Here is a 57,671-nt window from a genome sequence, read left to right as displayed (position 1 = left end):
CTGGGTGAACTTGGATGCCGGACAACAGGAACAAGTCTTCTTGTCGATTGGTGACGAGTTCTTCGTGACGCTTGATCGCACCAACCCAAGTTACTCCATGGCGGTCCATGCCAAAGGACTTACGACCAACAATCTGAACTCAGCCAACAACATTGCTGGAGAAGGATGGAATCACGTCGCGGCAACGCTGGATGACACCACGAATATCGTGCGTCTCTATCTCAACGGTGTCCAGATCAACAGCAGTTCGTTCAACTTCGGTGACATTGACTGGGGTGTCACCGGTTCGCCCGACATCACCATCGGCGGAAAATCAACTGGGGCAAACGCGTTCGTCGGCAGCCTTGATGACGTGCGAATCTACGATCGTGTCTTAACCGCATCTGAAATTGTCGCGATTCTGGGCGACAACGGATTCGATTCCCAAACCGTTGCCATTACAGTCAACTCCGTCAATGACGCACCCAGCGGAGCGAACAAGACGATCACGATTCTTGAAGATGCGACCTATACGTTAACCGCTGCTGACTTTGGCTTTACGGATCTTGAAGGAAACAACTTCGATCGGGTTTGGATCACATCTCTCCCAAGCCAAGGTCAGCTTTTGTACAACGACGCAACCCTCGCTGCCAACGACTGGGTATCCAAAGCGGATATCGATAGCGGGTTGTTAACATTCCAACCAACCGCAGATGCGAATGGTACGAACTATACGAGTTTTGGTTTCCAGGTCCAGGACGATGGTGGCACCGCGAACGGCGGAATCGACCGTGATCCGACGGACAATTCGATTACGTTCAATGTGACTGCGGTCAATGATGCGCCGGTTCTTGTACCGTACGCTCCGACCTATGCCACAACCGAAGACACCGCATCGTACATGTTGACGATTTCCACATTCTTGAACGCCAGCGTGACGGATGTCGATAGCGTGCTTACGAAAGGGCTCGCGATCTTTGGGACGACCGGCACCGCTGGACTTTTGGAATACAGCATTGACGGCGGATCAACGTGGACAAGTATCGGTACGGTCTCTGCCAATAACGCTTTAGTGCTACGCTCGACGGACAAGATTCGCTTGTTGCCCAACGGTGAAAACGGCGGCACGATCAATCTGGAATACCGAGCCTGGGACCGGACATCAGGTACTGTCGGAACCAAGGTTGATTCCACTATCACCGGTGGAACAACCGCATTCAGCACAGCAAGCGACGTTCTCACGTTCAATGTATCTTCGATCAACGATGCGCCGACATTTGGATCAACCCTGAACGGCAATCCCACTTTCATTGAAGGGGGCTCGGCCGTGGTGCTCGATGGTAACGTCGCAATACTGGATGCTGAACTGAGCAACATCGATGACTTTGGCGGTGCCACACTGACGCTGGCTCGCAGCGGTGGTGCCGATGGCGAAGATGTGTTTTCAGCGTTCGGTAATCTGGTTCTAAACGGTGGCACGTTGGAACTTTCGTCGACTAACATCGGCAGCTACACCAACACCGGCGGACAGTTGGCGCTGACGTTCGGGATCGGCGTAACGAATGCCCAAGTCAACGAAGTGATGCAGTTGATCGCGTACAGCAACACCAACGACACACCACCGGCGAGTGTGCAAATCGACTGGACGTTTGACGATGGCAACAGCGGCGCACAAGGAACCGGCGGAGCGTTGCAAGCGACGGGCAATACGTCGGTCAACATCACGGCGACGAATGATGCACCTCTCACGGCTTTGCTTGAAGCCTCGGCGCTAAACTACACCGAAAACGACGGAGCGGTAGCGATCACGTCGGCGATTACGATCACCGATGTGGACGATACAAATATTGAATCGGCGATTATCGCGATCACCAGCAACTACGCCGATGGCGAAGACGTTTTGGCGTTCACGAACCAGAACGGCATCACCGGCGTGTGGGACTCGGGAACCGGCACGCTGACTCTGACCGGCTCGGCCACGTTGGCCCAGTACGAAGCGGCACTTCGCAGCGTCACGTTTGAAAACCTCAGCGATGATCCGACAACAGGAACTCGCACCGTCAGCTTTACCGTCAACGACGGCGACGCGAACAGCAACACTCAGTCGCGTGACATTGGCTTCACAGCGGTCAACGATGCTCCCGTCCAGACCTCCATAGAAAGCACTGCACTCAACTACACCGAAAACGATGGAACCGTCGCCATCACTTCGACTTTGGCAATCACCGACCTTGACGGTACAAACATCGAATCGGCCGTCGTGGCCATCACCGGTAACTATGTCGACGGACAAGATGTTCTGGCATTCAACAACCAGAATGGAATTAGCAGCTCGTGGAATGCCACAACAGGCGAACTGACTCTCACCGGCTCCGCCACGCTGGCTCAGTACGAAGCCGCTCTGCGTTCAATCACCTACACCAACACCAGCGACAATCCGTCCTCGGCCAATCGCACGGTCAGCTTTACAGTCAACGATGGTGACGACAACAGCAACACGGTCACTCGCGATATCGTCATCGAACGAGTGAACGACACTCCCGATGTGGTTGGCCCCGGTTCTGCTTACAGCGTCAATGAACAGACCAACCTGAATATCCATGGTACGGGCTTCAGTGTCACGGATGTCGATGCGGGATCCGGCACAATGACAGCGACGATTGCCGTCGGTGAAGGCTCGATCGCGGTCGCGGCGGGTGATTCGGGGATTGCGATCAGCAGCGGCAACGGAACGGGCAGCGTGATCCTGACCGGTACGTTGGCGCAAATCAATAACCTGCTAACTGGCGTTGGCACAGGCTCGATTGTTTACAACAACGGCAGCGACACGCCTTCGGCTTCGACGACGATTACGGTCACGGTTAACGACGGTGGCAACACGGGCACCGATCCGGGCCTGACGGCTGATGGCAGCAGCGAAGAAGACTCGGCTTCGCAAACGATTAACCTCATCGCGACCAACGACGATCCGACCAATGTTGGCAGCTTGCCAACCGACATCACCGTCACCGAAGACGTTGCCAGCAACATTGATCTCTCCGCGATCAACTTCAGTGACGTCGATGCCGCCAGCGGAACACTGACCGCCACTCTTTCCACTACCACAGGCGGCCAACTGACTGGCGCCGCCGGGACCGGCATCACGATTGGCGGCACGGCGACGGCTCGGACGTTCACCGGCACGTTGACCGACCTCAACAACTACTTCGACAACGCCAGCAACATCACCTACGTTCATGGTACACCGCACACCAACGGTGATAACGCCGATACGATCGGGGTCGTCATTAACGACAACGGCAACACCGGCACTGGTGGTGGAGTTGATCAGAATCTTGGTACGGTCAACGTCGACATCACGGCAGTCAACGATACGCCGGTTGGCATTCCAGCCATCACGGGCACGGTAACCGAAGACCAAACGCTGACCGCCGACACCAGCGGCATCAGTGACAACGACGGTTTGGGAGCGTTCAGTTACCAATGGCTGAGAGACGGCGTCAATATCGGCGGAGCCACGGCCAGCACCTATACGCTGGGTGACGCCGACGTCGGTTCGCAAATCAGCGTCGAAGTCACCTACACCGACGGCGAAGGCAACAACGAAGGACCGCTCGCTTCGGCGCAAACTGCTGCCGTCACCAACGTCAACGATACGCCAGTCGGAGTTGCTGACAACTACTCGTTGAACGAAGACAATGTCTTAAACAACAACGTACTCTCGAATGACCATGACAACGATATCTCGGACACCTTAACTGCTGTACTCAATCAAGATGTGGCTCACGGGCAATTGATTCTTCAAACTGATGGATCATTCGCATATACGCCAGACCACAACTTCAACGGCATTGATGAGTTTACTTACAGGGTTTTTGACGGAACGACGTATTCGAGTGAAACCACGGTCGCATTAACGATCAACGCGATCAATGACGCCCCCATCGCAGTCGACGATGCCGCACAAATCAACGTTGGCGAAACGATCAACATCAACGCGTCAAATGGATTACTCGCGAACGATTCGGACGTCGAGGGCGATTCCTTGACTGCCGTGCTGATCGCTGGGCCAAGTTCCGGTAGCTTGACACTCCAGTCAAACGGAAGCTGGAGCTATGAAGCAGCACCAGGATTTTATGGATTAGTCTCGTTCACTTATGCCGCTAACGATGGCAGCGTGAATTCCGCCACAGCAACGGTCACGATCCTGGTCTCAGTTGGTGGTCCCGCGCCGCCACCTCCGCCGCCACCTCCGCCACCACCTCCGCCGCCACCTCCGCCGCCACCGCCAAATCCAACGCCAGAACCAGAGCCGCTGCCTGAGTCCGAACCTGAATCAAACCCAGTGACGACGCCCCCAGAATTCATTCCTGAGCATTCGATGGGACCATCCACAGAGGTGGACGAAACGGCCAAGACTTCCGACGACTCGGGCAATTTACCACCCAAGGACACGGATCTGCTCTATGGCATGATTGCCCAGAGTGTCGCTGACGGCAAAGAACAAAATCTCGGAAACTTGCAAACAACCGAAATGACCTTCAAGCCGTGGAGTTCCTATTTGCGAAGGATCCTGGTTTCTGCGGATTATTCCGAAGAATCGGCACGAATGAATTTCATCGTCGAAAACTCTGACCTACAGTTCAGCTTAAGTCAGTTCCTGTCGCAAGAGGATGAACGCCAAGCAACACTCCAGCTGGCCAGCGGCACCGCAACAACATTGTTCGTTGGGGCCTCCGCAGGCATCGCGGCATGGTGCGTCGGAGGATCGTACCTGTTTTCCCTGCTCGCTTCCTCCCTTCCGACCTGGGCTGGATTTGACGTGATCCATATTGTCAATAATCCAACACGATGCCTTAACGTAGACGACAAATCCGTCGCTCAGATTATCTCTGCGGGAATGCAGTCGGAGTCGGAATCAAGCTCATGAAAATAAGCAGCCTCGCTCGAATCAATTTCAGCATCATCATGCTGTGCATTGCGGCGATTCTTCTTGCGCATTTGGCTGGGCTCATACCAGACGAACGTGTATATCAGGTAGCAAATCGGGCCAAGTTGTGCGAGGCATTGTCCGCAAACATCAGTGCCTGTGTCGGAGATTACGATCTCCAAAAAGCCGGAAAACAGTTCGAACTATTCGCTACTCAAAACCCCGATTTAATCTCGGTGGGATTGCGTCGACACAACGGTGACCTTGTTGTCGCCGTGGGCTCGCATGCGGAAACGTGGAACGATCTTGCTGTAGGGCATCAGGACGGAATCTATGTGGTGCAGATAGAAAACACGAAGACAAAGTGGGGCCAGATCGAAATCCAATTCAGCCCCATTTATGCTGGAGCGAATCAATACGTCAGTCCTTCATTGGCAAAACTGCTGAGTTTTGTGGCAATGCTCGTTGGTCTAGCGTGCTGGTTGCATTTGCGTCGCATTTTACGCTATCTCGATCCGAACAAGAGCGTGCCACCTCGCGTTCGAGAAGTGCTCAACAGCTTTGCCGAAGGCGTTATCGTTATAGACACCGAAGACCGTATTGTCTTAGCCAATCAGAGTTTCGCGAAGTATGTCGGCAAGACCCAAGAAGAGCTTCTCGGGAGCGGTCTGTATGATTTGGCGTGGCGAATCTCAGAGGCACCTAATTGCAGCACAACCGAGATTCCAGCCGGCACGGTGCACGGAACTCAGATGCAACTAGCCGATGCTAACGGCCAAATCAGATCGATATTCTCGGTAAACTCGTCGCCGGTACTCGATGACGAGGGCAAGTACAAAGGGGTGATGATGGCGTTCACCGACGTAACGCCACTAGAACGTAACCGTTCTGCGCTCTTGTCGACATTGGAAGAGTTGAGTGTATCGAAAAAGGAAATCACAAAACAGAACGAGGAATTGCGTTATTTAGCTACCCGTGATCCGTTGACGTCTTGCATCAATCGCCGAACCTTCTTTGAACTGTTTGAAGAGCACTGGAGTGAAGCAACAAACAGCAACATACCGTTGTGCGGAATGATGGTGGACATCGATTTCTTTAAATCGATCAATGATACCTACGGACATAGCATGGGCGACGAAGTGCTTCGCCAAACCGGTGCTCTGCTCAACAAAATGACCCGCAAGAATGACGTCGTTTGCCGCTATGGCGGCGAAGAGTTTGCAATTCTCATGCCCGGACTCGACATTGCAGATGCCGAGGCTGCCGCCGAATCGATACGCATCCGGATGAGCGAAATGCAGTTCCCAGATTTCACAATCACGGCAAGCCTCGGAATCTCGGCGTTCTCACTGGGCGCCGCCGCTCCCCAAGACATGCTTGACCAAGCCGACAAATGTCTTTACGTCGCTAAACGAAATGGACGAAACCAGGTTGTTAGGTTTGACACTGTTCCGGCAGACTTAATCGTTGATGAATCCAAGATTTCTCGCACCAAACCCGCTGAAGAAGCGAGCGTTGCTCCCTCGATACCTTACTCGGCTGTCACGGCGCTGTTTTCTGCATTGACTTTCAGAGACCATGAAACCGCAATGCACTCCAACCGCGTTTCAACGTATGCTTCGCTTCTCGCTCAGCGTGTCTTAAGTCCTAAGGACGTTTACGTCGTTGAGACTGCAGCGCTGCTGCATGACATCGGCAAGGTCGGCGTTCCAGATGCGATCCTCCTTAAACCTGAGGCACTGAACGCTGAAGAATGGGAATTCATGGAGAAACATGATCGGATCGGAGTAGAGATCATAAGACACTCGTTCAAGAATCAAGGTTTGACAGACATTGTCAAGTACCATCACTACCGATACGGTGGTGTCCAATGCAGCGAGAAACAAAAATTCTGGGGAGAGGATATTCCGATTGGGTCACGCATTCTAACCATCGTCGATTCTTTCGACGCGATGGTTTCTGATCGACCCTATCGAAAAGGCATGGGTGTCACGAGCGCCGTCGCCGAGCTTCGTCGTTGCTCCGGATCGCAGTTTGATCCCGTTTTGACCGAATACTTTATTGAAATTGTCGAATCCGGAGCACTTCAAGTCGAGTTAAATTCTGGGGTTTCATCCGACGGCGACGTACTGCTTGCCATCGGCGAGCAAATAGAACGGCTCGTCGAGGCAGCCGACGATGGCGACGGTCAATCGTTTGTCGCGTTAGCCGAACGATTGCGTCAAACGGCGGATAGGTTTCAAATTGGGATTGTTTCTGAGGCCGCCTCCAATGCGATCGCGGTAACTAACGAAGACGCACAAGTCGAGACTTTGGTCAAGCAATCATTTGAACTACTGGCCGCGTGCCGCATCATGCGGGCAGGGATATCACCAGCTAATTTAACTTCCACTGAAGTCGACTCCAATTCTGCTCAAGTACAGAAACCTTGATCGCGAAATTTCAAGCTCCGTTTTAGTGATAGCATTGATTGCGAAATCTGCGTGATTTTCAGTTTGAAAGAACGAAGGTGCTTGCAGAAATCCGGAAACTCTTGGTTCAAAAGTATCAAGCGACTCCGGATCCGATCGCTGCAGCACGGATTGCAAACCTGCGCCCGCGCGTCAACCTGATTCGGGACATGCAAACTCTCGGGGGCGCTAGTGGTCTGTCACAGCTAAAAGTTAGGGTAGTGGATCTTGTTAAAGATCCTGTAGCGGTCGGATCTTTAACAAGATCTACTACAGCGAACCCTAATGTTTAGCTGTGACAGACCACTAGTCTTCTGTCATGCACAGTCTGCATGGGACTACTTTTTGCGGGTTTGGTTTTTTTCGGCAAAGTCGTCTTCGCGATCAGTCTTGTTTCGATGGTCATCTCAGTTGTTTATTGTACCGAACGGTCGATCTCACCGATTTCGGGCGATTGGCGATTCGAATGCTCACCTCATCGTTGGCAGTTGGAGAAGGTTTGAATGGGACCCGTGTTTTGGAAGACGGCAGCGTTACTCGTGCTGTCAAACGTGTTCATGACGTTCGCATGGTACGCTCACCTAAAGAACCTGGATGGTCGGCCGTGGATAATCGCCGTACTTGTGAGCTGGGGTATCGCGTTTTTTGAATATCTGATTCAGGTGCCCGCGAATCGAATCGGGTACACGCAGATGAACCTCGGCCAATTGAAGATTCTGCAGGAAGTAATCACTCTAAGCGTCTTCGTGCCATTCGCGGTCTTTTACATGCAGCAACCGCTCAAACTCGATTATCTGTGGGCTGCGTTCTGTATCATGGGAGCCGTGTATTTCGTTTTTCGGTCCGCCACCTAACTTAGAATTCGAATTATGATTGTGCCATTGAGTCTTGGCGGTTCGTGCGAAAGATCACCGTGTCCCGAGTTCGTGCCCGAGCATCTGAACGGAATCAAGAACGATATGGAAAGACCAAAGCGATGATTTTCAAAATGCACGTGACTGCAAGTCGGATAATCTCGACGATTGTTCGCCCATTTTTTTTCGCCGTCTTCCTTTCGATAGCTGCTTTGACATTGGTTTCCTCGGCGAGCTCGCAGCCGACGCCGACGCTTGCGAACGAAGTCACTCGGTTCAGTCGCGACATCCAACCGCTGTTGGCGAAACACTGCATCGTCTGCCACGGACCCGATGAGGCCGAAGCGGGTTTGTCGTTGGTGGATTCGAGTCGAGCGACGATGAAGCTCGATTCAGGCCAACAGGCGATCATCCAAGGGCAACCTGAGAATAGCGAGTTGATGCGCCGAGTTATGAGCTCGGACGATTCGCTGCGAATGCCTCCCGATGGTGAACGTTTGTCCGACCAAGAGATCGGCCACCTTGCTCGTTGGATCGAAAGCGGCGCCGCATTTGAAACGCATTGGGCCTATCAACCACTTACCGAGCCAACGTTGCCGGCAACGGAAAAGAGTAGCGAATGGGTTCGTAATCCCATTGACCTGTTCGTCCTCGCCAATTTGCAACACCATGGTATTGAACCGTCCGAGCACGCCGATCGTGTGACGTTGATCAAGCGGTTGTCGTACGACCTCGTCGGTTTGCCCCCGACGCCGCAGCAAGTCGATGCGTTCATTGCAGATTCGTCGCATGACGCCTATGAAGAGCTCGTCGATCGGCTGTTGGCTTCGGAAGCCTTCGGTGAGCGTTGGGGGCGGCATTGGCTCGACAAGGCGCGCTATGCGGATTCGGATGGATATGAAAAGGACAAGCCTCGACCCAATGCGTGGCGTTATCGTGACTGGGTCATCGATGCGATCAATCGAGATCTGCCGTACGACCAATTCACGATCGAACAACTCGCCGGTGATCTCTTGCCAGAACCATCGACGGATCAACGACTCGCGACCGCGTTTCATCGGCAAACGCTGACCAACACGGAAGGCGGTGTCGACCAGGAGGAGTTTCGCGTCGAAGCCACGTTTGATCGCACCGAAACGACCGGCGCGATCTGGATGGGCTTAACGATGACGTGCGCTCGTTGCCATACGCACAAGTACGATCAGATCACCCAGCGTGAATATTTTCAACTCTTTGCGTTCTTCAACAGCGCCGACGAAGCCAACATGGACGTGCCTCGCAGTGAACAGGCATTGCGGCAGCACGCAATCGATCAAGCCGAATATGATCGACAGGTTCAAGAGTTGGAACAGGAACTTGAAAACGCGATCGCCGAGATTCAGCCAAAGATCGATCAATGGACCGCCGAGATGACGGACTCCATTGCCGCAGCGGACCGCGACCCGGTCAGCTTTGCAACGCCGTCCGTGCTCAGCGCCACTGCGGACAGCGAAGCTGAATTTGCGTCCCAGGATGATGGCTCGCTTTTGGTTACCGGCTCGGTCGCCGACCAAGACCGATACTCGCTGGAGTTCAAGCTGCCCGAACGTCCGCTGACCGGTATCCGTTTGGAAGCTCTCACCGACGAGACGCTGGCCAAGAAAGGGCCCGGGCGAGCTCCCAACGGCAATTTTGTCGTCAGTCAAATCCGATTGTTTGTCAGCCCCGACCGTGAGTTCCAAGATCCGGTCGAGGTTGTTTTCACGGCGGCAACTTCTGATTTTTCGCAATCGAAATTCCCAGCCGAAGGTGCCCTTTCGGCCGACGAGAAAACGGGCTGGGCGATCTCGCCTGAGACGGGAAAGCAGCATCAATGGATCGGTTTCGCGACGGTTCCGTTGGATGCGAGCGACCATCGTTACTTGCGCGTCGTGATCGATCAGAGCTACGGCGGTCAGCACACGCTCGGTCGCTTTCGCCTCTCAACCATGAGCGGATTCGATCCGTTGGCCAACCTACCCAAGGAGGTCGCCGAGGCCTTGCGAGTCGCTCCGCCCGAACGGTCGGCGAAAAACGTCAAGACAATCGCCTACCATGTAGCGAGTATCGATCCGAGAATATCGAAATTGATTCAGCGACTAGAAAAACGAAAGAAGCAAACTCCCGAAAGCCCCACGATGACGGTACGGGTGATCCGTGCGGCAGACCGAAAGACCAAGTTGCTGCACCGTGGTGATTTTTTACAACCCGCCGAGGAAGTCCAAAGCGACGTTTTGGAGATGATCTCGCGTACGCATCCGCTGCGTTCTCGAAAAACAGGACATCCTGCCGACCGACTCGATTTGGCATCTTGGTTGGTCGATCCCGCTCATCCGCTGACCAGCCGGGTTACCGTCAATCACGTTTGGGCTGATCTGTTCGGACGTGGGATTGTGCCGACCGTCAATGACTTCGGCGTCCGTGGCGAACTACCGACACACCCTCAATTACTCGATTGGCTGGCGTGGCAGTTTTCCCATGACATGATGTGGAGTCGCAAGACGTTGATCAAGACCATCGTGATGAGTGCGACTTACCAGCAAGCATCGGCGCACCGCGACGACTTAGTTCAAAAGGACCCGACCAATGACTTGTTCGCCCGACAAAACCGCTTGCGTGTGTCGGCCGAAGTGATCCGCGATTTGCATCTTGATGTGAGCGGTTTGCTGAGCCACAAAGTCGGCGGCCCGAGTGTGTTCCCGCCCTTGCCGCCTGGGGTCGCGGAACTCAGCTACGCGAATAATTTTAAATGGACTACCAGCGGAGGCGACGATGCCTATCGACGTGGCATGTACACGTTCTTCAAACGCACTTCACCGCACCCGACCTTGATCAGTTTCGACTGTCCCGATTCCAACACGACGCGTCTGCAACGTGAAACGAGTAACACGCCACTGCAAGCGTTGGTCACGCTCAACAACGGCGTCTTTACCGAAGCGGCCCAAGCGATGGCGCGGCGGGTCTTGATCGAAGGCGGCGGCGACGATCGCCAGCGTCTGCGATACGCACTGCGTTTGTGCATCGCTCGTCATCCACAGAAGTCGGAACTCGATCGATTTGAACAATTATTGAAAACCGCAAGGCAGTACTACCAGTCGCACCCGGATGACGCGGCGCGGCTTGCCTCAAACCATCGTTACGATCAGGTCAATGCTGAAGAGAACGCGGCTTGGATCGCGACGCTTCGAATGGTTCTGAACCTCGATGAATTCATTGTCCGCGATTAGGAACCGTATCCATGACACCTTTTCAACAGCACGCACTCGAGCAACACGCCTTGCGAACACGGCGGGAGTTCTTGACGACGACGGCCAGCGGTTTGGGCATGGCGGCCCTCGGGTCAATGCTTACGCAAGACGGATTGATGCAAGCGGCGACCGCCGAACAAGTATCAACCGACCAAACAACCTCCGACCCCGACGCGAATCCGCTGGCCCCCAAACCGCCGCACTTCGACGGTCCGGCCAAGGCGTGCATTTTCATTTTCATGGCGGGGGCGCCTTCTCACATCGATTTGTTCGATGACAAACCGGTCTTGAAAGAACGGCACGGCCAACCGCTTCCCGAGTCGATGCTCGAAAAAGTCCGTTTCGCGTTCATCAAGAAAGACAACGCGCTACTGCAAGGGTCGCCGTATACTTTTCAAAAGCACGGCCAATCGGGAATGGAACTGAGCGAGTTGTTACCACACCTCGGCGAGGTTGCCGACGATCTGTTGCTCGTTCGTTCGTTGCACACCGAACAATTCAATCACCACCCCGGTCAATTGATGATGCAGTGCGGCCGGGGAACGTTCGGATTGCCCAGCATGGGATCGTGGTTGACGTATGGACTCGGTAGCGAATCGCAGAATCTTCCCGGGTATGTTGTGTTGACGAGTGGACGCGGATCTTCTGGAGGGACGACGCTATGGCAATCCGGTTTTTTGCCATCGACCTACGCCGGCGTGCCGTTTCGCAATCAGGGCGAACCGGTGTTGAACTTGGCCAATCCTCCCGGAGTCCCGGCCGAACTGCAGCGTCAAGGTTTGGATATCTTGCGGGCCGCCAACCAACAACGGTTCGCGGAGGTCAACGATCCCGAAATCGCCGCACGAATCGCGTCGTATGAATTGGCGTATCGGATGCAAACCGCAGCGCCCGATCTGATCGACCTGTCCTCTGAAACCAAACAAACCCTTGACGACTACGGTCTTGATCGGGAGGAACCCAAGAACTTTTCAGGACGAGGGAAGCAAGGCGACACGTATCAAAGCTTTGCCAAGAACTGTTTACTCGCCCGGCGAATGGTCGAACGCGGCGTACGATTCATCAACATCATCTATGCGTCTTGGGATCATCACAGCAACATTCCCAAAGAGCTGCCGTACAACTCCAAATGTGTCGACCAACCCATCGCCGCGTTGATTCGCGATCTCAAACAACGGGGCATGCTCGATTCGACCATGGTGGTGTGGGGGACCGAGTTCGGCCGCACGCCGCTGGGGGAAAACCGAAGCGGCAAACGAGAAGTCGGCACCGGTCGGGATCATCATCCGTATTCGTTTAGCATGTTGATGGCCGGCGGCGGATTCAAGGGCGGAATGACTTACGGGGCGACCGATGAAATCGGATGGCACGTCACCGAGAATCCAGTCCATGTCAACGACCTCCATGCGACGATGTTGCACCAGTTCGGGCTGGACCACCTCAAACTCACTCATCGCTTCCAAGGACGTGATTTTCGCCTGACCGACGTGGGTGGCAAGGTCATTGAAGATTGGATCTAGTGCTTTGTCTAGATTCAGCTCTAGGGTTGGCAACATTAGCCGTTTGGGCGCTAGCCCCGGTTTTTGCGACGGAACCGTGGCTAGCAAGCTGTTGATTTAATCGTAACCCGAAGCGTCAGCGAGGGATTCATCACCATTAAGTCCTTTGTATGTATCCCTCGCTGACGCTTCGGGTTTCGATGAGGGCTAAATCAACAGCCCGCTAGCGCCAAAACGGCTAATCCTAAAGTTAAAGTTGGACAAAACACTAGGAGTCTTTCGATTTCGATGCGGACGTCTCGCTTTTTAGCTCATGGTTGAGGATTTCCAGAAGCGTTTGTAGAAACACGACCACCATCGGTCCGACCAAGATTCCAATGGGTCCGAACACCGAAACGCCACCGATCACACTCAAGAGTGCAAACAGCGGATGCAGTTGGCTGCGTCCGTGCAAGACAAACACCTTGATGACGTTGTCGATCGATGAGACCACCGCGGCTCCCCAGATCGCGAGCAGCACGGCCGGAATCATTCGCTGTTCCACGATGGCTAACCACAACGCGCAGGGCACCCAAACCGAGGCCGCACCGAGAAACGGAACCAACGCCATCAAGCTGGTTAAGAACAACAGCAAGATGATTTGATCGAAGCCGGCGATCCAAAATCCGATCGTGGCCAAGATGCCTTGCACCACCGCCGACAGAACACTCGCCAAGACCACCGCACGGCTGGTTCGGTCGAACTCCATTAACAGCTGGTGCTCATAGGCGTCGTCCATCGGGGACAACCGCATTAACGTTGTGATCATCGCCGGGCCATCGATCAAAAAGAAATAAACGGCGATGACCAAAATCACCAGTCCAAACAACGTTTGAGCCACGATGCTGCCGGTGGCACTGGTCAATCGCACGAAACGTGGTTGCAAGGACTCGCGTGCTCCACGGATCAGCCGAGCGAAATCGGTCTCGTCAGGGTTGGCCAGTAGTTTCAGTTGGCTTTGTAATGTGCCGCCGAGCTTTCGATTCATCCAGTTGCGAATCGCCGCTGCGGTAAAAACCGCTTCTTTTTCAAATTGCTCGGAGACGTTCAATCTGGTGAGCGGATTGAACGTTCCCGATTCGGTTTCATCTCGACGCATTTGGTCGGCCTCGCGCAAACCATTGGCAAACCGCTCGATACTTGCGATCGCGTTTTCGGCCTCCTCGACTGCGGTGTCGGCACTCGGGAGATCTTCTTGCAAATAAACGATGATCGAAGCCGCTTGGTCAAGTTGTTTGGCTTTGGCGATCAGATCCGTCCGGACTTCGCCCGTTGCGGTGGCCGTTGTGATCACCGGTTCGGCGACACCCAGAAGATCGACCGTACGATCGAGTTGTCGAAAATGCTCGGCGTGAGGTAGATCCAGTCCGAGTTGAGAACGGACACGGTCGAGTGCCACCGACATGCTGCCGTTCATCTGGGACAGCAAAACGGTGAACTGCGTCGTCGCGATCGACACCAACATGCCCAGCGGCATCAACACGACTAACAGCACGAGCAAAGTGGTCAAGGCGGCCGATAAACGTCCGCGACCTCCTGTTCGTTTGAGAATCCAAAGATGGACGGGGCGAAAGATGACCACCAACAGCGCCGCCAAAAACAACGGCACAAAGAACCCGATCATCAACTGATAGAACAGCACCCCGACGGCCAGGATCCCGAACATCAACATCACCACCGACATGATCCGGGACAGGGACGGTAATTGAGGAAATAGAATTTGCTTGCCTGCAGGAGCCGCCGGGGCCGTTTCCTTCATCCGCCCGACGACCGGATTGCCATCCGGCATCGGTGGGACGTTCGTCGATGAAGAATCGCCCGTTGCTGATTGCTCGGCCGAAGGTTTTTCGCTTGAGGTTTTTTCGGGTGCCGATGGCTCATTGTGCAATGCGGACGAGTGAGCGGATTCTGGATGACTTGGCGGCTGGCGACCAGGAACTTCGCCCGCCGAGGATGGTTTGGGTGGCGACTGAGCGGGTCTTGATCGATTTTTTCGTTTCATTCATGGATTCCAATTCGAGAATGCAGCGGCAGTCCAGCCCAAGATAATGTACGCGGGCACAGACCGTCATCCCGACAAAATAGCCGCGTGAGCGATTCATCGAGAGCACGACACATTCCTGCGAGGTGGTTTGTTACATTGTTGGACGAATCGATGCAGTGGCGTCCTCGCCCGCCAATACTCTGTGCCAACACTTGTCCGCCAAATCTCCAAGCAAAGATCATCAAAGCATTCTCATGAAACTAGGATTTGTAACCGCCATCTTGCCTGACCTGTCGTTCGAAGAAGTGCTGCGTCATGCGGCTTCGTTGGGCTATCAATGTGTCGAAGTGATGTGTTGGCCGCCGGGTAAGGCGGAGCGACGCTATGCGGGTGTGACTCATTTGGATGTGACCGACTTGTCCTCCGATAGCGTTGAGAATGTCCAGCGGCTGTGTGATGAAACGGGCGTTTCGATCAGCGGTTTGGGATATTATCCCAATCCGTTGTCGCCGGACCTTCAAGAAGCTGCTGCCGCGGTCGCCCATCTTCGCGAAGTGATCCAAGCCGCACCTCGGTTTGGTGTGTCGCAGGTCAACAGTTTTGTCGGTCGAGATTGGACGAAAACGATCGACGCGAACTGGCCGCGTTTCCTGGAAACCTGGAAGCCGTTGGTTGAGTTGGCCGAGAGCGTAGGAGTTCGCATCGGGATCGAAAATTGCCCGATGTTGTTCTCCGATGATGAATGGCCAGGCGGCAAAAACCTTGCGGTCAGTCCCGCGATATGGCGGCGGATGTTCGAGGACATACCGAGTTCATCGTTCGGTCTGAACTATGATCCATCGCACATGGTTTTTCAGCACATGGATTACTTGCAGCCGATGCAGGAGTTCTCAGATCGGTTGTTTCATATTCACGCCAAAGACGTCCGTATCGACCGACAAGGGTTGAACGATTACGGCGTCCTGGCGTTACCGTCACGCTACCATCATCCCAAATTGCCTGGCCTGGGCGAAGTCGACTGGGGGAAATTCTGTTCGGTCTTGGGCGATACCGGATACGACGGCCCGGTGTGTGTCGAGGTCGAAGACCGGGTTTACGAAGCGACCACAATGACCCGCGTGCAATCGTTACAGCAATCCCATGATTACCTGCGAAACTTCATCGCCCGCCCAGTTAAGTAGGCTGGGTGAAGGAGGCTTTGCGACGAACACCCGGCATGCCCGCTACTGAAATCTTTATCTGTTCCTGACCAATCGTTGGAGGATTGCCGGGTCTCCGTCGAAGCGACTGCGACCCAGCCTACGGGAGTTCCAGCCAGCATCCGTGAAACGACTGACACATTCCTTGACTCAAGCAACCATGTATTCAATCACCAACATGTTGACACACTTTAGCGGCAATAGCATCGTCAGCGTGCTCGCTCTGGTGAGCGTTCATTCAATGACGCTCGCCGACGAGCCCGAGCTATCGGCACGCTGGACCCCTGCCACGGCCGTGATTCGCGATCTCCAACCGGCAGTCGGGGCGGTTTATTCGTTTCGAGATAACGGTCGAGCTTCGGGAAGTGGTTCTCTCGTCGATCCACGCGGATTTTTGTTGACGGTCGCTCACGTCGTCGGCGATCAGCACGTCGTGCTCTTAGGTGGTCGTCCACCGCTGCGAGCGAGTTTAATCGGCAAGAACCCGGAGTTTGATTTAGCCGTCTTAGAACTCGGCGGTCCGGCTTTCAATCGTCCGGGGGCTCCCGATTATCCACTCGACGGAAAACCGTTTGCCTTCATTCGTTTGGGCATTGCCGACGAAGTCATGCTCGGTGAAACCATCTTGAATCTGGGCAGTCCCGGCGGCCGCGGAATCGTGGTGACGTCTGGGATCGTCAGCGCGACCAGTATCGCCGGAGGCAACGCATTGGCGCTGGCGACCCAGGACTCGAACGGGTTTCAACAATATTTACAATTCGACGCGGCGAGCAATCCGGGTAATTCGGGTGGTGCGATCGTTAATTTGGACGCCCAACAAATTGGAGTCGTCACGTCGAGCATCCGAGGCGAAGAGGGGATTCATTTCGCGGTCCCGATCGATGTCGTCCGTCGTTGCCTTGCCGACCTTCTGCACTGCGAATTGCGGCATCGCTATGTCAGCGGAATCGAAATCGATCCGCAACGTCCGGACGTCATGGTGACCGGCGTCGCCACCGATTCGCCCGCATTCGAATCCGGTTTACAAATCGGCGAAGAAGTAGTAGCCGTGGATGGGCGACGGTTGCGGGACCCGATCGATTGGGAGTTCACCAAATTCGAGTGGAAACCCGATCAAAACGTGATTCTGACGGTGCGACGAACGAGCGAAGAAAAGCAAACGGAACTCGACTTGCCGATTCAGTTGATCCCGCGTAACCGTGATGGCGGCATCGAAGTCGACGAAAGCGTGGCTGCGGGATTGATCTGCCGGACCTCGGTCTACGATCCGCAGATCCCCGATCCGCTTTCTGACGACCAGCGTCCCAAGGGAACACCACAGGTCGTCGCACTTCCGACCGCCACGCCCCCGAATCTGCCGCGTGATGATCACTATGAATTGGGTTTTGAGGGACTGATCGAGATCAAAGAGGCGGGACTTTATCGGCTGGGTGCAAAGTCGGACGATGGATCGAAGGTTTATTTCCACGACAGGCTCGTCGCCGACAATGGCGGCAATCATGCTTCCCAACTGCGCACCGGGTGGATCGACGCTGCCCCCGGCAAGCATCCGATTCGAATCGAGTACTACGAAGACGAAGGCAATGAACTGCTGGAACTCTATCTCGCCAAAGGTGACGACGAACCCCGGCTTATCCAGGCGAGCGAGTTGTTCCACGTTGTTGCCCCTTGAAACGTGCTACCGCTTGAATCGTGCTACCTCTTGAATCTTTGCGGAGGATTTTCGAACGGTCGCAAATCAGGGCGCTACGGTCGAAGTACCTGCCCTTCAGTTTCGTCTAAACATCCAAGGGTTTACTGATTCGCCGCAGCGAAGGCTGCCGTCGGATCAGCGTGCACTCCGTCACGCGAGATGATGCGTTCGAAATCGCCTCGCAATGCTTTCAACGCGTATCGTTCCTCGTTGATTTCAGCGGACGTCCGAAAACCCATGCGACGCAAGAGTAGTGGATCTTGTTAAAGATCCCTTTGCAGGAGGATCTTTAACAAGATCCACTACTACAAAGACTTCACTTATTGATCCCGCGATGCTTAATGGATGCATCACGTCCGCAAGTCATGCGCCAAGACAAACCTATCCAATCTTTGGGCCCATCGTTTTCATATTGTGTAAACGAAAGGCTTTTTGATTGATTCATTACCGTCGGTGCGGCTTTGGTCGAATGGTCATTTTGCCGACCTGGGTGGTTGACTAACCAGCGATCGTTGAGCTTCGATCACGCGGGCTGTTTGAATCGGCGTCATGATGAGGTATCGATCGCGACCATCTTGGTTCGGTCGGAAACGGGTGAAGCCGTCGTCGTCGACACGAACCGTTCCCCGATCGGACAATCCGAAGTACCCGTCATGGGGACGGACGGCGTAGAGTACGCTCGTCAGATCCCAGGTCGGACGATCGTGATTCGGGCCGCTGTGCAATAGATACGATTCGGGCACGATGTGGTGCTCGCGATAACGAAAGTCGTTGGCAATGCTTTCGCGTGGATATGGGGCGGCGATACCGATCCGAAAATCGCTCCACACGACCGGAACGTCCGACGGCCACCGGTCGGCAAATCGCTGCATCGAATCGATCCCGTTGCGGACGTTGGCTTCGAGGAAATGATCGTTGCCGTCGATCGCAGCGAACGCCCCGGCCATGACGGAGACCACCTTCACTTTCTTGCGAACCAACTCAATGCCGCTGAGATCGCTGTGTCCGTCGCCGGCGGATTCGATCAAGTCGGCCAAGTTTGCCGCCAAGCCGACTTGGATCAGCACGACGCTGTGGTCTTCGGCGGCGGCGAGCGTTTGGCGAAGAGTTGCGACGGCGTCGGGAGCCGCGTCACTCGACGTAAGATCGTGCGGGTATCGCAATTCGTCGCCGTCTCGCTGTTGGATCAAGTGCAGATACTTGCTGTCCCGCTTTTGGGCGTCACGGGTGACACCGATCGGAATATCCGGCCGACCGTAAAACGTGTTGACCGCGTCGACGAAGGGAGCGGCGAGCGGATTAATTTTGGAGACGGTCACGGCGAGGATCTCGCACTCGTGACGATCCGCAAGCGTGTGCAACATTGCCAACGCAAGCACGTCGTCAACGTCGCCGGTGATGTCGGTATCAAAGATGACCGGGACCGGTTGCGCGATCGCCGGCGTGACGAACAGACAAGTGAAGATCAACGTGCCCAAAAGACGGGTTCGAAATTTCATTTTTGACTCCAACGGTTTCTGAGGGCGTCCAACAAGACCGCGACGATGATCACCACGCCGGTGATCATTTGTTTGTTCGCATCGGACACTCCGATTTGCGCGAGACCGGTTTGAAGGACTTGGATGATGAGTACGCCCATAAAAGAACTGATCACGCTGCCCCGTCCGCCCATCAGGCTTGTTCCTCCGATCACACACGCGGCGATGGCGGCCAGTTCGATCCCGATGGCACCATTGGGGTCGGCGGTCGAAAGTCGCGACGTTTGTGCCAATCCAGCCAAGCCGCACAACAGACCGCTGATCCCAAACACCGCAATCGAATAAGGTGCCGCACGAATGCCCGACATTCGAACCGCTTCCGCATTCGTGCCGATCGCCACGCAGTAACGGCCGAAGATCGTTCGAGTCAGCACCAATTGACCGATGATCACGGCGACCAAGGACGCGATGAACGCGGGCGACAACAGCAACCCGCCGAGCGGTTGCCCGAACCATTCGATGCGACTGCCGATGTAGACCGATTGAGAGTCCGTCACGACCTTCGTCGCCCCGCGGGCAATTTCGAGCATCCCCAACGTCACGATGAATGAGGGAATACCAAAGCCGATCGAGATCATTCCATTGATCAAACCACAACTGCCGGCCACCAACAGAGCGATGGGTAAAGCGAACGCAATCGGCCAGCCTTGATCGGCCATCAATACCCCGAGCACCGCTGAAGACAGTGCCAACAGCGAACCGACCGATAAGTCGATCCCGCCGATGATCAATACCAACGTCATGCCGACAGCCAAGAACGTTAGATCAGGAATCTGATTGGCGATCGTGATCAAGGTCGACTTCTGAAAAAAATGGTCGCTCATCATGCTGAAGACGGCGATCAATAACAACAACACGGCGATTAGTCCCGCGTACTGCACAACCCAGTGGCGGAACGATCTCATTGCATGTATCCCGAAAACGAAGCCTGCATGATGTCGTCGAAATCCCAAGGTGAGAGGTCTTGACTTGATGATTCGTGATTATTTCGCTCGAACGTTTTGACCAATCGTCCGGCCGACATGACGGCGATTCGATCGCACGTTTCGAACAACTCTTCTAAATCACTACTGACGATGACAATCGCCTTCCCATCGGCCGACAGGGATTCGAACAAACGATAGATGCGGCGGCGGGCGGCCACGTCGATGCCGCGGGTGGGTTCGTCAAACAAGAACACATCGGCGTCGCGGACGAGCCATTTGGCCACGGCGACCTTTTGTTGATTCCCGCCGCTGAGAGTCTTGACCGGTTGTTCGATACTTTCGCAGCGAATTTCCAAGGACTCTTTCATCGTTTCGGTTTGGACGCGTTCTTCTCGCCGTTTAAGCCAGCCGGCGGTTGTGAACCGAGCCCGAAGCGACGCCAAGGTCACGTTGGCCCGGATCGATTGGGTGAGCAAAAGGCCGTTGTCTTTGCGGTCCTCGGTCACCATCGCGAGCCCGGCGGCGACCGCATCGGCGGGATGCGAGAAGCGATGGTGAACTTGATCGCGTTGCAACCATACCGTTCCCGCCACGCCCGGATCGGCACCAAACATCGCACGCAACAGCTCCGTTCGGCCCGACCCAACCAATCCACAAATCCCCAAACGTTCGCCGCGATGAACTTCGAAAGAGACGTCTTTCACGATCCCGCGAGAGAGTGACTCAACCCGCATCGCGACCTCATCGGTTCGATGGTCGATGTGTTGCAACCTCGCCGATGCATTGACTTGACCGCTCATCAAATCGACCATCTCGTCGGTCGTCAACGAATCACTCGACCGAGTATCGACATGCCGACCGTCGCGCAGGACGGTGATGCGGTCACTGATGACGGCGACTTCATCGAGCCGGTGACTGATGTAAATCATGGCTACGCCGGAATCACGCAAGTCGCTCAAATGCTGAAACAGGTTCTGTGATTCGGTCGCCGAAAGCGCGGCGGTGGGTTCATCGAGGATCAACAGCTTGCAGTCGCGAGCGAGCGACGCGGCGATCTCGACCATTTGTTGTCGACCGACTCCCAGGGAACCGACGGCCACATCGGTGGGAACGTCCGATAAACCGAAACGATCCAGCACGTCGCGGGCTCGTCGGTGCAGATCGCTGGTCCGCAGCCATCCCCAACGATTCGGTAACCGCGTCAAGAACAAGTTCTCGGCGACCGACAAAGTGGAGACCAGATTGAGTTCCTGTTGAATGATCTCGACGCCACGCGATTCGGCATCTTGCTTGTGCTGCGGTGAAAAAGACTCCCCATTCAAATCCATCGTTCCATCGGACGGAGTGACCAGGCCGCTGATGATTCGGCACAAGGTACTCTTGCCCGCCCCATTGGCCCCCAGCAATGCATGGATCTCACCGGCCCGCACGTCCAACGAAACGTCCCGGAGAACGGTAACGTCCCCGTAGCGTTTGGTCAGTCGGTTTGTTCGGAGGAGGGGGGGCATTTTGAAGAGTGAAGAGTGAAGAGTGAAGAGTGAAGAGTGAAGAGTGAAGAGTGAAGAGTGAAGAGTGAAGAGTGAAGAGTGAAGAGTGAAGAGTAGGCTGGGTCGTAGCCGCTTCGGCGGAGACCCGGCAATCCAATTCCGCAGTTACGCTTTTGCAATCCGAAGGGCCGCGAACTCGCGTTGATTTGGTTTCGCGTACTCGTACTCAGCCCTCGGCGGTACTCGTACTCGTCAGTGCGTTTGGAGTACGAGTACCAATTCATTGAGCACGAGCACGATTGACTAGCAATTGACTAGCAATTGACGTGACTTCTAAAAAATCCGACTGAGCTTTCAGTTTGCTCCATTACAGTTACAGGCTATCCGCCGTTACCAAATCGACGGGGGTTTCAATGTCTTCGGCGTCGGCATGACCTTCGATCAATTTCAACGCCGCTTCGATTCCGAAGACGGCCAAGTCCCCACCATGTTGATCGGCGGTTGCTAAGACCTTGCCTTCCTTGATCGCTTCGCGAACGGCGGTGATATTGTCGAATCCGACGATCTGGACTTCTCCGGCGCGTCCGCCGCTTTTGACCGCCGCGATCGCTCCGAGCGCCATCGAATCGTTGGCGGCAAGGATCGCGTCGATCTCGAGATGTTCGCTCAACATTGATGAAGCGATCGTGTTGGCTTTACTCATCTCCCAGTCGGCCGATTGGCTGGCCACGATCTCGATTCCCGCTTCCTGCATCGCCGCTTCAAATCCTTTCAAACGTTGTTGAGCGTTGAACGATGTGCGGATGCCTTCCAGGATCGCAACCTTTCGATCTTCGCCCGGCAGTTTCGCGGCCAGGTAATCACCCACTTTCTTGGCACCTGCGAGATTATCGGGACCGACGAAAGGGATCGCGATGGACTCCTGTTTCAACACATCAGCATCAAGACGGTTGTCAATGTTGACGATCACCACTCCGGTTTGATGCGCCCGACGCAGGACGGGGACCAAGGCTTTCGAATCAGCCGGAGCGATCACGATCGCGTCGACGCCCGCCGCTACCATCTCCTCGACCAACGACACTTGGCGACTGAGGTCCCGTTCGTCTTTGATTCCGTTGATGACCAAATCATATTGGTCGGCGTGCTCGACTTGATGTTGTTTGGCACCTTCGGCCATCGTTGCGAAGAACTCGTTGGCGAGCGACTTCATGATCAATGCGATGCGTGGCTTGTCCGGATCGTCAGCCGATTCCGGATTGGCCTGCGTGCTCGATCTGGTTTGATCATCCGAGCGTTCATTGGACGGGTCATTCGACGCCGAACACCCCATGATGAGCGACAGGCACGCCGCGATTGTCCAAATGGAATTGAATCGATTTCGTTTCATCGGGTTCTCCAGAGTTCTTCGATTCGGTCACGCGTGGCCATGCTCGGCTGCGCTCCGTGGGTGCAAGCGGCGAGCGCCCCGGCGGCGCTAGCGAACTGAACGGCGTCGACGATATTTGCGGTTTGGCAACCGGCTTCAGCCCAGGCCACCGCGAACGCGCCCGCGAACGCGTCTCCCGCCGCCGTGGTATCGACGGCAGAGACTTGAAATGCCGGGATCATGGTCGCTCGGCCTTCACTGAAGACCATCACGCCGCGGTCCCCCATCGTGATCGCCACATTGGCGGCACCGCGAGCGTGCAACGTTCGTGCGGCCGCTTCGGCTTGAACGAGATCATCGACGCCGTGGCCGACCAAGTCGGCGGCTTCGGATTCGTTGGGACACAAAAAATCGACGGTGAGCAAGTCATCATCCCAAAAATCGGTTCTTTTTTCAGGGTTGGATGATTGGTCCGCAATCGAGCTCTTCCGGCTATTTCGGTTCGGTGCGGGCGCGGGGTCGAGCATCACGCGAACGCCGCACTGACGAGCGATGCGGATCGCTTCCATGACGGCATCGATCGGGATCTCCAATTGCAACATCAACAGATCGCTCGATCGGATCACCGATTCGGCGTCACGGACATCGCTCGCAGTCACCCGTCCGTTGGCACCAGGAACCACCGTGATGGCATTCTGGCCGGACTCTTCGACCGAGATGACGGCCAATCCGCTGCTAACGTGATCGTCCGTACGAACGTGAGTGATGTCGACGTTCTGAACTCGCAGGTTATTCAAAAGCCGATCGCGAAACGCATCCCGCCCGACTCGTCCGACCAAAGAAACACTGGCCCCGGCCAAGGCAGCGGCAACCGCTTGGTTGGCCCCCTTGCCGCCGCAGATTTCAGAAGCGGAACGGGCCAAAATCGTTTCACCGGCTTGAGGAATGCGTTGACACTGAACGACAAGGTCCATGTTAATCGACCCGACCACCGTGATTCGTGGAACCACGTTCATGGCTCGCAGTCGACTTGGGTCGGAGGTTGGCTTGATAGTTGAACGAGCGTCTCGGTTGTTCGAATCTTTTGGGCGTCGGTCAACTGAAGGTAGCGCGACTTCCCCGCTTCATCGGCTTGAAAGGTCGTCAAACCGTCCGCTGCGACAATGACGTTGCCGGGTAATGATACGTCGAAGTAACCACGATCCGGTCGAACGGCGTGCAGCACAGATGTCAAATCCCAAGTCGGCCGGTTATGCGGTGGAGGATTGTAAAGCACGTAGGCTTCGGCAAGTGGGTGATGATCGACGTAGCGATAGTCTTGCTCGATGCTTTCACTCGGATACGGCAAGGAGCGACCAATCTCGAATCCGCTCCACACGATCGGCTGCGGCCAGTGATTTACCAAATACTGCGCCGAAGGAATGTCTTTGATGATGTTGTATTCTTTGTGATCGTATAGCTGGCCTTCGTTGTTGGGGATTTTGGTAAACGCACCAGCCATGATCGACAGCAGTCGTACTTTCTTGCGGACCAATTCGATGCCGTTCAGATCGCTGTGTTGGTCGGCGACCGAACGCAGTAAGTTCGCCAGGTTGGTCGAAAAGCCGACTTGGGCGATCACAACGGAACCATCCTCTTGATCGGCGAGCGTTTGACGCAAAACGTCGACGGCGCCGGGCGTATCGTCGCCGGTGATCAGGTCATGAGCGTATCGATATTCGCCCTCGTCTTTCTGGGCCGCCAAGACGTTGAACCGTCCTTCGTGATCCGTCACGCCACTGTCACAAACCCCGATCGGAATGTCTCCGCGTCCGTAGAACGTGTTCACCACGTCCACGAATGGCGCCGCGAGCGAGTGATCTTTGGTGATCGTAACGGCCAGCAATTCGCATTCACCGCGTGATTGCAACGCGTGGATCATGCCCAAGGCGAGCACGTCGTCACAATCGTTGCCCATGTCGGTATCGAAGATCAACTTGACCGGTTCGGCCGCGACCAAATGTAGCGTAATTGGCGTCGCAAGCGGTGCAAAAAGAAACCCGACTGAGATCAAGTGGAGGGCAAGCATTCGTTTCATGATGAGAGCAACCTTGGGGGAGGAACGATGGAGTGACGATCGATGAGTGTTGTTTTGATTTCGTGCAAAGCAGGTTGGTAGGCACGCTTAGCGCGTAGCATTCGAATTAACCATTTCGATGCACTGACTCCGAGCTTGCTGACGTCTTGGCAAACCGTCGACAATGGAACTTGCATCAAGTCGGCGAACGGCGAATCATCGAACGTCACGATCGACAATTCATCTGGAACGCGTCGGCCGATTTCGGTGGCGGCCCGCAACGCACCCATCGCGTTGGGCGTACTCAGAGCGAACAAAGCGGTAATATCCGGACGTGACTTGAGCAAGTCGGATGTCGATTCGTATCCTGAACGCTCGGTAAAATTGTCCCCTCGAACGAGTGTCGGATCGAAGACCACCTCCGCCTCGGCGAACGCCGTCTGCAAGCCTGCCAGACGTTCTTCATTGGGAAGAGTTCCCGGCAATCCCTGCAAGACGCCGATCGTTCGATGGCCTTGAGCGAGTAGCAGTGCCGCCGCATGATAAGCGCCGACACGGTGATCCGAGGTCACTTGCATCAGGTCGCAGTTCAAGAAAGTCCGATCGACCAACACGATCGGCAGTTTTGATTGATGCACCTCGATCAAGTGACCTGAATCGATCCCCACCGGACAAACGACCAGCCCTTCGATCTGGCGGGCGGTCAATTCGCCGATCAGTTTTCGTTCGCGTTCGGTCGTCTCGCGACTGTCGGCGACGATCACGCTGTACCCATCCGTTTCGGCAGCGAGCGTGACTTCGCGGGCGATCGCGGCGAAGAAGGGATTCGAAAGGTCTGGAACGACGACGCCGATCAAGCCGGAGCGTTTCGTCCGCAGCGACCGGGCCACTTGGCTGGGCTGAAACGCCATCGACTGGGCGACCTTGCGAACCTGAGTCTCGGTCGCGTCGCTGATCCGATAGGTCTTGGCTTTGCCGTTGAGCACACGGGAGGCCACCGACACGCTGACTCCCGCCGCTTCGGCAACGTTCTTCAGGGTGACGGGATGGGCGGGCGCGGGCATGCGGCTTGTTGATTGAGTGGATTAGGCAATTCTTGTGAGCCGATGGCGCCTAGCGGGCTGTTGATTTAGTCCTCATCGAAACCCGAAGCGTGAGCGAGGGATACATACAAAGGACTTAATGGTGATCAATCCCTCGCTCACGCTTCGGGTTACGATTAAATCAACACGCCGCTAGCGGGCTGTTGATTTAGTCCTCATCGAAACCCGATGCGTGAGCGAGGGATACTTACAATGGACTTAATGGTGATGAATCCCTCGCTCACGCATCGGGGGTGGGACGCGGGCGCGAGGGAGCACAAACGTTTGTGCTAATCCTAGCCGCGTCACGCTCGGTTGTCCAGCCGGCGGGGAAGGCCAGTAATTGGGGCGGTTCCGATTGGGTTGGACAGTTCGCCGGCACCGTCGCAGCCGGGCAATGAGCAGCCGCCATATCGAAAGTCGCCAAGGCTTTCGGTGACTTCGTCGCCCAAGCCGAATCCCTAGGTTCTGCAGTTGCGCAATCCAAATCAAGAGGCCGGGAACTCGCATTAAACCAGGCTCTCGTGAAACCAGGCTCTCGTACTCGTACTCAGCCCTCGGCGGTACTAGTGGGCTGTTGATTTAGTCCTCATCGAAACCCGAAGCGTGAGCGAGGGATACCTACAAAGGGTTTAATGGCGCTGAATCCCTCTCTGACGCTTCGGGTTACGATTAAATCAACAGACCACTAGTACTCGTAATCGACAGTGTGTTTCGAATACGAGTACGAGTACCATTTCATTGAGTACGAGTACCCTTGGCCCGCAATTACCGCAACTTCAAGAACTCTCGGCGAGTTTGGCTACGGTATATCGTCTAGGTTGCGGGGGAGTGGTTGGCGACTATTTCCAGCGACTCGCCGGCGGGATGAACGCGTCGAGTCCGGCGAGCGATCGAGGGTCGGTTTCATTGGCGAATCGGTATCCTAACAGGGCCGTGATCTCGGCAGCCTTCGTAAGTTGGGCTTCGTTGTTGAGCTTCAACTCGATGCTGGCATAGATTTTCAACAGTTCATCGAGAATCGGCGAATCGATTTTTTGGGCGACGCTCTCGATCCGTTTGGCGGCTCTCGCTGTTCGCTGGGCGGACGTGATCCCGTAGGTGGCTTTTTGAGTCGCCTTGGCCGTCGCCCGCAGGCTTGCTTCCAGTTCGGCGATCATGCCTGAAACGAACATCAACCTTAAACGCTCGATCGAGCTGGGGTCGTTCTGTTTCCCGTCGGTGCGAACGAAATTATGTCGAATCGTGCCCTGGCTCCAAGAAACGAATTCGAATTCCAGACTACCTGTCGGGTGCCCCCCGACGTTGACGAGTTCTTCGTCGGCGGTCGTGTGACATCGCAAGCAGCTTTGGGCAACCAGAAACACATTGACCGGGTTTCGCATCCCCAAGGCAATGCTTTGTTGCAATCGCTCGGCTCGGTGTTGGGGCGACTCGGTAGCCCGCGTGATATTTTCGCCGCCGTAGTTGTGATGCACGTCGAGGTAGTTTTTCGCGGCCCCGTGACAGGATTCGCACGATATCCCGGCGATCGCGTGAACGTCTCCGGTGGCCATGTCCGTTTGTTGGGTGTAGTGGCAATTGGCACATCGGCCATCATGTTTGATCGAACCGACCCCGAGTTTGGCGGCGATTTCCTTGGCGGCCGGTCGGCGGTGCAGTTCGTCGAACGTCCGCCAGTGTGGCGTCGACTGCCAAACTTTGACTTCGCCGGCATGACATTTCACGCACGTTTCGCTGCCGATCGTCAGATTCGGATCGGCGGGCTCGGCGGGACTGCCGATCGACGACAATCGCGACTGGGCGGCGGTATATCCGGGGCCATTGCCGAAAGCACGGTCGATTAAGACGATCGACGACATCGCGATGACCATTCCAGCGATCATCCAGGCCGGGTCGAACGCGATTTTCAGGGGTGAAAGGGAGCGAATGAACATGGAAGGTTGGATCCATTGGGGGGCATGGACAAATTGGTCGTTCGGGTTCATCAATGCCCGAGGCGAGACTCATCTGGACCAGTGAACACTAGCTCGCATTTCGAGGGTGGGCAGAATGTTTCGAACCGAAAGTGCGTAAAAAGCGTCTGTTTGGGTGGTGTCGTTGGCTTCGGAAAAAACGATTTTGACGAATTCACGACTTGCCGCTCGGCTTACCCCTACAATGCAACGGTTTTGCCTTTGCCGATCGCGTAATTTGCGTAAACTGGAACGCGTCGCACCTTCTCTTCTCTATTATGTTGACGCCACTTCGGCGTGACGAAGCATCGCCGTGGCTGTTTCCGCTCTGCCCGCCGCTTATCGACCGTCGTTGCGAGTTACTTCGCCGACGAAAAATCCGCTTGGGAATTTGGAGCGTTGCCGACGGGCAATCCGCAGCCTCAGCTATGCGGTCATTTCGTGGGTTGCGGTGTTTTGGTCGGCGATCAATGGCGCGGTCACCGCCACCGCGCAGCCGCCGGGCACCTTGCCGCCGCCGAACCTATTGCAATCTGACTCGCCTTGGTCGGGGCCGTTGCAGGGCATTCGTCCGCAGGCGTTCTTGTTTCAGGATGAATCGAGCACGCCGGTGGTGATGCCGCGGATGTCGTTCGAAGAGATCGATCGGTTGCGAAAGCGAGATCGCGGCTATCAAGCCAACGAACAGTTCGCCACGCTCGAGCGGCTCGAACTAGAAGTCCAAGTTCGATCACTCGCTGACAAATCCGGTCCGACGGGCGATATGAATTATCGGGTCTCCGATCGAGGTGAATTGAAGGCAACCGCTGTGGTTCGCTTGGACGTTTCTGCCATCCGCCAGTCCGGGCGACCCAACGTGGTCGTCGATTTGGGGTTTGCCGACTCCAACCTACTCGGTCCGGCAACGATTCGATGGTTTCAGTCCGATCAAATCTTGTCGCAAGCTTACGTGCGTTTAAAACCTATCGCCGACGCATCGTCCGTGGGCGTCGACGAGAGCGGCGTCAACGGACTCATCGCCGCGCCCAATAGCACTGCGACTCGCCCGCTCGATAATGCCGCCGTGCCAACCGTCGGCGGTTACCAATTAGTCCTGCCGTCCACATTGATTGATGAGGAAACGTCTGGTTTGGTTTCGATCGAACTGAGTTTTTCAAACCGAGTCGAAACGGATTCGCCTCGGCGATCATGGATGCAATTAAGTCTTCCCGCGGTCTCCACGACGATGGGATTTGAGTACGTCGGTGTTGGAGGCAAGCGTGCTTCCGATGCCCCGTTGCCGACGAGCGTGTTAGCGTCGCTGGACGTTTCGGGCAGTGGCCGAGAAGTCGTTCGCCGAGTGGATTCGACGGACCGGTTTATCATCGAATGCGGCGGCGGCGAAATGATCTTGGAATGGTCGTCGCTACAACGATCGGTGCGTGACGCGGGGAACCTTCTTGAAGTCGAATCCGAAACCACTGTCCAGTGGGAGGCACCGACTGAACCGTTGACGATGGACATTCGGTTGTCGACCCGAAACCTCCGAGGTCCCATCAGCGGATTTGAATTCACTCTACCGCCTGGTTCGGTTTTGTTATCTCCCCCGGAGATCATCAAGGCTCCCACAACGACTCGAGATTCGATCGATGGTGAATCATCCGCGTCGGCTTCAAATGCAGGCGTTGGAAAGTCCGGTGCAACCAGCGGTAACCCCGATGAGACGCTGTGGGACATCCAAGTCGTTGATCCTGCACAGCCGATCCGGGTGCGGTGGACTGGTCAGTCGGTCGCCGCTCCTTCCGCCGTTCAGTTGCGATTGCAAGTCCGGCAGGTCGCGACCGATGCGTCCGCCAACACGCCGTGGACTTTGTCGGTCCCTCAGGTGATCGGCGCGATCGGCCATCGCGGTTTGGTAACCATTCTCACATCAGATGACCATCGCTTGCGTTGGCGTCCCAAGCTCGGGGTCGACGCGGTCGTTTCGTCCCAATCCGGCGAAAAGAACGGTGAACTTAGTTATCCATTTCGATTCAGCCAGAATCGATTCGAGCTTCCGATTTGGTTGTCGAGCAAACAGGAGCAACTGCGTTTAACGGCGGACGTGAACGTGGAAGTGACCCGTCGTGCCGCGACGATCACGATGGATATCGCCGGGGGTGGCAGCGGTATCGATCCGACGGGGTTGCGTTTTGAACTCGGGTCTTGGCGATTGTTGGACATCCGCGTCGTTGAACCGTCTTCGGAAAGTTCGAGTTCCGCAGGATCGACGTCGCGCGGTCCGTCAATTGATATCACCACGGAAGACTCGGTCGCACTGTGGCAGGTCGAAACGTCCGACGGAAAATGGCCGGTTCGTTATCGGATCACAGCGGAGTTGGCCGCCGAATCTTCCGACAACGGTACACCGTTTCAATCACTGACGCTTCCGCGTTTGAAATCGTCCGATTCGACCGCTGTTTTGACAGATGTGAATTTGGCCGTCACGGGCGGACGTCGCGAAACGTGGTTGGTTAATTTGGCCGCAAGTCCCTCGTGGCAACGAATCGATGGCATCAAGGAACCTTCATTTCGCTTGATCAATCTTGAGTCGGATTGGGTGTTGCAAGGAGGTTTTGTACCCCTTCCGTTGGAGCTGCAATGGGGTTCGATCGTTCGGTTGGTTCAGTCGTCAGATCACTGGTTGACACAGTCGTCCTGGTCGCTCGACAGTTCATTGGATCTTGAAGGTCGTTTGCGTTTCTCGTTGCCTTCGCCTCTCCAGGAACCAGTGAATGCACTAGAGAATAAGGTTGTGGATGAGACTTCATCGGGGTCCGATGCCAGTTCGGCGATGACGACTGGCGATCCGGGCTGGAGAGTCAGTGTGAACGGAAAACCCGCGATCGCCCGATTAGTTGATCGGCCTGATTCGAGGGTTCATTCGGATTTCGCCTCCCGCCAAGAATGGGAGATTGTCTCGCCGGAGTTGACGTCAGGGACGCATCAAATTGAATTGGCCTTTCGCCAGCCGATCTTGCCTCAGACCCTCAACACCAGGGCGGACGGTTCAAACGCATCTGCCTTAGCAAGTAGCGGAGATCCCGCAGGCAGCGTCGCGGGGGTGATTCGATTGCCGATTCCCTTGGCCGAACGTGTCACAATGAAAACACCGTTGCTCGTCCAACTCCCGCTCGGAATTGCCGACGCGGGCGGTTCCTTGTGGCGAGTCTCACCGGAACTTGGTGGGATCTTGGGTGACATGATCAACGCCGGAGAGTTTGGGTTTCGTATCATCGATTCGAAGGAGGATCGGATCAATCAATGGTCTTTTCCGATCGTCCCAGATTTTCCCGTTCCGATTCTCCTGCGCAGTCGCGTGGGCGAAGAACAGCAAACCGAAATTCCTCGCTCCTATTTGCGAAGCTTGATCAGCAAGCAGTTTCGCCACGAACACCTGTTGGCCTCGGTAAAGAACGGCAGTCGGGTGCGTTTGGGTTTACCCGCGTCTTTGAAGACGATTCGGATCGAGGTTCGATTGGACGGACAACCGACTGAGCATGTCTGGGATGCTCAAGGACTACGGATCGATCTGCCGCAGCCTGAATCTTCGACACGCACCGTCGATGGCACTCAATCGGTGGAAACTTCCGCCAACGGTTCACCCTCGGTTGCGGCAAGTTCGGTTATGCCCAACCCTTCCGGTACGTCCCGGCAGGCGGTGGCGAAACAGGAAACGATCCATTTGCTCGACGTTCGGATCTGGGTCGAGAACCAAGGCAACCCTTGGTACGCCAAGATTGAACCGATGATTCGATTGCCGGTGGGATCGGGGATGCAGTATTGGCAATTGGTCGTTCCGAGCGATTCGCACTTGTTTTGGGCTGCGTCGCAATCGGGTCGCGCGATGCGATGGCAACAAGATCGCTTGAAGATGCAACGGCTACCGGCGGTCAGCGACCCCGCCTTGATCCGGTGGACGATCGACTCGGGTTTTGATCTGGGGCAAACGACGGCGGCAGTCCCGAACGATCCCAGCGCGGACGAAGTCACCCCGGAACAGCGAGATGCGAATCAACTCGCCAATGATTTGACCGCGAAAATGATCCGCGAATCGTTGTTGGATTCATCGTTCTCGGTACCCGGGAATCGTTACTTGTTTTTCGCCGGCAATTCCTACTCGTTCTCGGCCCTCACCGTATCACGCACGATGTTATGGCTGGTCGTCGGCGGCTTGGTGTTGATTTTGGCTCTCGCCTACGAATGGGTACCCTCCCTTCATCACCCGCTCGCCGCGTTCGCGCTGGCGATCGGATTGGCGGGGATCATGGTGATCGCCCCCGATGGCGTGGTCTTGACGGCCCAGTTGGTAATGATCTCGCTGAGTTTGGTGGCGGTGTTCTACGCGATTTCAGCGATCGCCGTTCCGAGAAACCGGCAGCGAGTGTTGACCACGCGAAGTGTTCGGGGCAATGCAACTCGTCCGCGCCAAAGCGATTCACGCTCGGCGCGTCAACGACCGTCCCATCCTCGCAACCGTGGCCGACGTGCGAGCGACCATCCCGAAGAGCCGCCGCGTTCGGATGAATCCATAGCCCGCCAACCCGATTCAGGGTCGAGTCGCCGACGGGATACTCGCAACACAGGCAATTCGATCGAAGACGCCGATCAGCCGATTGCGGTGGGCGTCGGTACGACGCGTGAATACTCACCCAAGGTCGGGCCGGAGGAAAGACGCGCAGACGATTCGGCCAAAGATCTCGATCGTGATTTCCCAGGGGAATCTTCGTGAAGGCCAGATCGTCAAGTCTTTCGCGTCATAGAGGCATCGCGACCGCATTATTAAAGCCGATGACGGCCACTCGCCTAAAATTGCGATGGGTCACGCTTTCATTTTCGGTCGTTTGTTGGGCCTTTTGGGCCGGTTGTGGGATTGCGGACGAACCGCAAAGCGATGCACTCGAGCCTGCGGAAACAGTCGAAACAGTCGAATCAGTCGAATCAGTCGATGCCGTCGATGCCGTCGACCGGACGGATTCGCCTCTAGCGACGTCTTCTTGGCGTGGCCGGTCTCCTCGTTGGATCGGGCTTTATGGATCGCAAATCGCCGACTTGGTTCCCGAAGACTTTCGCCCGATCTCGATCGATGAACTTAACCAGGCCATTCTTGATGATGATTCGGCCGACGACGATATGAGTGATTTGCCGATCACCCGCTGTCTTGCTCTCGCCAAAGTGACAAGCACATCGGTTGATTCGCCAGCGACGCTCGGAGACGCTCGGCAAACGTCCGAGTCGATCTTGCAAAGTTTATCGACGACGCTTTACTTGCCCGGCCAACCAAGCGATTCCTCGTCACGGCGATTTCGATTGGGGCCGTTGAATTTGTCGGTGCGGCGATCAAACGCCACTGCGGATGAGGCGGCTCCTCCATCGTCGATCCTGTGCGGCCTACGAGGGGACACTTATATCGTGGGCTCGCCGGGTGCTGAGGTAACGATGGATTGGTCGCTTCGGTCCGAGCTAACTCATTCAGGGCAGCAATGGTTGATCCGCTTACCAGACGCCACGGTGACGGACTTTTATGTTTCCGTCGATGCCAATGAAAGCATCGATGTCGAGCGGGGAACGGTCGAGCCTGTTGATTTCAAGAAGATCCGATCCATCGCGAAGATCGACACCGCCGAAGGAATCGGCCGAGCCTGGTATCGCATTGCAGCGATCCCCCAGTCGACAATCCGTTTGACCGTATCACCTCGACCGACCAAGCCTTCTGAAATGACGGTCGTCCGCGGATGTCGACTGTCGGCGCGATTGGTTGGTGACCAACTCAAATGGTCGGCTCGTTTGACCTTGGATCGTCAACCTAAGTTTCCTCCGATTCGCTGGGAGGGTGGCGAACTCACTTCGCTACAACGCGACGGTCGCGAGATACCATTGGATCAAGATGCGATTGAATTGAAAGCGAATAACGAAGGTCCACGTTCGACTTCGACGCTGCTGGTATACGAAGGCGTCAGTTCCGTCCCGAACTCAGGTACCCGATTGCCGTTGCCGAGGCCGATCTTTGATGCCAACCAGTTTTTCGTGCCGCCCCAAGCATGGCAATTGCAATTGGACATCGAACCGACTCGGTTGGTATCGGATTTTCAACTTCCCGGAGGCTGGACGATCGGTAGCTCGAGCATCGCATCGACGACATCATCCATCGCGAAAACACCAGCGATCTCATCTGAAGTTCTTGCCGCCCAGTCCAATGACTTGAGCGTCGAAACAGCGACAAGATGGGTCGGATCGGGGCCCGCGCCGACCGACCAAGACCCGTGGTCGATTAAGATCGAACGTCAAGATGCGTTGGTGTTTGCTAGTCACCAAATTCGTTTCGAAGTGGATGAAACGTCGATCCAAGCTCGCGCCAAGTTGATTGTCGAAATGCCCTCTGGTTCGGTCCGACCGATTACTTTGGAGGTGCAAGACGGGTTTCAATTCGATTTCGTGGGTGTCGGCGCGGCGCGGCGGAACGTGACCGCTCAAGTGAGCCAAGGGGCATCGCGTCGATTGACGATTTGGCCCGGTGCCGATGAAGTCGAAACAGACCAGCATCAGCACGGTCGTTTGACATTGTATGTGAATGCTCGAGCACGACGCGGAGCGATTCCTGAACCACAAATTACCGAGACTCCCGTCAGTGTCTCTGCACCGACGAAGCGACCGCTATCCCCATCCCAGGCCGATGAGCGCAGCCCGTCCAGCGCCGTTCCGGCTTCGAACCAATCTGTTGGTAACAACCAAGCAAAAGATCCCCAACGACGAACGATGCTTGGACCCTTATGGTTGATGCGAGTCAATGACTGTCCCGGTCAGTTGTTAGCGACGATCATTCCCCCGGCGAACTTGAGTTGGACGGCAAAAGCGGCGATCGATCCGTCGCGGATCGAATTTGCCGATCTGAATTCCGAGCAGCGGCGATTCTTTGCTCCATTACCCGGTGATGCGATCGTATTTGGGGGCGCGATTGAATCGACGCCGCTCGTCGAACTAGAAAACCCGGACGTTGATTTATCGGTATCGGTTCGCTCGATCATCGGTTTGGGCGGCGGTTCCGGTGCACCAATCGTCGCCGAACGTTCAGACCCGCGATGGGAGTCACTGAGCCGAACGATCGAAGTCAAGACCGAAGGTACGTCAGGGGTGATTTCGAGCATGCGTATCCGATTTGCCGGACGCGACGGCGATGACGACCAAACTTCTCGTATGAGTTGGTCCATCCGCATGCGGCCGGATGAGCCGGAGATTCCGATCGCCGATTCGGACGTCGCACGGCAATGGATCGAATCGATCGGGGTATGGGAGCTCCGTATTGCTTTGCCGGCGAAACATTCCAATCAATCCACGTTAATCGGCCGCCAGCAACGATCGATCGTGGGGAGTGTGGCTTCATCGGACGGTGTGTGGTTAGGGCTTCCCAACGTTCCAGACGCGGCATCCCAAGTGGCGGAGGTTTGGATCGATCCGTCGCTGCAGTTGCGCCGTCAAACCGATTCGCTGTTGGGTGTTCCGGCCCTAGCCAATCCGCTGAATGCCAACGCGATCTCCGCCAATTCGTTCACCGCCAATGCGGAACAACCGGTGATGAACCAAACTTGGTCTAGGTTTCGCTACGAAGCCGATGATCAACCTTGGATCGAAGTCGAACGTCGTCGCTTCGCACCTCCGGCCGTCTTGGTCGTTCAGCAAAGGTTGCAGTGCATCGCATCGGTCGGTGGCACCGATACCTTGCGATTAAGTTGTTTGGCACGGACGGACTCCGATCTGCGACTGTCCTTTCCGGCAGGCTTGCAGTTGACGAAAGTGCGACTTGACGGCAACGTTGTCACCCCCAAGATCATTCCAGGTCAAGGAGCCGTGATTCCCCATGCGAAGGATCCCGGCTGGGTCAGTTTGATCGTCGATTGGATCTCTCCGGCCTCGAACGATCGTTGGTATCGCTGGTATGAATTCCCCGATATTGAATTGAATGAATTGGTCGTTGATGCCCATCAAGAAGTCACGATGGCATCTGGGACTTTAGCACTGCAAACGACCTTTATCCCGTGGCTACGGGATTCGTCCACTGCCGTCCTGTTAGTGCCCAGCGGAATGGTGGGTGGAATCGGATGGTTGTCCGCTTTATTGTTGTTGGGGCTCGCCCGCATGACGGGCATCCGTGGTATCCCGATCATCACTTCGGGTATCGGCTTGGCGATCCTTGCCGGTATCCTGTGGCCGTCGACGATCCTACCGATGGCGTCATTCGTAGCCTTGCCGCTGACGCTCGCCGCGTTGCAAGGTTCCACATCGCATTGGCTTCGCCGCAATCAAGAACAAGCCGATTCCAATCGATCGCCGTCGGACGCATGGACTTCATTACGCCGTTTGGACGGGCCACGCCAGCCTGGTGATTCGGTTTCCCCGAGCGGGCAGACTTACGCCTCGGCGGGCTCGAATCGTTCGTCCGGTTTACCGGCGACGCAAGTTCATGATGCCGGACGAGATGAGAACTCCAATGTTGATTTTTCATCATCGGCGATCTTGCCTTGGATCATTGCCGTTTGGTTGAGTCTTTCGTCATCGTGGCTTGATCCCACCAATGCGCATTCGCAGGAGACGACCGATCAAGTTAATCGAGTCGAGGGCAAGGGTAAGGGCAACGACGAAAAAGGTGTTGTCACCCCAACTCGGTACGATGCGAACGACCCGGCCAGACCTGCGATCGATGTGTTGGTTCCGTTAAAAAAAGACGGCGAGATTCTGGGCGACAAACTCTATATCCCGGAGGCATTTTACAACGAGCTGTTTTTCAAGGACGTCGGTCCGCGAATCGAAAACGCACTGATCGCGCAGGCCCAATATCGATTGCGATTACGATCGACCAGTTCACTCGAACGCGACGCGAACGAACAATCGGCGGCTGAGCAAGCGGCGGCGATGGTGGAAGCTCTTCAATCCGGGGACTGCGTGCGGTTACAGGTCGACCTCGGCTTGACGAGAATAGGCGACGCCAAACGCTTGCGATTGCCTTACCAGGCCGAGCAGGTTCAAGACGTTCGCTTGCTCGATTCCGTCTCGGCCAACAGCATCGTCGAAGCAGGATTGCCGCCTCGTTTCGGTCGCGACGAAGACGGGTGGCTGTGGATCGAAACGGCTAGTGACGAGGATTTGGCGGTGCGATTGGTTTTGCGTTGCCAGCTCGACTGGGATTCGCCTTGGGCATCAGTCAACGTGAAGATACCAACGCTGGCGATTTCTGAGCTGACGATTCAAACCGAACGCAACGTGCATTCGGTGATGATCCAAACACCAAGATCGAGCCGATTCATTCCATGCGATCAACCGTCGATTAACGATCCGTTCGCGTCCGATTCTCGCACGATCGCGATGGGAACGATGTCCGCGTTAAATCTTCGTTTTCGGTTCGACGATTCGTCAACCGCCGTGCTGCCTTGGAACGATCCGGATCAGTGGCGAATTCGCTATTGGATTTATGCACAGAAAGATCGCACGGTCGTCGAATGCGAAATGGAACCTCGGCTCGAACTCCCCCCACGAGCGGTCGTGAGTTTGCAGTCGACGCTGCCGGGCGTCGAGTTGTTGTGTCAAGATTGGCGAATCGAACGGCGGACGATTTCCGAGGACCCGAATAATGCGACGGGGTCTGAATCACTGCGGATGGTCTCTTTAGCGTCTCCGAAACAACCGATCCGCTTGGGTTGGTCGATTCCCACGCCGGCGGATCTTCGCGCCTCCTCCGGTGACGCCGCTTGGGAGGTTGCTCTGCCTCAAGTTTGGGTTGGAGAGTCACCGATCGAATCCATCAGCGATAACGTTTCGATCTCGGGCGATAATCTTCCTTGGACGGCGTGGACTTTCTCCAGCGAGGTGCAAGCGAATTGGTCCGAACCGCTTCCCGTCGAGCCTCTTGCTGTTGATCAATTCTATTCCCAGTGGTCGGGATACCTGCGATCGATCGATCGGGCCACGGTCGGATTCGTCGGCAGCTTGAAACTTCGACCGAAAGAGAAACCGCGAACGCAGTGGTTGACTCGGCACGCCATTGATATCAACGAGACCGAGCAACGCATCAAATTTTTAGCGGAGATCAAGCCTCCCGTTTCACCCAAGGAGATTTCAGTATCGGGAACGTCTCAGTACTCATTGCGAATGCCGTCGGAGGCTCGCATCTTGGATTGGCGGTATGCAGTAGCCGATGGGCCGGCGATCTCTCCATCTCGCGATTTGACGAGCGAGTTGCTCGATAACGCGACCCAACCCATCGCGACCAAGACTGGCGAAACGACCGCTAACGCGAATGCTACACCCCACTCGACGATGGTCCCTTGGAAAGTCGTTCGTCGTCGCACACCCGACGGCGATCAAACGACGCTGTATTTCGATGGACCGGCCAGCGGTTTTGTGATCGAAGTCGACGCGGTGCTACCCCATGAATCGATCAAGTCCAAACCAAACACACCCAAGTCATCGCCTTCCGACGGTGCATTCAAGCTGGGTTGGATGGAACTCGAGCACGTATCGGGTAGCCATGCATCACTCGATGAAGCGGAATTTGAACAAATTCACGATCTGCAGATTACCCGATCACTCGATACTTATTTCAAATGGATCAAGTCGCTCGATGCCCAACGCATCACCGAACCATTGGAGGATGCCGCTGCGTTGCTGACCGCCGGGAAGGTACTCGTCGAGCGATTCACAGCGACCGGACCTCTCGGTCGAGTGGTCGGCGATGCCCGGTTTCGGGTTCGCAAGCTTAACTCACTCTTCGATGTGGATTCTCGAATTACGTTGCGATGGGAGGAAGGCCGATGGACCGCTCAAACGGATTGCGAAATCAAAAGCAAGTTCTGTCCCGATTTCATTGACGTGGCACTGCCGACCCGTTGGTGCGATTCATTGCAGATTGATCCATTGTGTGTTTCGTCTCGGCAACCAACTTTGGACCCAGCGTTGCAGGTCATGCGGATCGAGTTGCGTTCCGCTGCGCCGGAGAAACAATCGTCTATTCTTGAAAAAGCATCCCAGTCGTCGGAAGCCCAAGCGGTCACGACCGAAACTCAACCGGTTCGCAAGTTTCGACTGGTCAGCCGCTTGGCGGTTAGCGAGACGGCCCGGGTCAGTGTTCCCGATATCCGCATTCTCGATGCGCGTCGCCATCGGATTGATGTGGTCGTTCCGACCCGGCTGACCAACGAACAGGTCCGATGGCGGAGCAATTTCGCGGGACCGGTGGAAAAACCGCGTTGGACGGTTTCGTCGCCGATGCGATTGCCCGATGACTCCGCATCTTCCGTCTACGCGGTGACCTCGCCTGGATGGTCGATCGATTTGGAGACGTTGCCTCAAACGAATCGACGCGCCAAGTGTCTCCACGCCGATCATCGTGTGCTCGTTCGTCCGAATGAATCGCGGGCGTTGATGATAAGCCGATTCGACATTTGGCCCGGTGATCAGTCGTTCGTGAGGCTGAGTCATTCGGGGGCTTCTGAATTGCTCGGTGTTTGGGCCGCGACGCGACCGGCCGACCTGCAGGAACTTGAATCCGAACAGGATTCTGACGATGACTACAGTCAGCATGAAGTCCCGATCGAACCAACCAGCCGGGAGCTAAAGCAATGGGACGTACCGTTGCCGCTAAGCCGGCTCAGTCAAACGGTGGAAGTGTTAACGTCGTTTCGATTGAGAGATTTCCATTCACCGCTATCGCCGGATGAATCATATTCGCTATTGTTGCCCAGCTTGGTCGGCGTGAGTGATCCCGACGAAGCCGCCACAATCAGTTGGTGCGAGACGACCGACGTCCGCAAGCCGTTTCGGTCAAATGCTGCCGATTGGATCGAGTCACCGATATCGCCCGAATTGCGATGCCAAATCTTAGCATCTAGTTTGGTTCGAGCGATCGCGGCTTCGTCAGACGCGTTGGCCGATCGACGCGACGAGGAAGTTGCGGTTTGGATGCGTCCATGGTTGAAACGCTTTCATGTTTTATCGCGTTCGGTAGGGCGAACGGTAGGTCAAGACGAGTTGCCGGACAACCAGGAATCGCCAACGGATTCCACCGAAAGTTCAGTGGTTCGCAAACCACCGGTCGTAACGCTCGATGAATTTGATGTCAATGAATCGATCGTTCTACCGTGGTCGGAAATGGATCGCTTCATCATGAATCAAGAGACCCGTTATTTTGCCGGAGATTCCGAATCGTTCGCCAGCGTTCCGCTTTCCAACACCGGGGTCACGGTTAATGATTTAGCCGACGGTAATTGGTCAGACTTCTTGTCGCTATCAACACCGCCGGGTTATCTGCCGCGTTGGACGTTTCAATGGAGGCAACGTACCTTGCCGGTTGCCCGGTTGGCATTGCATCCAGGTTGGATACCCGAAACCACTCGCCAACACATCATGCGAGCTGGGGTATTTGTGGCGGCAACCGCGTTCGTTTTTGTCCCCGTTATCTTTCCACTCGCTCGAAGAAAATCTCATCGAAATGGACATCATGAAGAACCGAAATCGATCGTGACTTCGGAATCGAATCAGTCGTCTTCTGGCAACGGATTGCGTCATCCGGCCGCTTGGTTGTTCGCATTGGGGATGATCGGTTTGCTCCTGATGCCGATTCCAATGTCATTGGGGCTGATGTTCGCCGCCGTCGTGATGAGCGGCATCGACCCCGGGTATCCGGCCCTGCGGCGTTGGTGGGGGGCATGAAAACGAATCGTTTGTATCTGGATCACGCCTCGACGAGTTGGCCCAAGGCTCCGGGGGTGGTTGAGGCGATGGTGGAGTTCATGGTCGACACCGGCGCGAGTGCGTCGCGTGGCAACTATGCCGCCGCGCGACAGGCTCAGCGGATTGTCGATCGTGTCCGACGCCGTTTAACAGAACACGTCGAGGCGGAGTCGTCCGCTTGCGTGACGTTTCATTCCGGTTGCACTGCGGCCATCAATGCGGCGGTTCACGGGATCTTGCGACCGGGTGATCACGCCGTCGTTTCGGCGGTAGAACACAACTCCGTCCTGCGTCCCATGTACGCAGCCACGGCTGAACCTGCATCAAGTGGTTCTACGGATCAGACCGCCAACGTGACCGTGGTGCCGTGTGATTCCCGCGGCGACGTGTCCGTACAAGCGATGATTCAGGCGATCACCCAACGCACTCGAATGATTGCATTGACTCACGCGTCCAATGTGACCGGAATCATCCAACCGGTTGCGGAATTGTCCCGAGCAATCGCAAGAATCAATGAGACACGTCGTCAATCGGGTCATGAACAAGACCGCATTTGGTTTTTGTGTGACGCCGCTCAAACGTTCGGCTACTTTCCCATCAACGTCCAACAACTCGGCGTCGATATCTTGGCCGCGCCGGCACACAAAGGTTGTGGAGGCCCACCGGGAATCGCGATGCTGGTACTGTCGCCCCCTCTGCACGACCTCATTCGTCCGACGATTCAAGGCGGCAGCGGCCAAGACGGACTGTCCGACCACATGCCGGCAACCATGCCCGGCCGTTTGGAAGCCGGAACGATGAACGTCCCAGCGATCGCCGGATGGGATGCGGCACTGGACCGGATGGTCCAGCGACAGACAATGTCAGGAGCCATCCCAGAGGAGATTACCGTCTTGGCGAATCGACTGCACGACGGACTCGCGCAAGTCGACGGCATCCGTGTCGTCGGCCGTCGCGGGGAACTGCCCATCGCCAGCGTTGACTTCGGACCGATGTTGCCCGCCTCGGACGCCGCCGCGATTCTCGACCAGGATTTTTCGATCGACGTTCGCGCCGGATATCATTGCGCTTCCCGGTTGCACGACTATTTGGACACCCGAGCCCATGGCACGCTAAGGGTCAGTGCCGGCCACGGAACGACCGAAGCGGATCTCGACCGCGTGATTGCTGCGATTTCGGAGATTTCTGAATCGCTTCCGATGCCGGATTGATGGCACGTCCTTTGCTTTTACAATTCGAGATTGATTGATTCCCACCGTATTGAGAGCCATACCGAACAGGGGCCTGAGCCTCGCAGGCGAGACCCCAACGGGTCAGATCCCTTTTCGGTTAAGCACTCAATGATCACCCGAGACCCACGATGGCATTCACGCTCGAACGTCCCCTAGCCTCGACATACACACGGCGTGCCGCTTGTGTTTTCAAAGCGTGGTTGAAACAGCCGACTCAAGTCGCCACGATTTTTCCAAGCTCGGTGTTTTTGACCGAACGGATTGCCAGACGAGATTGCGTCCGTTCGGCCGACACGGTCGTCGAATTAGGGCCCGGTGCCGGAGGGACGACACTCGCTTTGTTGGAATCGATGAAGCCCGACGCCCGACTGCTCGCCGTCGAAAAGACGCCCGATTTGGCCGACGCCTTGGCTGAAATCGAGGACCCACGCTTGACCAGCCGACTCGGGGATGCGGCCGATTTGATCGAGATTTTGCGTGCTCATGATCTGACGAAAGCCGACGTGATCGTCTCAGGGATTCCCTTCAGTTCGATTCCGCGAGCGACCGCCAAGCGAATTTCTCGATCGATCGATGACGTGTTAACGCCCGGCGGCACATTCATCGCCTATCAATTGCGGGACGACATTCTGCATTTCACCCGACCGCTCTTCGGTACCCCCCACACGCAGTTCGTGATGCGAAACCTGCCGCCACTGCGAATTTTCACTTGGACCAAACGCCTGCAGGGATAAGCTCACGGCCAAGATCGGCCGCATAACGGCCGGGAAGCTTCTTGGTTACCGATTGGCACAACGGCGTGTCGCTGTTTGTTACAATTAACGGCTGCTTTATGCGGTGTTGTCCACGAATCCGATGGTTCTAATATGAATGAGAGTCCTGACTATGCCGCTAATTCGGTAGGTGGAATCGTTGATTGATACGGTTGCTTTACGCCAGCAACATCCCGCACCGATACGATGGAAACGAGACCATGCCGAATCAAGTCGAAAATCAAAATGGCTTTGTTTTTCGGGATGCGAAATGGAACCGCAGTGCACGAAGAGTCCGGTAGCTCCGCAGCCCCGTCAACGATTCCGGCCGAGATCGCTCATCGCTGCGGTCACGAGCGTTTGACGTTGGTTTATCAAATCGCCCCAGATAAACCGCCTACGGTTTTAAAGCCAGAAACGGCGAACTCATTGCCCGGCATCAACAATTCGGAAAGCTTCCTGAGCCAAATCAAACCCACCGATTCGGCTGACCGGGCATGATCTCAACCAAATACCGAAGTTATTTCCAATTGCTTCCTCGGTGAAAAATTCTGATACAATTTTTTATCAGTCATTTTATCCGTCTAGCAATACGTGGTTAAATCATGCCGTCAGCCAAGTCTAATTTAATCTGGTTTGTGATATTGATTGTTGCCTTCCCTTTGAATATCTCAGCAAATCCATCCGATCGAAACCAATACGCTCCGCTTGATGTTCACGCAACTATTCCTGAAGCAAAAGAACTTGTTGTTCGGACTTACGCAACCAAAAAGAAAGTTTGGGATCTTTTTTTACATTGTCGGAGCCTCGAAAACCAAGCGTCAGCTTATCCAAGCTCCCAGCTGATGGCGGCGATGGGCGATTTGTTCCAAGCCATCCGGGACTCAAGACATTTGCAGCAGATGGGCGAGCCAGCTGGATACGACCTTGAGCAAAGGCTGCGAGATATAGGCGGAGGCATTAACCATCTGATTGTAAGTTGGGGGAATACTTTAGAAGGTCAAAAACTTAAGGTTAAACTTGATGTGAGGCTAAAGAAATCACTCCCCAGGTTACAAAAAGTCATCAACCAATCGCAGCAGTTTTTGGCTCGCAATCAGCTCGATGCATTCGAATCGCTGATGGAGAAAGAAGGCTTAAATCTTGTAATTGAAACCTCGCCATTCGATCCGATCACGCGAAACCAATACAAATTGAATTTTGATGAGGTGCTTGCCGCAGGTGACGCGATGATCGCCCAAAACCGTGCGGACAGGTATGCTCAAGCAGCCAGGACGGAGATCGAGAAAAACTTGGAAATCGCCATGAGTTTCCAAGCACGTGGCGAGGAAATTCGGGCCGAGCTCGAGGGATCATTGACGAACACGGATGATCCGATCGTGACAATTGAAACCGCGATGTCCGAGCTTCTCGAAGCGTGGGGCAGGAGTTCCGCAGCGGTAATTCGAGCACACGCATTGGAGGTCGCCTTCAATCTGATCGACTCAAAAAATGGAAATGCGCCCTCGCAAATTCAACAAGCATTGGGCAACTTAACCACAGAAGGCATTGAATCCTATGTGACTACGATTGACATGATAGCGGCGTCCCAGTCGCCAATCGATGTGCGGCGAGCATTGGGCTCTTTGCTGCATCATATCAGTGTTGCTCAGCGTCGTTTAGGCGGTCGGTCCGATCGCCTGTACGAAGCATGTCAATTGAGCTTAGAAAAGATGGCTTCTCTATCCCCCGAGTTGCCGGGGCAGTTGGCAGCCTACCGACTCGCGACGGACGAACTAATGCATTGGCGGTCTGCATTCGCAAATGCCAGTTCGGCTCATCTTCGCAAAAACACATCGAGTGCCGCATTTCTTTTGTCGATCGAATCGGAGTCATTGGATCCCGAAAATCCTTCCGGCCCTAAACGAATAACAATGGTAGGCCCCCCCAGTTTGAATCGAGAAGCAAGTCAAATAATTGTCGATGCTGCGACGCGACTTATAGGTAAAAGTGTTTCGGGTGGGCCCGCGCTGCGAATTTCTTCGAAAACACCGCTAGCAACAATCCCATTTGACGGTCGCGTTTATGCTGCAGTGTTGCTATCACCATTGGCGGATGCCGATTTGGATCACCTGCGCAGCGACATTGGTGTGACAGAAACGCTTGGTCCGTTGAGTATCCATTCCGCCGAGGCCGAATCCGCTGCGGAGATGCAGGATTTTGAGACGATTGTCGGTGAGATCGTGGGCGTCACCTTAGAATCTCGCTTGGTTCGGTTTGCTACACTGCCCGATACAGGCTACTCATTAGTCCCTCTTGGAACGTTGCCAATCCTGGAGGATTCTCAATACCCTGCTTACCTTGGGATCTGTTGGCGTCTCGACGTTCGCTCTACGATCGCTCAAAGCAAATACTTCCGTGTTTCCAAGCGGCAATAATTGTTATTGTCTTAACGCTTCCTCGTAGAACTCCGCCGTCCTTTGCGCGCTTGTATCCCAACAAAAGCGAAGTAGATTCTCTGTCCCCTCGTCGATAATTGGTTGTCGGACGTTCGGGTCACCGATCCGATTCACTTGCTGAGCAATGTCGGTGGGCAGATGAGGATCAAAGAACAAAGCAGCTCCACCTGCCACTTCGTGAAAGACAGGAATATCACTACAAACAAGTGGACATCGGAACGAGTGCGCCTCTAGGCATGGCAATCCAAAACCTTCTTGAAAGCTTGGGAAAACTAAACAACGGGCTGTTCGATAAGCGCTCGAAAGACCAGCGGTTGATAAGCAGCCAAGATGGCTAACGCGATCGCTTAATCCAGATCTTTTGATCCACGCTAGCTCGGCCGACGAGAACGGGGGGCCGATAACATGCAAGCCGACCTTCGGCGGCCATGCTGACGTGAGCATGGCGTACAGCAAGTTGACGAAGTTCTTGTAGCCATAGCGATTGCCAATGAAGAGTGCTGCATTCATTGAACCTGCCATTGATTCTCGTACGGTCGACTTTTCACTTAGTAGATGCTCATGTCCGAGCGGGATGACCCTTGCTTTCGAGGTTAGATGTGGCTGATAAGCGGTCAACTCAGACGCAGTCGCTTGCGAAATGCATGACAGCAAGCATGCTCGCTCGTATGCTTGCTGCTTGACGGAAATGCCCTCTTCCAGTTCCCGGATCCCGATGTAAAAATGCGACTCCGCAATCATATCATAGACCGTATTGACGGTTTTGATCCCGTCATGCAATGGCAGGGTGAATCCAGTGGAGTGAAAAAGGTCTGCGTTTTTCAACTCTTTGGGAACGCTTCGGTTTGCCAGTCGACGCACGATGCGCTTTGAAAGGCTATATCGTCCAATCTCTTCACGGCCATTGTCTTGATAAACGCGAACTCCCCTGGGAATCGGTTGTTTTGCTGCTGAACGTAGCCAGAGGGTGTAATCAATCACCTGGCTTGTCCGAGACATGATTTCGAAAAATACTCGCCAGATACCTTTTTGTTGAGCGTTTTCAAATGCGATACCGTCAATCCAAACTTTCATTTCACTCGCTCTAATGACAATGAGTCATGAATAATTGTTTGACACTGCGCGATCTTTATACGCCCCCGTTGCATAGAAACTTGAGCGGATGAAAGACTTCTCCGACATGCACAATGTGTAGTGGCTTCAATCATAAAAACAAAACGTAAATGCAATTCATCGGAACGTTTAACAATCAGTTGTCATTAGAGCCTATCCGAAAAGGGGTCTGACCCTCTCCGGCGATGCCAAAAATGCAACCAAAAATCGACTCGCCTCCAAAGGGTCAGACCCCTTTTCGGATGGGCTCTTAAAATAGCAGAACTAACCTATTGATATTCGAGTGACACGCTTTAATCGCGAGTTTTCGATCTACTCTCTAGTCTCGATGGCATCATAGTACGTCTGTACCGTTTGCTGACCGCACCTTTCCCAGGAAAAAAGCAAGGCACGATCTAGACCTTTCTGTGACAAGTCCGTGCAAACCTCAGGTGCACTCGCAAGTTGTTGCATCGCAGCGGCAAGGGATTCTTCGCAGTTTGCTGGAACCATAATCCCCGCATCGCCAACTACCTCTGGCAATGACGAATTATCAGAAGTAATCGTGGGCGTACCACACTTCATCGCTTCCAATGGCGGAAGGCCGAATCCCTCGTAAAGTGACACGTACACGAATGCAATCGCACCGCTGTAGAGCGGTGCCAGATCTTCATCTGGAACATATCCTGTGGGTAAAACGCGTCCGATCGGGCTGGATTCGATATCACGCATCAGCTCGTCAAGGTGCCAGCCCGTGGCTCCTACCAGTACAAGATAAGTGTTTTGCGGGAAAGCCATGTAATTGCGTTCAAAGACGCGTATAAGGTGCCTTAAATTTTTACGTGGTTCAAGCGTGCAAACACTCAGGAAATAAGATGCTCCTGCTGGTATGCCGTACTTGATTCGAACCTGGTTTATCTGGATCTCGTCTTCGCATGGTCGAAAACAATCTCCGGCTGCTAGTGGGGTAACTCGCACTCTGTCGGGATTGAGATCGCGGCGGTAGTCAAGGAGGTCAAGACGTGTCGCTTCTGATATACAGAGCACCCAGTCACTCGGCAGGATACTCTGAATTGTTGCCTCGATCTGCAACGAAATTCCATTCTCGAATAGACTTGGGAAACGAATCGCAATCAGGTCATACACTGTAATGACTCGCACCGGACCCTTCCCCGGCTCTCCATCGGGAAGTTTTCCGAACGGACTATGTAGGACATCAAAGCCTTCAAGGAGTTTCTCGTTAAAGGTTGCTCGCTTTTTTAGTTCATCCACGGCGGGAAGAATGGGGGCAACGAGACGATAGAGATGGCTGGCTGCTATTCGATTCAAGGGTTTTGCGAGTAGATCGAGGCAATGGCGCCTCCAAATTGAAGCAACGACAGGGGCCGCCATCTCGGGGTCGCTCCTTGACATTTCGATCACATCATCTAGATGGTTGTGGTTGCCAAATGCCGTCCACGAGAGATCGATATCGTCGCGCGCGATGAGGTATCTTGCGATTTCATTCACGACACGATAGACACCTGTTCGTCCCTTCTGCGATATGCGAGCTGCACCGAGAACGGATGCATCATAGAGGACTTTCATTGCAATTTCTCAATCCGCATCATATAAAGGTTGTCAACGCATTGCGACACGGTTGCAATGCAATCACTCTGGGCGTTGCAGCTCAACCGAGTAGATTCTAAGGTTTGTGGTGGGCTGTGGTGGCAAACGAAAGAAAGCAGCATCTGCGTCGGGAGGCGACATTGAAAAGACAAGTGCTGTTCTTTGTTTTATGACTCGACTCACAAGGGACTGTGACAACGGAATAATAAATGTCTCCCGGCCGGCCACTTTTCCAGAGTAAATTTTCGTTCCCCCGAGAGACAGTTCAAATTGCGAAGGCTGGCTTAGAAACGATTCGGCCTCCAACTGTAACTCTAGCTCAGGAAGTTGGCCGATCGCAGGAATCACCAATGTACTAACTCTTCCGACCGTAACTACGGAATCGGTCAGGTTTGTGTCGCTCTCCATCACAAAGCCACTTTGGTGTCTTGCTAATTCTTGCATTGACCACCGATATTCACAATCTTCACGCGTAAGCTGGTCTGTACATTTCAGAAGGGCGAAAACGCCGTTGTCTGTGTTTCTGTGCCCCATGAAGTCGACACAGTGTATCGCACCTGTTGCGTCACAGAGTTGCGATTCAATGCTCCGTCTCTCGCCAAGTATGAGTGTTAGATCACGTGGCACCGCGATCCGAAAGCCTTGTTTTCGCCAGGCGTTTGCTTGACCCGCCATCCACGCCCAAGAACCCATGTTGTTAAATGACCGAAAATAAACAATCGATTCATTGGTGATCTCGCGAGGCGGGATGCACTTAGGAATCGGGTGCAAGTCACTCGGGTGCTTGTCGATTTCTGCTGGCGGTTCAAGAGAGACTGAAACTATGGCAATAATTGTTGCTCCAACGAATACGCAAACCGGAGCGGAAAGTCGATCTCCAATCCAGCCCGAGATAACCGTTAGGCAGATAACCATATTCAATGCGATAATTGCATAATTAAAAAAACCATTAAACGCAAACATTTCGCCGTCCATCATCATTCCCCAACGAATCGTTAGTATATGACAAACAAGCGACAGAAATAAAACCATCTTGGTCCATCGAGAAACGGCACAATGCCTTACTGATGCGTGATGCCCTCTTGATTGCCAAAAGGCAAAAGCGGTACCGGCTAGGCCAGCAGACCAAGCAGCACAAATCCAACCGTGTGTCTGCAAGAAAGCAAGGCCTAATTTCAGGTCGGGTACTTCTTGGCTGCCCCAAAACGAATAGAAATTTAGGTAGTAAATGAAAGAATCAAGCATCGTGTGATCGAGTTTCCGGTTTACTATTGCGTGCTCAATAATTTTCGCAGTGTTGCTAAACCGTTCGGACTGAAGATCAATTACCAACGGTAGAATAGATACCGCAATTGCAGCGATCGAGAATGCTATTTGCTTTGTTGAAACTGATGTTACTAACGAGCGTCGCAGGGAGACATCGTGTTTTCTTGACCGTTGAAGTAAATCATAAAAAATGGAACTAACAACCATGATTGTAAGTGGCACCACGAAAAGTGGCTGGGCGACATGTCCGTGTACACAAAAGCAGCAAGATAATACAAATGCCCATAGCCAGTTTCGGTCGCCCGCTAGAATGCACGTCGCGGTGACTAGCATGCAAAAAAAAGGCATGAGCAACTGATGCGGTGGCCAGATGCTCGTGAAGGCGTAGCCTGTGAGTTGGAAATAAGCCAAAAGGATCATTGCTATCAAAATCGCCGAATGCGAGTTTGTCATTCTGGCTCTGATCGCAGTGACCGAAACTGCCCAAAACAATGATTGAAGTATAATTCCTGTGAGGATATGTGCGTTGTGTTCGGCCGGACACCATTTAAGCCAGTCGTAAAATAGTTTTTCTCCTCCGGCATAAATATAGAAGAATGCTGGTCCTGGATGGGAGAATCCGAATCGGGAGTAATTCCCAAGAACTCTTTCTAACTTGGCTGCGTCGTCGATCGCAAAACTGTTTGCAGCGAAATCGCCGAACTCAAATTGCGGCTGCGAGAATAGTAAGTCAAACTGCAAGAGCACATGAAACGCAATTGTAAGAACAGCTGCCCAGCAGAAGAACTGCGTCGTTTTTAACGTAGAGGCTTTTGAGTCAGTGAGGTCATTCGACTGCACATAACGATCGATGCAAGGCTTGAATTCGTTGTTCACTTGATGATTACCGCAATCAGGCCGGTCGGGATCTGGTTCCAGGATCGCGCAGCCAGTGATTCCAATCGTCGAATCCCACGTTGATGAACGAGGGAACCGACCGGTAAGCCGATTTTCCTTGCTATTTTCAGGAGGTATCCTATTGTTCCTTCAGTACCTACGGCTTCGGCGCGGCACAAGTGCAGCAGAAGTTTACGAGTCGGCAACATGAGCTCAGGAACTATTTCCACTCGCGCGTCTGGTGCAAGAGATTCAATCAGCGAAGTCAGGCTACCCTCCGTGTAGTAACGCAGGTGGGTGGGGTCTCGATATGTCGAGAACACGAGGTTGAAGGAGAGCATTTCATCCGCATTTCGTGGGACAGCGAGTATGACTCGATGTTTGGTGACCCTTAGCAATTCTGCCAGCGCAGCCCGGTCGTCTACATGCTCCAGCACGTCAAAGCAAAACGTCGAGTCAAATTCTCCGTCGGAAAAGGGTAAGTTGGTGATATTTGCCAAGGAAAAAGTTGGCGAAGAAAAACGAGTCCGGGCTAATGTGAGAAACTCACTATGAAAATCGATGCCGGTCGCCTTCATTCCTAGTTCATCGCAAAACTGTGTGTAGGCACCTCCCCCGCAACCCGCATCAAGAATTCTTGGGCCAACGAGATGCGTTTCCAGGATTCGTGAGCGGTTCGGTTCAAGCTCGCAGGAAACGCTGCCCCATTCAAAGCGGACAGCGTTTTCAACAGAGTATTCATGGCTAGGAGTGTTATTCAAATTGGCCTCCTATTCTCCATTGGAGGCACGGGCGTACGACTCCTGGCAAACGTTCTGCGGCAATGCCATGTCCTTCGACATCAGTGACTTCAAAACAGATTGCGTCTTCTTGCAAGAATTTGCCGGCTTCCATGGGTATTCGATCGACGCCTATGTCTACAGAATATATGCCTTGATTGAGTAGATTCTTGGGTACGATGCAACTTACGGAAAGAGTATTGTCTTTGTTTGACGACGTTTGAAATGTGTTTGTGGTATTGCTACCGAAGACGGTGACATTCGATTGGTTTCTCAGCAGAAATCCGATTCGTAGATCGTCGATGTTATGAAGTAATTCGAAAGTAAATTGCAGTACAATTGCTTGGCTCGTCGTAAAGATCGGGCATGGGGTTCCGTCTTCGCTTGTAGAGGAGAACTGGATCGGGCGGATTCTTGGTAATCCTTTCAATTGTATTTCCGTGTTGGAACGCCATCGCCATATTGCCGTCCCACGTTCTCCTTGAGTGCGCACATAATTATTGACAATTTCGTCGAGGTCGCCTATTGCGGTCATCCTGCCTTCTTCAAGAAGGCAGGCTCTAGTGCATAGGCCACGCACTGCGGCCATGTTGTGGCTGACGAAAAGCACCGTTCGACCGTCGTTTGCGACCTCCTTCATTTTGCCAAGGCACTTGCGTTGAAATTCAGCGTCGCCAACCGCAAGAACTTCATCGACAATGAGAATATCAGGCTGCAAATGTGCCGCGACTGCGAATCCCAGTCGCACTCGCATTCCGGACGAGTAGCGTTTAACTTGGGTATCAAAAAACTTCTCGACTCCTGAGAAATCGACTATGTCATCGATTTTTCTGCGGACTTCTTTGCGTGACATGCCGAGCAAGGTTGCATTCATGAATACGTTCTCCCTTCCCGTCAGATCAGGGTGAAACCCTGTTCCGACTTCCAACAAACTCGCAACCCGCCCCCACATGTCGATCGTTCCGGTTGTCGGGCTTGTAACACGCGAGATTAGTTTGAGAAGCGTGCTTTTCCCGGCGCCGTTCCGCCCAATGATACCAAAGACTTCACCCCGCGAGATTGATAAGTTTACGTCTTTTAGGGCCCAGAAATCAGGATCGCTTGTTGTATTGTTGGTGTTCTGAGCAGACCTAGGAGCTGTCTGAAAAATTCGGCGGGTGATGCTGGCAGCGAGGTCAGTCAAAGAATCGGTTTGTGTAAGACCAAGGCGATAACGTTTGCCGAGCCCTTCAACTTGGATTGCAGTATTGACCATCACTGAGTTTTTGCCCGAGTGTTGCACGTCAAGTCCCCGAGTGTTGCACGCCAAGTCATTGACTCGCGGTTGTATATCATAGTTTAGACAATGTCTGCAAAAGACGCTTCCGTTCTTCGGAAAAACACCAATCCGGTTATCAACAGTAGTGTTGTAAGCCCCAGCGACGACGCGAGGGAAATCCACTCAGGTGGCGGCGTTCCGAGAAGCGACCAACGAAATCCTTCAATCATTCCGAACATCGGGTTTAAGCGTAAAAGCCATTGCCACTGTTCGGGAACCAAGGATGTCGAGTAAATCACTGGTGTGAGATAAAGAAGCATTTGAAGGAAAAAAGGGACGATTTGTTTGACGTCGCGAAAACGCACGTGAAGCGCCGTTAGCCAAATACCGCCAGCCAAAGAGGTTAGCATGACTCCGCCGAGGAATAACGGAAAGCAAAGTTGGGTCACGTTCAGAGGAAATCCGTAGATCACCATCATGCAGACTAAAACTGCGAATTGAATCACAAAGTCGACGACTGGTACCGTTGCCGCCGATAGGGGCAGGATCAAACGAGGGAAGTAGACCTTCGTTAGGATGTGTGATTGCGCAACAACACTATCAGATGCCCCACTTAGCGAAGACGCGAACAGGTTCCATAGTACAAGTCCAGCAAGCAGAAAAACCGGATAAGAGGTATCTTGCGAATTTTCAAGGCCAGCGAATTTGCCAAAAATAAGCCAAAACACAAAAGTTGTAACGACCGGTCGAAGAATTGCCCATCCAACGCCTAGCACACTTTGCCTGTAGATTAGGGAAATCTGTCTCTGCGTTAAAACAAAGAATAAATCTCGATAGCGAAAGACTTCACCGAGGTCGGGTAGGCTCCACCCAGAGACGGGACTTATGCGCGTGTGTGGTAGTTTGAATTGCTCAATTTGAGAAGCGGGCATATGAGTTAAAATCGCAACGCTAATCGAGGATTGTGTTTTACCGGAGTTCGGTAGAATTCGAATGATAAGTTCCAGCGGTATCTTTGCGGTCATTTTTTCAAAACCGCGAAAGCTTTACTTAGAAATCAAACGTGTTTCCTGAATCGAAAACGACCTTTCAATTCAAATTCAAAACGCTCACACTTCTTTCTATTTGAAGCTCGAGTTTTGGCAGTAAACTCAGCCTAGTCAGGCGAAAGATCTGGAAAATGCCCAGAAACCTTCGAGAATACACTCTGATTCTAGACCATTCAAGGGTGTAGCTAGACAACGCCGCTTTCACGTCCTTTTGTCTTGTTAAGTCCTGGCTTGGCAAGCCGTTATCGGAGATGACTTGAGGACTAAAAAAAAAGACGACCTTCCGTGTGCTTACTGAGATGGATCGTCTCCATAGTATCGATCGAGAAGTTGCCGCCGAAAACCATTTCCAGATAGTCATCTGCTATATTGAAGGCCACTTCGGCACAGACTGCCTGCGAAATTTCCCGAAGCAGGAAAGGCCAGCGTGATGGCGGTGATTTCGTCCTAGCACTCACCGGTCGCAATTGAATCATTTTGTTCTTTTCAGGGGCTTCGTTTTTACATCTCGCTCTCGAGGTTCGGAGACGAGGCTTCGTTTTGATGGGTCGGGGAAATCATTCACCGAACCGGGCCTGAGAGTTGACGCAGCGTCTTGTGTGATTGCTGGCTAGAGTCAGTTTCGGCTTCCGGGTAAGTTTTTCTAGGTTGATTTTTCTTTGAATATCGGTCGAAAATGCCCGAAAGCTTGGCATTTAAGAGAAATACCCATTCGGCAGAGGGGGTGAGGTTAGCTGCCGAGAGGGGTGGTGGCGTGCTATTGCGCAGGTCGAGCGTCCGGATCTGCCTCACTCCAACGGCAAAATTCCGAGGGGTACCTTCCCTTCAAATCCTGTTGGTGCGAGCAAAAGACAGTTACAATCGAGGTGTGCTGTCGTTTCATTTCTGCGAGTCAACCTAGATGTTCACTTCAAAAACTCTTCTTGTATTCGTGACCATGCTAATCATGGAACTCACTTGCATGCATCAATATGCTTCGGCCTACACCTCGAAGGACCCCGAGGTCGTTGCGATGATCGATGACGGTACCGATTATCTAGCAAAAAATTTCAAAGACACACTATACAAACTTGATGTTCCCTTCTCGGGAGGATTTGGGGAGCATGCCTTGGTGGCTTATGCTTCCATGAAATTAAAGCACGATCCGGCTCTTCCGGTTGTGCAGCAAGGAATTCGCTCTGCTCAGGCATTCATTCAAACGATGGGGAGAGATCCTGGTGGTCATGAAAGCAAGACCGTTTATGTTGCTGCCGTTTGCACGCTGCTGTTCGCCGAAGTCGATAGAGCAGCCTATCTCAAAGAGCTTAAGCTTTTAGAGAAGTACTTTCGGAAGTCACAATATGGGAACGGAGCTTATGGGTATGCTGGAGAGCGAGATGGTGATGTATCGCAGACCCAGTATGCAATGCTTGCCCTTTGGACAATGGACCGTGCTGGACTCTTGATTGATTATGAAGGAGTTGTTCGGACGATCAAGTGGTTGCTTCGTGTGCAAGATCCGAGTGGTGCGTGGCCATACCAGGGTGTCGACCCGGGCAAAGAGACTCGAATTAAACAGCCATTGACTAAGCTGTCGATGACGTACGCAGGAGGAAGTGCTCTTTTAATTGCTGCTGATATACTACGATTGTGGGGCGATGAAGCTCAAAAGTTGGCTACCTATCCTAACTTGCCGGAGGCAGCAAGACCTTTGGTCGATGGATTTGAAAACTTAGGAATTAAGCGACCCGATTTCGCGGTTGAGCCGATCTTGACTTCGATTAAAGATGCGGACACGTGGCTTGCGAAAAACAAAGATGTCAAAGCTGATTGGCCCTACTACAACATCTACACCGTCGAAAGGTACGAAAGCTTCCGAGAAATTGCATTGAAATTAGAGAAGAAGCCGAACGTTGCCTGGTATAACGAAGGTGTTTCATGGCTGAGATCCAGTAAAACCGGGAAGAGTGGATGGCCTGCTGGAATTAGATACAGCACGGCCCCGGTATCTACGGCTTTTGCGGTGCTCTTCCTCAGTCGCAGCACTCAGAAGGCGATCGAGCAAAGCCAGGAAGGGACGCTCGCAGGCGGGTTTGGTCTGCCGGGGGACACGACCAATATACGTGTTGATGGTACTCAGATCAAAGGCGAAACGCCCGCAGCAGCGGTCACCGACTTGCTCGATATACTCGAGGGGGATGGTGCCGATTCTCTTGAAAGTAAATCGCTTCCTGAAGACATGAAGCTCGCGACCGAGCCGACCGCGCGGAAAGCGCAGATCGATCGTTTGGTCCGGCTGTTGCGTGGTTCTTCGTCTTGGCAGGCTCGTCGCGTCGCCGCTCGCTTGCTGGGGCAAAGTGATGAAATTCGCGTCGTTCCCGCTCTTATTTTCGCGCTCGACGATCCCGATACCACCGTTCGAACGTTCGCTCGGGATGGGTTGCGTTTTATTAGTCGTAAGTTCGAAGGTTTTGGGCTGGAGATCGTACGCGGCGACAAGCAAGATTATGGCAAGCTCCGACAAGCTCAACGGTTGTGGCGAGAATGGTATCTAACCATGGATCCCGGCTACATCTTCGTTGCCGAATGAATCGGTATCCGTGTTCGCCGTTAACATTCCGCTCGCCGATGGACATGAAAATGGACATGAAAAACAGTAAATCGTCGAGGGTTTGTGAATCTTGATTACATTTCGCGGCGGTCGTGGTGTCCCAAAACACTGAGGCAAGGATGGTTCGGTGAGTTCCAAGCGAGTTTCCCCTGAAGCGTGCCAGTCGGGGCGATGGCCGTGGGATGACGACGTCGTGCCAGTGACAGGGCGTGTTGATACGCATTCCGTGTTAACACGAATCACGGTGATCACACCAAGCTATAACCAGGGGGCATTTTTGGAAGAGACGATTCGGTCGGTGCTCGGACAGAATTACCCGAACTTGCAGTACATCGTCGTCGATGGGGGAAGTACCGATGAAAGTCATCAAATTTTGGACCGTTACGAATCCCAGATCGATCATGTGATCCGCGAGCCGGATCGGGGGCAGTCCGATGCGATCGGCAAGGGGCTCGCGCTGGCGGACGGGGAATGGTTCAATTGGATCAATTCCGATGATCGACTCGAACCAGGGACGTTGTGGGAATTGGCTCGGTGTGTCGGGCCGAAGACGGATTTGCTTGCTTTTCGCGTCAAGGTCGAGGACGCTAACGGAAATTCCCCAGTCGATCAACGCTCAATGATGTACAACTCGAATCTGTCGGCACTGTCTATGTTACGATGTGACGACTATTCATTTAGCCAACCTGGTCTTTGGTTCCGCATGGACCATTTGAGGGACTGTGGCGGAATCAATCCTGCGCTGAACTATGGATTTGATTGGGATTTGTTGGTGCGATACCTCGCCATGTTCCCGCATGTCACTTACTCGGATCATGTGGGCGCGATGTTTCGCCTTCATGACCAATCCAAGACCGTGGTGGAGTTGAGCAAAGCGGATGTTTCGGAAAATCGATTTCAACAAGAAAACGATTGCATCCGAAATCAGCTTGAATCGAGTTTATCACCGGGCCTCGCAAAAGCCTCGCGTTTGGGCCGACGCCGCAAGCCATGGAATGATCGGATGGTGGCGGTCCTCGATCAACTCGATCGTTCACCGGCGGGAGCGGCATGGCAACTATCCAAAGAGATTTGGCAAGACCCAGCCGCTCGGGTTTCGTGGCGTACTGTTGGGGCGATCGGTCGATTGCTCTCGCGTTATGTCCGGCCATCGTTTTGGAAGTGAGCCGTGGGGGTCAACACGTTGGCATCTGCATGTTCCCAACTCGTGCTTTGTCAAGATAAAAAATTAGCGTTAGTGAAGTGAACCGACGGCGCTACCGGGCTGTTGATTTAATCGTAACCCGAAGCGTAAGCGAGGGATGAGTCAGTTTCAATGATCCCTCGCTTACGCAGCGGGTTACGAAAAAAGTGCAACTTCAAAACTCACGCTTCGGGTTTCGATGAGGGCTAAAACAAGAGCCCGCTAGCCGCGGGTATTGCTCGACACCCGACGCTAGTGCTTCGTCAATATTTGAAATGAGGGTTGGCTTAAAACGTGGCACGGTGGTCCCCACCGTGATTCTCTACGGAGGACCGTCGAGCCACGTTGCTGACACCCTAAAGTCAAATGTGGACAAAGCACTAGCCCGGATTATTCACGAGCCTTTGTCAGTTGGCAACCTTTGATCAAGTTTGGCTTTGGTCGCTGCTTGAGCCGAATCGCTCCGTAAGGCCCCCTTTCCCCCAGGAACCCTTTTGGTCGCTGAGG

At 54.1% G+C, this 57,671-nt stretch carries 31 protein-coding genes and 1 pseudogene (1 of these 32 running past the window's edge); 15 read left to right on the top strand and 17 right to left on the bottom strand.

Translation table 11 applies throughout. The features are described from left to right. The 5 genes from Pla100_RS05370 to Pla100_RS05350 form a co-directional block, all read left to right on the top strand. On the top strand, positions 1-4,909 hold the final stretch of the coding sequence (locus Pla100_RS05370) for a DUF4347 domain-containing protein (RefSeq protein ID WP_146576687.1). 13,355 nt of this gene lie to the left of the window's left edge; 4,909 of the gene's 18,264 nt are visible here — the last part of the coding sequence; its start codon lies beyond the left edge, outside the window; its stop codon occupies positions 4,907-4,909. Then, positions 4,906-7,341 carry a diguanylate cyclase gene (locus tag Pla100_RS05365; protein ID WP_146576686.1) on the top strand — a complete coding sequence of 812 codons (2,436 nt, stop codon included), beginning with the start codon at positions 4,906-4,908 and terminating at the stop codon, positions 7,339-7,341. Before Pla100_RS05370 ends, Pla100_RS05365 begins: the two co-directional genes overlap by 4 nt. Before the next feature lie 521 nt (positions 7,342-7,862). After that, the gene (locus tag Pla100_RS05360; RefSeq protein WP_146576685.1) at positions 7,863-8,213 is read left to right on the top strand and encodes a DMT family protein; all 351 of its coding nucleotides are present in this window, start codon (positions 7,863-7,865) and stop codon (positions 8,211-8,213) included. Positions 8,214-8,425: 212 nt separating this feature from the next. After that, positions 8,426-11,458: a PSD1 and planctomycete cytochrome C domain-containing protein gene (locus tag Pla100_RS05355; protein WP_197167718.1), complete on the top strand. Its 3,033-nt coding sequence runs from the start codon at positions 8,426-8,428 to the stop codon at positions 11,456-11,458. Between the two features lie 11 nt (positions 11,459-11,469). Continuing rightward, positions 11,470-12,999, top strand: coding sequence for a DUF1501 domain-containing protein (locus Pla100_RS05350; protein WP_146576683.1), 1,530 nt, complete (start codon positions 11,470-11,472; stop codon positions 12,997-12,999). 247 nt (positions 13,000-13,246) lie between these two features. Here Pla100_RS05350 and Pla100_RS05345 read toward each other — a convergent pair whose 3' ends face one another. Beyond that, complete coding sequence (locus tag Pla100_RS05345) at positions 13,247-15,019, bottom strand: AI-2E family transporter (protein ID WP_231602751.1); 1,773 nt, start codon at positions 15,017-15,019, stop codon at positions 13,247-13,249. Positions 15,020-15,255: 236 nt separating this feature from the next. Here Pla100_RS05345 and Pla100_RS05340 point away from each other — a divergent pair, with 236 nt between their 5' ends. Next, the gene (locus Pla100_RS05340; protein WP_146576682.1) at positions 15,256-16,182 is read left to right on the top strand and encodes a sugar phosphate isomerase/epimerase family protein; all 927 of its coding nucleotides are present in this window, start codon (positions 15,256-15,258) and stop codon (positions 16,180-16,182) included. Between the two features lie 196 nt (positions 16,183-16,378). Further along, the gene (locus Pla100_RS05335) at positions 16,379-17,872 is read left to right on the top strand and encodes a trypsin-like peptidase domain-containing protein (RefSeq protein ID WP_231602750.1); all 1,494 of its coding nucleotides are present in this window, start codon (positions 16,379-16,381) and stop codon (positions 17,870-17,872) included. A gap of 122 nt (positions 17,873-17,994) precedes the next feature. Here Pla100_RS05335 and Pla100_RS30350 read toward each other — a convergent pair whose 3' ends face one another. From Pla100_RS30350 to Pla100_RS05290, 9 genes are all read right to left on the bottom strand, one after another. Beyond that, positions 17,995-18,141 carry a hypothetical protein gene (locus Pla100_RS30350; RefSeq protein ID WP_231602749.1) on the bottom strand — a complete coding sequence of 49 codons (147 nt, stop codon included), beginning with the start codon at positions 18,139-18,141 and terminating at the stop codon, positions 17,995-17,997. Positions 18,142-18,366: 225 nt separating this feature from the next. Next, positions 18,367-19,392 (bottom strand): nucleoside hydrolase, encoded by a 1,026-nt coding sequence (locus tag Pla100_RS05330; RefSeq protein WP_146576680.1) that lies wholly within the window; start codon positions 19,390-19,392, stop codon positions 18,367-18,369. Continuing rightward, complete coding sequence (locus tag Pla100_RS05325) at positions 19,389-20,336, bottom strand: ABC transporter permease (protein ID WP_146576679.1); 948 nt, start codon at positions 20,334-20,336, stop codon at positions 19,389-19,391. The genes Pla100_RS05330 and Pla100_RS05325 overlap by 4 nt, the downstream gene beginning before the upstream one ends. Then, positions 20,333-21,865 carry a sugar ABC transporter ATP-binding protein gene (locus tag Pla100_RS05320; protein WP_146576678.1) on the bottom strand — a complete coding sequence of 511 codons (1,533 nt, stop codon included), beginning with the start codon at positions 21,863-21,865 and terminating at the stop codon, positions 20,333-20,335. Before Pla100_RS05320 ends, Pla100_RS05325 begins: the two co-directional genes overlap by 4 nt. Positions 21,866-22,217: 352 nt before the next feature. Next, positions 22,218-23,231 carry a sugar ABC transporter substrate-binding protein gene (locus Pla100_RS05310; protein ID WP_231602748.1) on the bottom strand — a complete coding sequence of 338 codons (1,014 nt, stop codon included), beginning with the start codon at positions 23,229-23,231 and terminating at the stop codon, positions 22,218-22,220. Further along, positions 23,228-24,226 carry a ribokinase gene (rbsK, locus tag Pla100_RS05305; RefSeq protein WP_146576676.1) on the bottom strand — a complete coding sequence of 333 codons (999 nt, stop codon included), beginning with the start codon at positions 24,224-24,226 and terminating at the stop codon, positions 23,228-23,230. Before rbsK ends, Pla100_RS05310 begins: the two co-directional genes overlap by 4 nt. Beyond that, a complete protein-coding gene (locus Pla100_RS05300; RefSeq protein WP_146576675.1) occupies positions 24,223-25,287 on the bottom strand; it encodes a nucleoside hydrolase in 1,065 nt (354 codons plus the stop codon). The genes rbsK and Pla100_RS05300 overlap by 4 nt, the downstream gene beginning before the upstream one ends. Continuing rightward, positions 25,284-26,330 (bottom strand): LacI family DNA-binding transcriptional regulator, encoded by a 1,047-nt coding sequence (locus Pla100_RS05295; RefSeq protein WP_146576674.1) that lies wholly within the window; start codon positions 26,328-26,330, stop codon positions 25,284-25,286. The genes Pla100_RS05300 and Pla100_RS05295 overlap by 4 nt, the downstream gene beginning before the upstream one ends. Before the next feature lie 860 nt (positions 26,331-27,190). Next, the gene (locus Pla100_RS05290; protein WP_231602747.1) at positions 27,191-28,285 is read right to left on the bottom strand and encodes a cytochrome c family protein; all 1,095 of its coding nucleotides are present in this window, start codon (positions 28,283-28,285) and stop codon (positions 27,191-27,193) included. A 331-nt stretch (positions 28,286-28,616) separates the two neighbouring features. On the opposite strand from Pla100_RS05290, the gene Pla100_RS05285 reads away from it, so the two are divergent. The 6 genes from Pla100_RS05285 to Pla100_RS05260 all read left to right on the top strand — a co-directional run bounded on the left by Pla100_RS05285 (position 28,617) and on the right by Pla100_RS05260 (position 45,442). Continuing rightward, on the top strand, positions 28,617-33,053 hold the full coding sequence (locus Pla100_RS05285; protein ID WP_146576673.1) for a hypothetical protein: 4,437 nt from the start codon (positions 28,617-28,619) through the stop codon (positions 33,051-33,053). A 59-nt stretch (positions 33,054-33,112) separates the two neighbouring features. Beyond that, positions 33,113-41,020 carry a hypothetical protein gene (locus tag Pla100_RS05280; protein ID WP_146576672.1) on the top strand — a complete coding sequence of 2,636 codons (7,908 nt, stop codon included), beginning with the start codon at positions 33,113-33,115 and terminating at the stop codon, positions 41,018-41,020. Beyond that, a complete protein-coding gene (locus Pla100_RS05275) occupies positions 41,017-42,252 on the top strand; it encodes an aminotransferase class V-fold PLP-dependent enzyme (RefSeq protein ID WP_146576671.1) in 1,236 nt (411 codons plus the stop codon). The genes Pla100_RS05280 and Pla100_RS05275 overlap by 4 nt, the downstream gene beginning before the upstream one ends. A 149-nt stretch (positions 42,253-42,401) precedes the next feature. Then, positions 42,402-43,007, top strand: a complete 606-nt coding sequence (locus tag Pla100_RS05270; RefSeq protein WP_231602746.1) for a class I SAM-dependent methyltransferase — start codon at positions 42,402-42,404, stop codon at positions 43,005-43,007. Between the two features lie 264 nt (positions 43,008-43,271). After that, positions 43,272-43,526, top strand: coding sequence for a hypothetical protein (locus Pla100_RS05265; protein WP_146576670.1), 255 nt, complete (start codon positions 43,272-43,274; stop codon positions 43,524-43,526). A gap of 104 nt (positions 43,527-43,630) precedes the next feature. Then, positions 43,631-45,442 carry a hypothetical protein gene (locus tag Pla100_RS05260; protein ID WP_146576669.1) on the top strand — a complete coding sequence of 604 codons (1,812 nt, stop codon included), beginning with the start codon at positions 43,631-43,633 and terminating at the stop codon, positions 45,440-45,442. A 3-nt stretch (positions 45,443-45,445) separates the two neighbouring features. On the opposite strand, the gene Pla100_RS05255 is transcribed toward Pla100_RS05260, so the two are convergent. The 7 genes and pseudogenes from Pla100_RS05255 to Pla100_RS05225 form a co-directional block, all read right to left on the bottom strand. Then, entirely contained in the window at positions 45,446-46,537 is a 1,092-nt protein-coding gene (locus tag Pla100_RS05255) for a glycosyltransferase family 4 protein (protein ID WP_146576668.1), read from the bottom strand. 351 nt (positions 46,538-46,888) lie between these two features. Further along, positions 46,889-48,142, bottom strand: coding sequence for a glycosyltransferase family 4 protein (locus tag Pla100_RS05250; protein WP_146576667.1), 1,254 nt, complete (start codon positions 48,140-48,142; stop codon positions 46,889-46,891). Positions 48,143-48,205: 63 nt separating this feature from the next. After that, the gene (locus tag Pla100_RS05245) at positions 48,206-50,305 is read right to left on the bottom strand and encodes a hypothetical protein (protein WP_146576666.1); all 2,100 of its coding nucleotides are present in this window, start codon (positions 50,303-50,305) and stop codon (positions 48,206-48,208) included. After that, entirely contained in the window at positions 50,302-51,066 is a 765-nt protein-coding gene (locus tag Pla100_RS05240) for a class I SAM-dependent methyltransferase (protein WP_146576665.1), read from the bottom strand. Before Pla100_RS05240 ends, Pla100_RS05245 begins: the two co-directional genes overlap by 4 nt. Next, entirely contained in the window at positions 51,059-52,339 is a 1,281-nt protein-coding gene (locus Pla100_RS30345) for an ABC transporter ATP-binding protein (RefSeq protein WP_197167716.1), read from the bottom strand. Before Pla100_RS30345 ends, Pla100_RS05240 begins: the two co-directional genes overlap by 8 nt. An 83-nt stretch (positions 52,340-52,422) precedes the next feature. Further along, positions 52,423-53,367 (bottom strand): ABC transporter permease, encoded by a 945-nt coding sequence (locus tag Pla100_RS05230; protein ID WP_146576664.1) that lies wholly within the window; start codon positions 53,365-53,367, stop codon positions 52,423-52,425. A 317-nt stretch (positions 53,368-53,684) separates the two neighbouring features. After that, positions 53,685-53,885: pseudogene (locus Pla100_RS05225) on the bottom strand (ISKra4-like element ISRma1 family transposase); the annotation flags it as partial. Between the two features lie 407 nt (positions 53,886-54,292). On the opposite strand from Pla100_RS05225, the gene Pla100_RS05220 reads away from it, so the two are divergent. Together Pla100_RS05220 and Pla100_RS05215 are read left to right on the top strand one after the other, a co-directional pair. Next, complete coding sequence (locus tag Pla100_RS05220) at positions 54,293-55,960, top strand: hypothetical protein (protein ID WP_231602745.1); 1,668 nt, start codon at positions 54,293-54,295, stop codon at positions 55,958-55,960. A gap of 148 nt (positions 55,961-56,108) precedes the next feature. Continuing rightward, the gene (locus Pla100_RS05215; RefSeq protein WP_146576663.1) at positions 56,109-57,146 is read left to right on the top strand and encodes a glycosyltransferase family 2 protein; all 1,038 of its coding nucleotides are present in this window, start codon (positions 56,109-56,111) and stop codon (positions 57,144-57,146) included. The last annotated feature ends 525 nt before the right edge of the window (positions 57,147-57,671 follow it).

The organism is Neorhodopirellula pilleata, assembly GCF_007859915.1.
GTDB classification, from domain to species: domain Bacteria; phylum Planctomycetota; class Planctomycetia; order Pirellulales; family Pirellulaceae; genus Rhodopirellula; species Rhodopirellula pilleata.
Note: the sequence above shows the minus strand (reverse complement) of the source record. Positions and strands in the feature narration are given on the sequence as shown.

What these genes read in the sequence shown, in the direction of transcription:
- Pla100_RS05325 (WP_146576679.1), bottom strand. Translation starts at nt 20,336, where the DNA reads ATGAGATCGTTCCGCCACTGGGTTGTGCAGTACGCGGGACTAATCGCC.
- Pla100_RS05330 (WP_146576680.1), bottom strand. Translation starts at nt 19,392, where the DNA reads ATGAAATTTCGAACCCGTCTTTTGGGCACGTTGATCTTCACTTGTCTG.
- Pla100_RS05255 (WP_146576668.1), bottom strand. Translation starts at nt 46,537, where the DNA reads ATGAAAGTTTGGATTGACGGTATCGCATTTGAAAACGCTCAACAAAAA.
- Pla100_RS05340 (WP_146576682.1), top strand. Translation starts at nt 15,256, where the DNA reads ATGAAACTAGGATTTGTAACCGCCATCTTGCCTGACCTGTCGTTCGAA.
- rbsK (WP_146576676.1), bottom strand. Translation starts at nt 24,226, where the DNA reads ATGAACGTGGTTCCACGAATCACGGTGGTCGGGTCGATTAACATGGAC.
- Pla100_RS05320 (WP_146576678.1), bottom strand. Translation starts at nt 21,865, where the DNA reads ATGCCCCCCCTCCTCCGAACAAACCGACTGACCAAACGCTACGGGGAC.
- Pla100_RS05250 (WP_146576667.1), bottom strand. Translation starts at nt 48,142, where the DNA reads ATGAAAGTCCTCTATGATGCATCCGTTCTCGGTGCAGCTCGCATATCG.
- Pla100_RS05310 (WP_231602748.1), bottom strand. Translation starts at nt 23,231, where the DNA reads ATGAAACGAAATCGATTCAATTCCATTTGGACAATCGCGGCGTGCCTG.
- Pla100_RS05345 (WP_231602751.1), bottom strand. Translation starts at nt 15,019, where the DNA reads ATGAAACGAAAAAATCGATCAAGACCCGCTCAGTCGCCACCCAAACCA.
- Pla100_RS05290 (WP_231602747.1), bottom strand. Translation starts at nt 28,285, where the DNA reads ATGTTCATTCGCTCCCTTTCACCCCTGAAAATCGCGTTCGACCCGGCC.
- Pla100_RS05350 (WP_146576683.1), top strand. Translation starts at nt 11,470, where the DNA reads ATGACACCTTTTCAACAGCACGCACTCGAGCAACACGCCTTGCGAACA.
- Pla100_RS05360 (WP_146576685.1), top strand. Translation starts at nt 7,863, where the DNA reads ATGGGACCCGTGTTTTGGAAGACGGCAGCGTTACTCGTGCTGTCAAAC.
- Pla100_RS05265 (WP_146576670.1), top strand. Translation starts at nt 43,272, where the DNA reads ATGGCTTTGTTTTTCGGGATGCGAAATGGAACCGCAGTGCACGAAGAG.
- Pla100_RS05280 (WP_146576672.1), top strand. Translation starts at nt 33,113, where the DNA reads ATGACGGCCACTCGCCTAAAATTGCGATGGGTCACGCTTTCATTTTCG.
- Pla100_RS05365 (WP_146576686.1), top strand. Translation starts at nt 4,906, where the DNA reads ATGAAAATAAGCAGCCTCGCTCGAATCAATTTCAGCATCATCATGCTG.
- Pla100_RS05295 (WP_146576674.1), bottom strand. Translation starts at nt 26,330, where the DNA reads ATGCCCGCGCCCGCCCATCCCGTCACCCTGAAGAACGTTGCCGAAGCG.
- Pla100_RS05260 (WP_146576669.1), top strand. Translation starts at nt 43,631, where the DNA reads ATGCCGTCAGCCAAGTCTAATTTAATCTGGTTTGTGATATTGATTGTT.
- Pla100_RS05335 (WP_231602750.1), top strand. Translation starts at nt 16,379, where the DNA reads ATGTTGACACACTTTAGCGGCAATAGCATCGTCAGCGTGCTCGCTCTG.
- Pla100_RS05270 (WP_231602746.1), top strand. Translation starts at nt 42,402, where the DNA reads ATGGCATTCACGCTCGAACGTCCCCTAGCCTCGACATACACACGGCGT.
- Pla100_RS05230 (WP_146576664.1), bottom strand. Translation starts at nt 53,367, where the DNA reads ATGACCGCAAAGATACCGCTGGAACTTATCATTCGAATTCTACCGAAC.
- Pla100_RS05220 (WP_231602745.1), top strand. Translation starts at nt 54,293, where the DNA reads ATGTTCACTTCAAAAACTCTTCTTGTATTCGTGACCATGCTAATCATG.
- Pla100_RS30345 (WP_197167716.1), bottom strand. Translation starts at nt 52,339, where the DNA reads ATGGTCAATACTGCAATCCAAGTTGAAGGGCTCGGCAAACGTTATCGC.
- Pla100_RS05300 (WP_146576675.1), bottom strand. Translation starts at nt 25,287, where the DNA reads ATGAAACGAATGCTTGCCCTCCACTTGATCTCAGTCGGGTTTCTTTTT.
- Pla100_RS05275 (WP_146576671.1), top strand. Translation starts at nt 41,017, where the DNA reads ATGAAAACGAATCGTTTGTATCTGGATCACGCCTCGACGAGTTGGCCC.